Annotated in this window: 55 protein-coding genes (2 of these 55 cut by a window edge); 16 read left to right on the top strand and 39 right to left on the bottom strand. The window is 62.1% G+C overall.

Going from position 1 to position 56447, the window contains the following annotated elements:
* The 6 genes from ACQKIK_RS17555 to ACQKIK_RS17580 form a co-directional block, all read right to left on the bottom strand.
* Positions 1-43, bottom strand: the start of a protein-coding gene (locus tag ACQKIK_RS17555; protein WP_234463451.1) for a hypothetical protein. It extends 245 nt beyond the left edge of the window; 43 of the gene's 288 nt are visible here — the first part of the coding sequence; its start codon is at positions 41-43; its stop codon lies off the left edge, out of view.
* 81 nt (positions 44-124) lie between these two features.
* Positions 125-1189, bottom strand: a complete 1065-nt coding sequence (locus tag ACQKIK_RS17560; protein WP_064481157.1) for a PA0069 family radical SAM protein — start codon at positions 1187-1189, stop codon at positions 125-127.
* A gap of 213 nt (positions 1190-1402) precedes the next feature.
* The gene (locus ACQKIK_RS17565) at positions 1403-2173 is read right to left on the bottom strand and encodes a DUF1835 domain-containing protein (RefSeq protein ID WP_499136886.1); all 771 of its coding nucleotides are present in this window, start codon (positions 2171-2173) and stop codon (positions 1403-1405) included.
* Between the two features lie 17 nt (positions 2174-2190).
* Positions 2191-2469 carry a YheV family putative zinc ribbon protein gene (locus ACQKIK_RS17570; RefSeq protein ID WP_499136888.1) on the bottom strand — a complete coding sequence of 93 codons (279 nt, stop codon included), beginning with the start codon at positions 2467-2469 and terminating at the stop codon, positions 2191-2193.
* On the bottom strand, positions 2466-4514 hold the full coding sequence (gene prlC / locus ACQKIK_RS17575) for an oligopeptidase A (protein WP_499136889.1): 2049 nt from the start codon (positions 4512-4514) through the stop codon (positions 2466-2468). Before prlC ends, ACQKIK_RS17570 begins: the two co-directional genes overlap by 4 nt.
* Positions 4515-5128: 614 nt before the next feature.
* Positions 5129-6121, bottom strand: a complete 993-nt coding sequence (locus ACQKIK_RS17580) for a bile acid:sodium symporter family protein (protein WP_241529768.1) — start codon at positions 6119-6121, stop codon at positions 5129-5131.
* An 85-nt stretch (positions 6122-6206) separates the two neighbouring features.
* Between ACQKIK_RS17580 and ACQKIK_RS17585 the strand changes: the two genes are divergently transcribed.
* From ACQKIK_RS17585 to ACQKIK_RS17595, 3 genes are all read left to right on the top strand, one after another.
* Positions 6207-7028, top strand: a complete 822-nt coding sequence (locus ACQKIK_RS17585) for an AraC family transcriptional regulator (protein WP_499136891.1) — start codon at positions 6207-6209, stop codon at positions 7026-7028.
* 35 nt (positions 7029-7063) lie between these two features.
* The gene (locus tag ACQKIK_RS17590) at positions 7064-7606 is read left to right on the top strand and encodes a gamma carbonic anhydrase family protein (RefSeq protein WP_499136892.1); all 543 of its coding nucleotides are present in this window, start codon (positions 7064-7066) and stop codon (positions 7604-7606) included.
* A 342-nt stretch (positions 7607-7948) separates the two neighbouring features.
* The gene (locus tag ACQKIK_RS17595; protein ID WP_499136893.1) at positions 7949-8593 is read left to right on the top strand and encodes an HAD family hydrolase; all 645 of its coding nucleotides are present in this window, start codon (positions 7949-7951) and stop codon (positions 8591-8593) included.
* Positions 8594-8599: 6 nt separating this feature from the next.
* Here the strand turns inward: ACQKIK_RS17595 and ACQKIK_RS17600 are convergent, their stop codons facing one another.
* From ACQKIK_RS17600 to ACQKIK_RS17620, 5 genes are all read right to left on the bottom strand, one after another.
* Positions 8600-10534: a metallophosphoesterase family protein gene (locus ACQKIK_RS17600; protein ID WP_499136895.1), complete on the bottom strand. Its 1935-nt coding sequence runs from the start codon at positions 10532-10534 to the stop codon at positions 8600-8602.
* 533 nt (positions 10535-11067) lie between these two features.
* Positions 11068-11649, bottom strand: coding sequence for an RBBP9/YdeN family alpha/beta hydrolase (locus ACQKIK_RS17605; protein ID WP_499136896.1), 582 nt, complete (start codon positions 11647-11649; stop codon positions 11068-11070).
* A 178-nt stretch (positions 11650-11827) separates the two neighbouring features.
* The gene (locus tag ACQKIK_RS17610; protein WP_045422821.1) at positions 11828-12550 is read right to left on the bottom strand and encodes a ferritin-like domain-containing protein; all 723 of its coding nucleotides are present in this window, start codon (positions 12548-12550) and stop codon (positions 11828-11830) included.
* Positions 12551-12561: 11 nt separating this feature from the next.
* Positions 12562-13737, bottom strand: a complete 1176-nt coding sequence (locus ACQKIK_RS17615; RefSeq protein ID WP_499136897.1) for a hypothetical protein — start codon at positions 13735-13737, stop codon at positions 12562-12564.
* Positions 13738-13988: 251 nt separating this feature from the next.
* A complete protein-coding gene (locus ACQKIK_RS17620; RefSeq protein WP_499137035.1) occupies positions 13989-15047 on the bottom strand; it encodes an aminopeptidase in 1059 nt (352 codons plus the stop codon).
* Between the two features lie 124 nt (positions 15048-15171).
* Between ACQKIK_RS17620 and ACQKIK_RS17625 the strand changes: the two genes are divergently transcribed.
* The 4 genes from ACQKIK_RS17625 (at position 15172) to ACQKIK_RS17640 (ending at position 18725) form a co-directional block, all read left to right on the top strand.
* Positions 15172-15597, top strand: a complete 426-nt coding sequence (locus ACQKIK_RS17625; RefSeq protein WP_046163419.1) for a PA0061/PA0062 family lipoprotein — start codon at positions 15172-15174, stop codon at positions 15595-15597.
* Positions 15598-15717: 120 nt separating this feature from the next.
* Positions 15718-16128: a PA0061/PA0062 family lipoprotein gene (locus ACQKIK_RS17630; RefSeq protein WP_463288097.1), complete on the top strand. Its 411-nt coding sequence runs from the start codon at positions 15718-15720 to the stop codon at positions 16126-16128.
* Positions 16129-16153: 25 nt separating this feature from the next.
* Positions 16154-17149: an LLM class flavin-dependent oxidoreductase gene (locus tag ACQKIK_RS17635; RefSeq protein ID WP_499136898.1), complete on the top strand. Its 996-nt coding sequence runs from the start codon at positions 16154-16156 to the stop codon at positions 17147-17149.
* Positions 17150-17360: 211 nt separating this feature from the next.
* The gene (locus ACQKIK_RS17640; protein WP_499136899.1) at positions 17361-18725 is read left to right on the top strand and encodes a cation:proton antiporter; all 1365 of its coding nucleotides are present in this window, start codon (positions 17361-17363) and stop codon (positions 18723-18725) included.
* A 69-nt stretch (positions 18726-18794) separates the two neighbouring features.
* On the opposite strand, the gene ACQKIK_RS17645 is transcribed toward ACQKIK_RS17640, so the two are convergent.
* The 6 genes from ACQKIK_RS17645 to ACQKIK_RS17670 all read right to left on the bottom strand — a co-directional run bounded on the left by ACQKIK_RS17645 (position 18795) and on the right by ACQKIK_RS17670 (position 24960).
* A complete protein-coding gene (locus ACQKIK_RS17645; RefSeq protein ID WP_045422835.1) occupies positions 18795-19010 on the bottom strand; it encodes a dodecin in 216 nt (71 codons plus the stop codon).
* Positions 19011-19370: 360 nt separating this feature from the next.
* Complete coding sequence (locus tag ACQKIK_RS17650) at positions 19371-19586, bottom strand: KTSC domain-containing protein (protein WP_241529759.1); 216 nt, start codon at positions 19584-19586, stop codon at positions 19371-19373.
* Positions 19583-21382: an ABC transporter ATP-binding protein gene (locus ACQKIK_RS17655; protein ID WP_499136901.1), complete on the bottom strand. Its 1800-nt coding sequence runs from the start codon at positions 21380-21382 to the stop codon at positions 19583-19585. Before ACQKIK_RS17655 ends, ACQKIK_RS17650 begins: the two co-directional genes overlap by 4 nt.
* The gene (locus ACQKIK_RS17660; RefSeq protein ID WP_499136902.1) at positions 21379-22533 is read right to left on the bottom strand and encodes a glycoside hydrolase family 1 protein; all 1155 of its coding nucleotides are present in this window, start codon (positions 22531-22533) and stop codon (positions 21379-21381) included. Before ACQKIK_RS17660 ends, ACQKIK_RS17655 begins: the two co-directional genes overlap by 4 nt.
* Before the next feature lie 13 nt (positions 22534-22546).
* Complete coding sequence (gene glf / locus ACQKIK_RS17665) at positions 22547-23788, bottom strand: UDP-galactopyranose mutase (protein ID WP_499136903.1); 1242 nt, start codon at positions 23786-23788, stop codon at positions 22547-22549.
* Entirely contained in the window at positions 23776-24960 is a 1185-nt protein-coding gene (locus tag ACQKIK_RS17670) for a glycosyltransferase family 1 protein (RefSeq protein ID WP_499136904.1), read from the bottom strand. The genes glf and ACQKIK_RS17670 overlap by 13 nt, the downstream gene beginning before the upstream one ends.
* A 407-nt stretch (positions 24961-25367) precedes the next feature.
* Between ACQKIK_RS17670 and galE the strand changes: the two genes are divergently transcribed.
* Positions 25368-26438 carry a UDP-glucose 4-epimerase GalE gene (galE, locus tag ACQKIK_RS17675; protein WP_499136905.1) on the top strand — a complete coding sequence of 357 codons (1071 nt, stop codon included), beginning with the start codon at positions 25368-25370 and terminating at the stop codon, positions 26436-26438.
* A 31-nt stretch (positions 26439-26469) separates the two neighbouring features.
* Here galE and ACQKIK_RS17680 read toward each other — a convergent pair whose 3' ends face one another.
* The 4 genes from ACQKIK_RS17680 to ACQKIK_RS17695 all read right to left on the bottom strand — a co-directional run bounded on the left by ACQKIK_RS17680 (position 26470) and on the right by ACQKIK_RS17695 (position 30431).
* Positions 26470-27861: a S8 family serine peptidase gene (locus ACQKIK_RS17680; protein WP_499136906.1), complete on the bottom strand. Its 1392-nt coding sequence runs from the start codon at positions 27859-27861 to the stop codon at positions 26470-26472.
* 239 nt (positions 27862-28100) lie between these two features.
* On the bottom strand, positions 28101-28763 hold the full coding sequence (locus tag ACQKIK_RS17685; protein ID WP_499136907.1) for a NirD/YgiW/YdeI family stress tolerance protein: 663 nt from the start codon (positions 28761-28763) through the stop codon (positions 28101-28103).
* A 140-nt stretch (positions 28764-28903) separates the two neighbouring features.
* Positions 28904-29233, bottom strand: coding sequence for a hypothetical protein (locus ACQKIK_RS17690; protein WP_046163407.1), 330 nt, complete (start codon positions 29231-29233; stop codon positions 28904-28906).
* A 313-nt stretch (positions 29234-29546) separates the two neighbouring features.
* Positions 29547-30431, bottom strand: coding sequence for a LysR family transcriptional regulator (locus ACQKIK_RS17695; RefSeq protein WP_127838073.1), 885 nt, complete (start codon positions 30429-30431; stop codon positions 29547-29549).
* 132 nt (positions 30432-30563) lie between these two features.
* On the opposite strand from ACQKIK_RS17695, the gene trpB reads away from it, so the two are divergent.
* The 6 genes from trpB (at position 30564) to ACQKIK_RS17725 (ending at position 37085) form a co-directional block, all read left to right on the top strand.
* A complete protein-coding gene (trpB, locus tag ACQKIK_RS17700) occupies positions 30564-31775 on the top strand; it encodes a tryptophan synthase subunit beta (protein ID WP_499136908.1) in 1212 nt (403 codons plus the stop codon).
* Positions 31772-32581, top strand: a complete 810-nt coding sequence (gene trpA / locus ACQKIK_RS17705; protein ID WP_045422860.1) for a tryptophan synthase subunit alpha — start codon at positions 31772-31774, stop codon at positions 32579-32581. The genes trpB and trpA overlap by 4 nt, the downstream gene beginning before the upstream one ends.
* A gap of 421 nt (positions 32582-33002) precedes the next feature.
* Positions 33003-33167 (top strand): hypothetical protein, encoded by a 165-nt coding sequence (locus ACQKIK_RS17710; RefSeq protein WP_499136909.1) that lies wholly within the window; start codon positions 33003-33005, stop codon positions 33165-33167.
* Positions 33168-33683: 516 nt separating this feature from the next.
* On the top strand, positions 33684-34835 hold the full coding sequence (locus tag ACQKIK_RS17715; protein WP_499136911.1) for a sensor histidine kinase: 1152 nt from the start codon (positions 33684-33686) through the stop codon (positions 34833-34835).
* Positions 34836-35051: 216 nt separating this feature from the next.
* A complete protein-coding gene (yghU, locus tag ACQKIK_RS17720) occupies positions 35052-35894 on the top strand; it encodes a glutathione-dependent disulfide-bond oxidoreductase (RefSeq protein ID WP_499136912.1) in 843 nt (280 codons plus the stop codon).
* Positions 35895-36287: 393 nt separating this feature from the next.
* Positions 36288-37085, top strand: coding sequence for a hypothetical protein (locus tag ACQKIK_RS17725; protein ID WP_499136914.1), 798 nt, complete (start codon positions 36288-36290; stop codon positions 37083-37085).
* 81 nt (positions 37086-37166) lie between these two features.
* On the opposite strand, the gene ACQKIK_RS17730 is transcribed toward ACQKIK_RS17725, so the two are convergent.
* The 4 genes from ACQKIK_RS17730 to ACQKIK_RS17745 all read right to left on the bottom strand — a co-directional run bounded on the left by ACQKIK_RS17730 (position 37167) and on the right by ACQKIK_RS17745 (position 41485).
* Positions 37167-37658, bottom strand: coding sequence for a DUF4126 family protein (locus ACQKIK_RS17730; RefSeq protein WP_499136915.1), 492 nt, complete (start codon positions 37656-37658; stop codon positions 37167-37169).
* A gap of 97 nt (positions 37659-37755) precedes the next feature.
* A complete protein-coding gene (locus ACQKIK_RS17735) occupies positions 37756-38439 on the bottom strand; it encodes a potassium channel family protein (protein ID WP_081262857.1) in 684 nt (227 codons plus the stop codon).
* On the bottom strand, positions 38429-39697 hold the full coding sequence (locus ACQKIK_RS17740) for a TrkH family potassium uptake protein (protein ID WP_499136916.1): 1269 nt from the start codon (positions 39695-39697) through the stop codon (positions 38429-38431). Before ACQKIK_RS17740 ends, ACQKIK_RS17735 begins: the two co-directional genes overlap by 11 nt.
* 309 nt (positions 39698-40006) lie before the next feature.
* On the bottom strand, positions 40007-41485 hold the full coding sequence (locus tag ACQKIK_RS17745; RefSeq protein WP_499136917.1) for a YdgA family protein: 1479 nt from the start codon (positions 41483-41485) through the stop codon (positions 40007-40009).
* 710 nt (positions 41486-42195) lie between these two features.
* Here ACQKIK_RS17745 and ACQKIK_RS17750 point away from each other — a divergent pair.
* Positions 42196-42720 (top strand): REP-associated tyrosine transposase, encoded by a 525-nt coding sequence (locus tag ACQKIK_RS17750; RefSeq protein WP_499136918.1) that lies wholly within the window; start codon positions 42196-42198, stop codon positions 42718-42720.
* Between the two features lie 192 nt (positions 42721-42912).
* Here ACQKIK_RS17750 and ACQKIK_RS17755 read toward each other — a convergent pair whose 3' ends face one another.
* From ACQKIK_RS17755 to pnuC, 4 genes are all read right to left on the bottom strand, one after another.
* The gene (locus ACQKIK_RS17755) at positions 42913-43539 is read right to left on the bottom strand and encodes a Type 1 glutamine amidotransferase-like domain-containing protein (protein ID WP_499136919.1); all 627 of its coding nucleotides are present in this window, start codon (positions 43537-43539) and stop codon (positions 42913-42915) included.
* 114 nt (positions 43540-43653) lie between these two features.
* The gene (locus ACQKIK_RS17760) at positions 43654-44178 is read right to left on the bottom strand and encodes an AAA family ATPase (protein WP_499136920.1); all 525 of its coding nucleotides are present in this window, start codon (positions 44176-44178) and stop codon (positions 43654-43656) included.
* A gap of 24 nt (positions 44179-44202) precedes the next feature.
* Positions 44203-46038, bottom strand: coding sequence for an ABC transporter ATP-binding protein (locus ACQKIK_RS17765; RefSeq protein WP_499136921.1), 1836 nt, complete (start codon positions 46036-46038; stop codon positions 44203-44205).
* A gap of 377 nt (positions 46039-46415) precedes the next feature.
* Positions 46416-47003, bottom strand: coding sequence for a nicotinamide riboside transporter PnuC (gene pnuC / locus ACQKIK_RS17770; RefSeq protein ID WP_499136922.1), 588 nt, complete (start codon positions 47001-47003; stop codon positions 46416-46418).
* Between the two features lie 307 nt (positions 47004-47310).
* Here pnuC and ACQKIK_RS17775 point away from each other — a divergent pair, with 307 nt between their 5' ends.
* Complete coding sequence (locus tag ACQKIK_RS17775; protein WP_499136923.1) at positions 47311-48492, top strand: patatin-like phospholipase family protein; 1182 nt, start codon at positions 47311-47313, stop codon at positions 48490-48492.
* 158 nt (positions 48493-48650) lie between these two features.
* Here ACQKIK_RS17775 and ACQKIK_RS17780 read toward each other — a convergent pair whose 3' ends face one another.
* The 10 genes from ACQKIK_RS17780 to ACQKIK_RS17825 all read right to left on the bottom strand — a co-directional run.
* Positions 48651-49217 (bottom strand): DUF1993 domain-containing protein, encoded by a 567-nt coding sequence (locus ACQKIK_RS17780; protein ID WP_499136925.1) that lies wholly within the window; start codon positions 49215-49217, stop codon positions 48651-48653.
* 110 nt (positions 49218-49327) lie between these two features.
* Positions 49328-49711, bottom strand: a complete 384-nt coding sequence (locus ACQKIK_RS17785; RefSeq protein WP_499136926.1) for an ACT domain-containing protein — start codon at positions 49709-49711, stop codon at positions 49328-49330.
* Between the two features lie 366 nt (positions 49712-50077).
* A complete protein-coding gene (locus ACQKIK_RS17790) occupies positions 50078-50632 on the bottom strand; it encodes a hypothetical protein (protein WP_499136927.1) in 555 nt (184 codons plus the stop codon).
* A gap of 170 nt (positions 50633-50802) precedes the next feature.
* Positions 50803-51033, bottom strand: coding sequence for a hypothetical protein (locus ACQKIK_RS17795; RefSeq protein WP_499136928.1), 231 nt, complete (start codon positions 51031-51033; stop codon positions 50803-50805).
* Between the two features lie 85 nt (positions 51034-51118).
* The gene (locus tag ACQKIK_RS17800; protein ID WP_499136929.1) at positions 51119-51634 is read right to left on the bottom strand and encodes a GNAT family N-acetyltransferase; all 516 of its coding nucleotides are present in this window, start codon (positions 51632-51634) and stop codon (positions 51119-51121) included.
* A 405-nt stretch (positions 51635-52039) separates the two neighbouring features.
* The gene (locus ACQKIK_RS17805; protein WP_499136930.1) at positions 52040-52444 is read right to left on the bottom strand and encodes a VOC family protein; all 405 of its coding nucleotides are present in this window, start codon (positions 52442-52444) and stop codon (positions 52040-52042) included.
* A gap of 244 nt (positions 52445-52688) precedes the next feature.
* Positions 52689-53687 carry an NAD(P)H-quinone oxidoreductase gene (locus ACQKIK_RS17810; protein WP_499136931.1) on the bottom strand — a complete coding sequence of 333 codons (999 nt, stop codon included), beginning with the start codon at positions 53685-53687 and terminating at the stop codon, positions 52689-52691.
* Between the two features lie 220 nt (positions 53688-53907).
* The gene (locus tag ACQKIK_RS17815) at positions 53908-55944 is read right to left on the bottom strand and encodes an ATP-binding protein (RefSeq protein ID WP_499136933.1); all 2037 of its coding nucleotides are present in this window, start codon (positions 55942-55944) and stop codon (positions 53908-53910) included.
* Between the two features lie 110 nt (positions 55945-56054).
* Positions 56055-56252: a DUF2934 domain-containing protein gene (locus tag ACQKIK_RS17820; protein WP_499136934.1), complete on the bottom strand. Its 198-nt coding sequence runs from the start codon at positions 56250-56252 to the stop codon at positions 56055-56057.
* Between the two features lie 156 nt (positions 56253-56408).
* On the bottom strand, positions 56409-56447 hold the end of the coding sequence (locus tag ACQKIK_RS17825; protein ID WP_499136935.1) for a hybrid sensor histidine kinase/response regulator. Its footprint extends 2055 nt past the window's final position; the window shows 39 of its 2094 coding nt (coding positions 2056-2094); the start codon falls outside the window, past its right edge; it ends in the stop codon at positions 56409-56411.

Raw genomic sequence — 56447 nt, forward strand, 5'->3', positions numbered from 1 at the left:
TCCAGTCCACCTTGCCTCCAGATGCGAATGCGCGCCGGACCATACCGGCGCCGCAGCGATATCTGGATTGGTGCGCCGAGCGCTTCGTATAGTTCCGGTGAACTGCCCTACGGCCCGGTCCTGACTAGAGCAGATTCATCTGCTGCCCGGGGGGAGCGAAGCGGCTGCAATCGAGCCCGTAGTTCTGGTCACGACGGTTGTAGCCCAGCCGCTTACAGGCCAGCTGAAAGCGCTGCGCCAACAATTGTGCGAACTGTCCTTCTCCACGCATGCGGCTGCCGAAGCGGCTGTCGTAATCCTTGCCGCCGCGCGACTGCCGTACCAGGCTCATGACGTGAGCGGCACGTTGCGGGAAATGCTCCTGCAGCCATTCGTCGAAGAGCGTGGCGACTTCGTGAGGCAACCGCAGCAGCACGTAGCCAGCCGAGCGCGCGCCGGCCTCCCGCGCGGCTTCGAGCATGCGCTCCAGCTCCATGTCGTTGATCATCGGAATCATCGGCGCGCACATCACGCTGACCGGCACACCCGCCTCATGCAGGGTGCGCAACACCCGTAGCCGCGCCGAAGGCGACGCCGCGCGCGGCTCCATGATGCGTTTGAGCTCATCGTCCAGCGTGGTCAGGCTGACCGAGACGCTGACCAGTCGCTGCTCGGCCAGCGGCACCAGCAGATCTAGGTCACGCAGCACCAGCGAGCCCTTGGTGATGATGTGCACCGGATGCTTGAAGCGCAGCAGGATCTCCAGCGCACGGCGGGTCAGCTGCTGTTCGCGTTCGATGGGTTGATACGCATCGGTATTCACGCCCAGCGCAATGGGCTGGGGCACGTAGCCGGGCTTGCTCAGCTCCTGCTCGAGGCGTTCGGCCAGGTTGGTCTTGGCGATCAGCCGCGTCTCGAAATCGATCCCCGGCGACATGTCCCAATAGGCATGGCTGGGCCGCGCAAAACAGTAGATGCAGCCGTGCTCACAGCCACGATAGGGATTGACCGAGCGGTCGAAGCCGACGTCCGGCGACTGGTTGCGGGTCAGCACACTCTTGGCCGTCTCGAACCGTACTTCGGTGGCGCGGGTCAGCGGCACGTCCTGTTCCCAGCCGTCGTCGTAGGCCTCGCTAGTGGTCGGGGCGAAACGGTTGTCTGGGTTGATCGCGGTGCCGCGGCCGCGCGGCGTGCTTTTCGGCGGGAACATTGAAGGCTCCGAAATACTGTATATGGATACAGTATCAGAATACGACAAAGCCTCTGCAATGTCGCCGCACCGCCCGTCGCGTAGGGTGGATCGCGCCTTGTCGCTCCACCGCCCCGCGAGCGACCGGTGATGTCTCATGCAGGAGCGATCGTGGATGTAAAAAGCGGCATCTACCCTAATTCAGGCGACAATCCCCAAGCCCACCGGCGGACATCACATGCCTGAAGCGCGGCGCACCTGCACCTGGCTGTACTCGGCTTCAGCTCCGTCGCTGAGCTCAATGACACCACGTTTCGCCAGCTCACGGGCGCGCCAGTAGAGGAACAGGTCTGTCGCGAAGAAGCCGTCGCAATGACTCATCACCTCGGCCATGGCGCGGGCGAGCGGCGTCCAGTCATTGCCGCAGGCCGCCAGCAGCTCGCTATCGATCCGCGAGTGGTCTTCACCGACGAAACGCCCGTCGACCCAGCGACGTATCGCTGCGCTCTCTTCGACGGCGGCCCGCCATTGACCAGCGAGTTCGGCAATGCGACCAGGCGCAACGAGGCGAGGTTGGTAAAGCGCTGCCAGGGCATCCGGCGCATGCATGGACACCGCCATGCGTGTACCGACTCGGCTGTCACCGGTGCCGCAGGCGACCTCATGCAGCGGTATCGCTGATCCTTCCAGAGCCGCCGCCACCCGCGCCAACATCAGCTGTTCGGAGGCGCTATCGCCATGCCAGACCGTAATCTGCCGCGGCTGATCGGGCAGTCGCGCCAGCCACTCCGCATCGTTGGCAATGCCGGAGAAATCCGGTCGGGGCTCCAGCCCGATAGGCCAGACCCCTTCCCAGAACGCCATTCGTGTTTCGCATGGCGGGGATTCGATATCCGCGAGCGGCCCGACCGCCAAGTCGTCGCGCAGAACGCGGAGCTCATTGCCCTCGGCCAGCAGTTGCCGGACGCTGTCGGCGGCGAGATCGCCACAGGTGATATGCCACATGGCGATGCTCCAGTCGGTCAGTCGGGTTTTTTCTTCAGCTTCGGGTTGGGGAAGAACTGTACCGCCTGCACCTGCGGATCAGCTGCCTTCGGCTTAGCCTTGTTAACCCGCGTCCCCAGTTCCGAGGGCACCGACTGTCCCTGGGCGTTGAGGGTGTCGGCATAGCCGCACTCCACGCATTCGCGGTGGGGAACGCCGTCGACGTCCCACATCTTGATGCTGTCGCTGGCGCTGCACGCCGGGCACACGGCACCGGCGATGAAGCGCTTGGTGGCTACCTTCGGCTCGTCGCTCATGCCACTTCCTCGGTCAAGCCTAGATGACGCAGCAGCGCGTCGGTGGACGGCTCGCGGCCGCGGAAGTCGACGAACAGCACCATGGGCTCCTGCGAACCACCGCGCGCCAGAATGGCATCGCGGAAGGCACGACCAGTATCGGCGTTGAACACGCCCTCTTCCTCGAAGCGCGAGAAGGCGTCGGAGGACAGCACTTCGGCCCACTTGTAGCTGTAGTAACCGGCCGCATAACCGCCGGAAAAGATGTGCGCGAAGCTGTTGGGGAAGCGGTTGCTGGCCGGCGGACGCATCACCGAAACCTCGTCGCGGATGCTTTCCAGCACCTCGAGCACGCTACGGCCGTCGCCGTGGGTGGCATGCAGTTCGAAGTCGAACAGCGAGAATTCCAGCTGGCGCACCATCACCAGACCGGACTGGAAGTTCTTTGCCGCCAGCATCTGGTCCAGCTTGTCCTGCGGCAGGCGCTCGCCGGTCTGGTAGTGACCGGAAATCAGCGCCAGGCCTTCGGGCTCCCAGCACCAGTTCTCCATGAACTGGCTCGGCAACTCGACAGCGTCCCAGGCTACGCCATTGATGCCTGAGGCACCGGTATGTTCGACCTGGGTCAGCAGGTGGTGCAGGCCATGGCCGAATTCGTGGAACAGCGTGGTGACTTCATCGTGAGTCAGCAGCGCCGGGCGCTCGCCCACCGGCGGCGTGAAGTTGCAGACCAGGTTAGCCACGGGCGTCTGCAAGGTGCCGAGGCAGGTGCGGCGCTTGTCGCGGGCGCCATCCATCCAGGCACCGCCACGCTTGTTCGCCCGCGCATAGAGATCGAAGAAGAAGCGCCCGACGTGCTCGCCCTTCTCGCGGATTTCGAACAGGCGAACGTCCGGATGCCAGCTGTCGAAGTCTTCCAGCTCGTGGATTTCAATGCCGTAGAGGCGCTTGACGATGGCGAACAGGCCGGACAACACCTTGTCCACCGGGAAGTAGGCACGCAGCTCTTCCTGGCTCAGGCTGTAACGGGCCTGGCGCAGCTTCTCGCCAAAGTAATTGACGTCCCAGCTTTGCAGGTCGCTAACGCCCTGCTCGGCGGCGAAGGCGCGCAGCTCCTTGAGGTCACGCTCGGCGAAGGGTTTGCTGCGCTTGGCCAGATCTCGCAGGAAGCCCAGCACCTGATCGGTGCTCTCGGCCATCTTGGTCGCCAGCGACAGCTCGGCGTAGTTGCCGAAGCCCAGCAGCTTGGCCAGTTCCTGACGCAGGTCGAGGATCTGCTCCATCACCGGGCCGTTGTCGAACTGACCGGCGTTCGGTCCCTGATCGGAGGCGCGGGTGGAATAGGCGACATAGACCTCTTCGCGCAGCGCACGGTTGTCGGCGTAAGTCATCACGGCGAAGTAGCTGGGGAATTCCAGGCTGATCAGCCAGCCATCCAACTCCTTGGCTTTGGCGGCCTCAGCCATCTGCGTCTTGGACGAATCGGTGATGCCGGCCAGCAGGCTTTCGTCGGTAACGTGCTTGGTCCAGGCCTGGGTGGCATCGAGCAGCTGGTTGGAAAAGGTGCTGCCCAGCTCGGCGAGCTTCATGCGGATCGCGCCGAAGCGCTGCTGTTCGGCGGGCGGCAGATCAATGCCGGACAGACGGAAATCGCGCAGCGCATGTTCGAGGATGGTCTTCTGCGCCACATCGAAGCCGTCTGCTTCAGGGCTCAGCGACAAGGCGTGATAGGCGGCGAACAGGTCGGCGTTCTGGCCCAGCTCGGTAGCGTAGGCGGACAGCTTCGGCAGGCAGGCCTCATAGGCGCTGCGTAACTCAGCGTTGTTGCGCACGGCATTGAGATGGCTGACCGGGCCCCAGGCACGACTGAGGCGCTCGTTCATCTCGTCCAGGCCCACCACCAGGGTGCTCCAGTCGAGGCTCTCGGCCGGACGGCTGAGCAGTTCCTGCAAGGCGACACGGTTGTCACCGAGGACGGCGTCCACCGCCGGCTCGACGTGCTCGGGTCGAATCTCGGAATAAGGCGGCAGGTCGAATTCCCGAAGCAGCGGGTTGGTATCGGTCACGGCATTTGCCCCTTTTGAATAAGTGATCAGCTGAGCATGTTAAAGACAATTGCCCGACCGCGCAGCCAGCAAACGGATCGATAGCGTGGCGCTATGGATAACGAAACCGCAGGGTTTATACGATCAAGAATGCGCGCCGCCACGCGGCATCATCGAACCCGCCTCGCCCACGCCGAGTGGCTGCTTAACTGCGACGGTTTCCTGCAGCGCGGGTTCCCGCCGCACAGCTCCTTGTAGGAGCGAGCTTGCTCGCGATCAAGGGTATGCAGCATCCGGCAGCGTTGTGTTCCGCCACCGCGGATCGCCAGTAAGGAATGGCCCCCTGGCTCCAACATATTGCAACGGGGCGCGCCGGATAGCGGAGCCAGGTGGCGCCAAAGAAGCTGCCATCGCGAAGGTCTCCTGCAGCGCGGTCCCCCGCCGCACAGCTCCTGTAGGAGCGAGCTTGCTCGCGATCAGAGGTGTACGGCTTCCGGCTGCGTTGTGTTCCGTACGCGGATCGCCAGCAAGAACTGGGCGTCCCCCTAGCTCCTACGGGTTCAAAGTTGCTGCGGTGTGGGTCCGCAGCAAGCGGGCTCCCATGTGTTGCAGCGGATGCGTGCCCGATAGCGGCTCTACTGAGCCGCAGGCGACTCCACAGGCAGCTCGGGACGGCGCGCGTAGCGCTGCGCCAGCACCGTGCAGACCATCAGCTGGATCTGATGAAAGATCATCAGCGGCAGGATGATCATGCCCACCGCGCTGGTGGCGAACAGCACCTGGGCCATCGGCACGCCAGTGGCCAAGCTCTTCTTCGAGCCGGCAAAGAGGATGGTGATGCGGTCTTCGAGGTTGAAGCCAAACACCTTGGCTAGCACGCTGGTCAGCCACAACACGATAGCCAGCAACAGGCAGCAGGCGACCACCAGGCCCATCAAATGGCCCAGCGGCACAATCTGCCAGAGGCCATCGACCACCGCGCCGCTGAACGCGGTGTAGACCACCAGCAGGATGGAGCTTTGATCGACGGTCTTCAGCCAGGTCTTGTTGCGCGTGACCCAGGCACCGATCCAACGCCGTGCGACCTGTCCCGCGATGAAGGGCACCAGCAATTGCAGAACGATCTTGCCGATGGAATCCAGCGTCGAGCCGCTCTCACCTTCGACGCCCATGAGCAACAGCACCAGCAACGGCGTGAGAAAGATGCCGATCAGGCTGGATGCGGCAGCACTGCAGATCGCCGCCGGGACGTTGCCACGCGCCAGTGAAGTGAAGGCGATGGCCGATTGCACCGTAGCCGGCAGCGCACAGAGGTAGAGCATGCCCAGGTACAACTCGTCGCCGACCATCGGCGTCAACACCGGCTTGAGCGCCAGCCCCAGCAGCGGAAACATGACGAAGGTGCAGGCGAAGACCAGCAGGTGCAGGCGCCAGTGGCCGGCGCCAGCGAGGATGGCCTCACGGGACAATTTGGCGCCGTGCATGAAGAACAACAGCGCGATGGCGGCCGCCGTCAGCCACTCGAAGAACACCGCACCTCGGCCTTCGCAGGGAAACAGCGTGGCGATGGCGACCACCGCCAGCAAGGCGAGCGTGAAGTTATCGAAGAGGATGCGCAGCTTGGCCATGAACACTATTCCTTAGGGCTTGCGGGTGACTGGAATCGACCTTAACGTGGGCACAACCTTCCGACTAACGCCAAGCAGGCACGAAATGTCGCCAATCGGACAAGAAGCCGCATTGATCACCCGCCTGGGCGAACTCAAAGCGCTGCCGCGACCGGTCTACGGCCAGCTGGACTCACCGCCAAACCTCAAGCTCGGCTACCGCCACAGCCATCCCTGGGTGCAGCTTTCTCATGCAGTCGAAGGCGTGCTCGAGGTGCGCACCGACAGCGGCCGCTTCATCGCGCCGCCGCTGCGCGCAGTATGGATTCCCGCCGGCATCACCCATCAGGTGTTCTGCGCGCCGGACACCTGCATTCGCAGCCTGTACATCGATCGCAGCGTGGTCAGCCATGCGCCGGAGCATTGCCGCGTGCTGCAGGTGAGCCCCTTGTTGCGCGAGCTGATCCGACACTTCAGCACGCTGCCTGAAGCCTATGCCGAGGACGGCGCCCAAGGTCGTCTGGTACAGGTGCTGCTGGACCAGCTGGGATCCGCCCCGGAAGTCGAGCTGGTCCTGCCGCTGCCGACCGAGCCGCGCCTGCATCGGCTGTGCAAGAGTCTGCAGGCGCAACCGGAGTCGCAGGAAGGTCTGGCTGACTGGAGCCGAACCCTGGGGGTCTCGGAACGCACCCTGAGCCGCTTGTTCCTCCGCGAAACCGGGTTGACCTTCCGCGCCTGGCGCCAGCGCTTGCGGCTGCTCAGCGCACTACCGGCACTCGAGCGAGGCGAGCGAGTCACCGACGTCGCGCTGGGCTGCGGCTATGAATCCTTGTCGGCCTTCATCGCGGCCTTTCGCGAACAGTTCGGCGCCACGCCAGGCGAATTCTTCCGGCCCGGCAGCAGTTCCGCCGTTGGCCCTGTCCACTAGAAACCGCCCAATCTTTCGAGCTAGAGGAGCAATTCATGAGCATCCGAACCTACCAGGGCCACACGCCCACCTTGGGCGAGCGTGTCTTCGTCGACCCCAGCGCGGTGCTTATCGGTGATATCGAGATCGGAGCGGACAGCTCGGTCTGGCCACTCACCGTGATCCGCGGCGATATGCACCGCATCCGCATCGGCCAACGCAGCAGCATCCAGGATGGCAGCGTCCTGCACATCACCCACGCCGGACCCTACAACCCGGACGGCTTTCCGCTGACCATCGGTGACGAGGTGACGGTCGGGCACAAGGTCACCCTGCATGGCTGCACTCTGGGCAGTCGCATCCTGGTGGGGATGGGGTCCATCGTGATGGATGGCGCGGTGGTCGAGGACGAGGTGATCATTGGCGCCGGGAGCCTGGTGCCGCCGGGCAAGACGCTCGAAAGCGGCTACCTGTACGTCGGCAGCCCGGCGAAACAAGCCCGCCCGCTGACGGAGAAGGAGCGCAGCTTCTTCAGCTATACCGCGGGTAATTACGTGAAACTGAAGGATCAGCACCTGGAGCAGGCGTACGCTGACTGATGTGTTCGCAGCGGATCGCCAGCAAGCTGGCTCCTACGAAAAGCAGTGCCATGCTCACGCGTCTGTTCAAGGCCCTGCGACTCTGGCGCGGTTGCTGATCCGATCCGGGATCGAATCCCAGATTTCGCAGAGGATTGGTGATCCGCAGGAGCCAGCTTGCTGGCGATCATGGCGAGGTTCAAGGAAACATCCCGCTAGACGCCTTGATACGGTGCCCGCTGATCCATTGCGCCGAGCCCACGGTTGCCGGTTGCCGGTTGCCGAGATTGCCAGGGCTCGGGTTTGCCGGCCGCGCGCCGAGTGCGGGACAATCGGCGGCCACCCAGCAGCCGGCTCGACTTCATGCATCATTCGACCATCCTCTTCGACCTCGACGGCACCCTCACCGATCCGCGAGAGGGCATCACCCGCTCGATCCAGCATGCGCTGGCCAAGCTCGGCATCGACGAGCCGGATCTGACCAAGCTCGAGCCCTTCATCGGGCCGCCGCTGCTGCAAGCCTTCATGGAGTTCTACGGCTTTGACGAAGCGCGGGCCTGGGAGGCGGTGGGGCATTACCGCGAGCGGTTCAAGACGGTCGGCCTGTACGAGAATCTGCTATTCGACGGCGTGTTGGAGATGCTCGAGCACCTGCGCGGTCAGGGTCGGACGCTCTATGTTGCGACCTCTAAACCCTCGGTGTTCGCCCGCGAGATCGCCCGGCATTTTGCCTTCGATCACCACTTCAAGGTCATCTACGGCAGTGAGCTGGATGGCACCCGCACAAACAAGATCGAGCTGATTGCGCACCTGATCGCCGAAGAAAGCCTCGATCCCGAGCACACGCTGATGATCGGCGACCGCAAGCACGACCTGATCGGCGCACACCGCAACGGCTTGCAGGCGGTGGGCGTGGGCTACGGCTTTGGCAGCCACGCCGAGCTGATGGCCGAGTCCCCGGCCTACTACTACGCGACCCTGCCAGCGCTGCGGGCTGCGTTCAGCTGATGCACGCTACTCGCGTTCAGGCGCAAAGGTCACCGGGGGCGAGCCGTCGGCGTTGATCTGCTCCACCCGTGCCGGGCGACCTTCCGCATCCAGGCGGACGCGCCCGATCCCCGAGCCGTTCCACAAGCGCTCGCCGGACCGGCTGCGACTGGGCAGCCACGGCTGGACCCGCACGCGGCGGCGCTTGGTGAACCAGTTCAGGGGCGAGCGCGGTGAATACAACCAGCGATTGAGGCGATCGAACAGGTCCAACAGACGGCGTGGAAATTCGTTCTTCACCCCGCTGCTGGTGATCTGCCAAATCTTCGGCCCTTCCGCCCGCCCGCGTACATGTACCTCGTAGGCGAAGGAGTAATGCACGTCACCGGAGAGGACAACGTAGTTGCCCGGCGTGCGGGTGTGACGAAAGATGTTGAGCATGACCTGGGCGGCGCCGCGGTGCGCCATCCAGTTTTCCGCATCGACCAGCAGGGAAAGCCCGGCCCAGCTGAACACGCGCTGGACAGTCTCGATCAGCTTGACCCCGAACATAGGCGCCGGCGAGACGATGACTACCGAGCGATGGTCGAGGATGTGCTGTTGCAGATCGGTGAGCGCCTCCCAATCCATCAGGCCCGAAGGCCGACTCAGGTTGCGCTCGTTTCGCCAGCGGCGGGTGCGGGTGTCGAGCACCACCAGCGCCGGTTCGCTGGCGATGACATAGCCCCAATCACCGCGCTTCAACACCTCGTCCACCACTTGATCATGCAGCGCACAGTCGAGCTGGCCGTCCTCGCCGCTTGCCAACAATGCCTCGACCGTCTGCAACGACGTGACACAGGCATCCGGCGCATTGCCCCAGGCCTGGCACAGCAAATAACCCAGCAGCGCATTACCGATGATGCGCCGTGAGAAGGGATGGCCGTAGGCGGTCTCCTCCCAGCGCGCACTGAGGTTCCAGTCATCGGTGATGTCGTGGTCGTCGAAGATCATCAGCGACGGCAGATGTGCCAGTCCGCGTGCCACCTGCGGCAACCCCTGGCGGAACGCGTCGATGCACTCGGCTTCGCGGGCGTAACGCTGGGCCATATCCTCGTCCAGCGGCGGCGCCTGTAGCTCGATCAAAGACCAGGGCACCGGGGACCAGACCAGCAGGTACATGGCCAGGACTTCGCCCAGCGTCACCAGATGGTTATGCGCGCTGGAGGTGGTGAATACCGGTTTCTCGACGCCACCGAAGAAGCGCTCGCGCAGCGCCTCGTTGGATTTGAACGCCGGCAGCAGTTCGGCGCGCCGGTAATAGGTGGCCGGGTGCGCCATCAGCTCTTCGCTGTTGGCCACGGTCGCGCCCTCCAGGCATTCGCCGTAGAGCCCGAGCCGGCGGATCAGCGCGTGAATGGCGACCAGCATTGGGCCCGCCACATCATCGGCGTACACCTGATCGCCGGTCATCAGCAGCGCGGCCGGCCAGCGCTCGGGCGCGTGGCGTACATCCTTGATAAGCGAATCGACGGTCACCAGCCCATCCGACGACGCGTGATGAGGCTTGCGACAGGAGCCGTGCAACAGATCGTCATAGCGCGAGCGAACGACGAAAGCCGGCCGGTCGCAGCCTTCGTGGATCAGGTGCGGCGCCCATTGAGCGATGCCCTGCTCGACGCCCTGTCCGCTGATCAGCAGGTCGTATTCGATCAGTCGGTCGATCGGCAGCGGCGTATCGAGGTGGACATCAATCAGATGCAGCCAGGCCGAGGTGCCGATGCGCAGCCGACGGCAGGCCTCCCCTTCCAACGCCAGCAAACGCGACGCGTCACCTTCGGGCTGCAGCATCAGGCGCAATGACAGGGGCTCGCGGGCGACCAGCCAGAGCACCAGTCGCCCCGCGTCGAGCCGGCGCAGCATGGGTCCGGCAAGCACAAGGGGAAGGGATGCAGCGGTGTCGGATGGTGCGGAGCTGTGCATGCAACTGCTCAATGGCGGCGGTGGAGCATGAGAGTGTAACGAATAGCGCCGGTTCGCCCTGGATCGAGGTCGAGTCGCTCGCTGGTGAGGCCGAGCCTTTGTAGGGTGGATCGCGCTTTACCGATCCACCGAGCAGAAGCCAACGGTGGATAAAAAAGCGTCAGCCACCCTACGGTCGGGCTGCTCGATCTGAGGCTCAGCCTTTGTGGGGTGAATCGCGCTTCACCGGTCCACCGAGCAGTGACCAACGGTGGATGAAAAAGCGTCATCCACCCTACGGTCGGGCTGCTCGATGTGACTCAGCCTTTGGAGGGTGAATCACGATTCACCGATCCGCCGAGCAGAGGCCAACGGTGGATAAAAAAGCGTCATCTGCCCTTCGGGCTTTGCCAGCGCTGGGTTGCTTCCGTGCATGTGGTGGGCTAAAGCCCACCCTACTTGCTGAGGCTTGGGGTCGTAGGGTGGATCACGCGGCATCGATCCACCGGGCAGTGGTCAGGTGGGTAAGAAGAGTTCCACCGATCTGAGCGCCCTCAAGCGCGCCGTTGCGCCTGCTCGACGATCAGCGTTTGCAGGCGATGGAGAAAGGCCAGCCCCTCCTCCCAGCGATGATGACCAGACTCCACGTTGATATGCCCTACCCCACTGAGCACGGTCACTTCGCTGCCCCAGGCCTTACCCATGGCCCTCGTCCGGTCGGCGCTGGCGGCGGGATCGTTGTCGGACCCCACCAGCACGCTGGGAAATGGCAGCGGCACCAGGGGCAGCGGAGCGAAGTTGCGCAGTGGCTCAGGGCACCCCGGTCGCTCGACATCCGCTGGGGCGACCAGCAATACACCCTCAACGCACCGCAACGCTTCGGGCGACGCCTGCGCCACCCAGTGCGCGACGGTGGGACAGCCGAGGCTGTGCGCGATCAGCACCACCGGCGCTGATGCCGCGACGATTCCGCGATGCAGTTCGGTCACCCAGTCGGGACGTTGCGGCTGCATCCAGTCGGCCTGCTCAATGCGCCGACTGGTGGGCAGGGTGCGCTGCCAGTGGCTCTGCCAATGGTCGTCAGGCGAGCCATGCCAGCCGGGCACGATCAGATAGTGGAACGCTCCGCGCCGCATAGGATGGCCTCTCGATGGTCGCTGAGCGGCGAGTCTATCGCCCACGGAATCTGCACCATAAAGAATAAGAATTCATTTGCTTATGCACTAAAAAATGCATCGGAAGTGCCCGAGTGACGCTGTGCCCATAAAAAAGACGCGCCCTAAGGCGCGCCAAGGTTTGAAGCGCACGCAGTACTCATTGCACCTGGCTGAGCAGGTCCTTACGCAGGAGCGATTTGATCTTCACCACATGGTCGTCTTCCTGCGCCTTGGCCTTATGGAAGCCCTTGGCGATGCGTGGGTGACCACCGGCCTCGGCCAGCTCGATCAGCAGCTCCCAGGCAGCGTTGTCTTCGAGCTCCAGCGTCAGCAAGGCATTGATGCCCTGAGCAACATTCGTCCGCGGGTCGGTCAGCACCTGCATCACGCCCATGGACTTGACGCCGACGATGTCGGCACAGGGCGTTTGCGCAGTCGGGTCGGCACCCAGGGTTTCGATCGCTTCAGCGACCATGTTCATGTGCTCGAACTCTTCGTCACGGATGTGCTGCAGCACCTGGACCAGGTCCGATTGGGCGGTTTCGAGTCCCTTGGCCTTGGCGATCATGGCGTCGTACATGCGCACGCCGCTGCGCTCGAAGGCCAGACGCTCGCCGAGCTTGTCCACCAGCAGCTCCGGGCTCTTGCCCAGCGCCATGTCGAAGGTGGATTTGAGCATGCCTTTGGCCGAACCCGGGACCGGCACCGAGCCGATGCGATCGGCTTCCTCGGCGCGGGTCGTGCGTTCGAGCATCATGCCCTTGGAATCACCCGGAACGTCCGGGTGGATCTCGTTGACGGCATCGAGCAGGCGCTTGGTGTCCTTCGGGGACATCTGCACGCCGGTGAAATTGGTGCCCAGTTTTGCTGAAGTTGCCATGTCTGTTCTCCTCAGGAAGCCTTGCGCATCTGCATGAGTTCACCGCCCGGTGCCCATTGGTAACCGGCCGACACGATGTTCGAGGCGATGCCTTCGGAATTGAGCTGGGCCCGATAATCCAAGGAGTTCTGCGGCTCCTGGCTCTTGTCGACGTACTGGGTGCCGCTGGTGCGCAGGTTGACCTCGGCGGCGAGGACCTGGCGCACAAACTCACGCTGGCTCTTGAACTCGATCATCTTCGGCAATGGGCCGCCGAGAATCTCGGCCGGATCGCGACGCTCGAGTTTCTTGAAGTGCTCGCAGGCGATGTTTAGGTGGCCCAATTCGTAATCGAGGAAGCGCTCCCACATGGCCTTGATGCGCGGGTTGGTTTCCTGCTCGGCGCAGCTGGCGTAGGCATAGACCTCCATCGCTTCGTGCACCAGCCACTTCTCCATGAAGGATTCCTGGGGGTCGGCCAACGAGCCGTACTGGGTGACGTGCTGCTCTTCGACCGACGCAATTTCGGCATACAGCTGACGTGCCAGCGGGTCGGCGAACAGCGGGCCGATGTTCATGTAGTAGTCGTGGGTCTGGTACTCAGCCGCGGTGATCATGGCCGCGTGAATCTTGGTGATGAGATCTGCCTGCTCCTTGGCATAGCTTTCGCGCAGGTCGTTATCCGGATGACGGTGGTGCTCGGAGGTCTGCCGGCCGGGAACGATGTCGGTGTAGCCCTGCAGGATATTGTTCGCGTCCTTGCCTTCGAGGCGATCTAGCATGGCTGAGTAGCGATACAGGTGGTCGAAGTCTTCCAGCAGGCCGAAGCGGTAAGTCTGCGCCTGGTAGGGGTCCGGCTCGGTCTGGGCGACGGCCGCGGTCACTTCGATCGCGACCTGCTCGTAGGCGACGGTGGTTTCCAGCGGCGAATGGTCGGCGGAGATCAGCCAGTTGACCATGGTCGCCTGGTGTTGCTCGACCCGGCGGATCTCGGCGAGCGGGCCGCGCAGCTGGCCGGTGATGCGGGCGATGCCGTGCTTGAGGCGCAACGCATCGGTTTCGATCCCGTTCATCAGGATGATGCGCACGCGGGTGAAGGCGTCGTCGTCGAGCTTGCTGATGGGCTTGCCCGCCATTTCCTTCCAGGTGAACTTTTGCTTATCGAGCGGCGTGCCCTTGTTGTCGAGAATGCCGGTTAGGTTGTCCATGGAGCCTCCGTTTGAACGGCTTGTATTGGTTCGGCGTACGAATTCGTACGGCCTAATCACGGGTCAGCTGAGCTGACGTCTTAAAAAAGGGACGGAGGCAAGCGGAAAAGAATTCCGTAGAACGTGAAGCGAACATGCAAAGAGTCGACAAGCGGCAGCAGCCAACCCCTTCGAACATGATCAGATGCAGCGAAGCGCAATTGGTCCCGAAACCTTGCCGCATCGGCGTTCAAGCGAAGCGGCAAGGCGTCTCAGCGAAGAGCTTCCAACTGACGCTTCCGCTCGTCGGCGGGCAGTCGGCCCAAGGCAGCGACTTGGGCATGAAAACGCGGCCAATCACCGCCGACCTGCTCGAATAACGCAGCGAAGGCAGACACCCATTGATCGTAGAGGCCGAAGGGAACCAGGCTGGCATTGTTCAGTGGCTGAGCCATCCAGCGATCGAAGCGACCATCGCCGTTCCACGGCCCGTCTCTCAGCCTCCGATAGGCCTGTCGCATGCGCATGAATTCGGCGGCCTTGGCAGCACGCATCTCCGGTTCGCTCAAACCGGATGCATAGAGCGCAGCCAAGCGCTCGCGAGTCGCCAGCGCCAGCCGGCTGAGGTCGGCGTATTGATCGCGCAGCGCCTCGCTGGACGGCGGCAGCCCATGACTGGCGCGCCACTGCCGCAGCCCTTCCCGCTCGACAAATGAGGCGTAGGATTCGTTGAACGCCGTATCGTCAGTGACATACAGCCGCTGATGCGCCAACTCGTGGAAAACCAGCCCGGCCAGCCGATCGTCGTCCCAGCGCAGCATCGAGCTGAGCAGCGGATCGTCGAACCAGCCCAGGGTCGAATAAGCCGGCACGCCGGCCACCAACGTGTCGTAGCCCTCGGCTTGCAACAGTGCCGCAGCGCCGCGGGCGCGGCCCTGTTGGTAGTAGCCGCGATAGCCCACACAACCGGCTATCGGAAAGCACTGGGTCTGCTGCGCCACGGAAAACTCCTCAGCAACGAACAGATTCCACATCACATAAGGCCGCTGGAGCTCGGCGTAGACCCGATAACTCCGATTGTCCGGAAGTGCCAAGGCACGGCTGGCGAAGCCTCTGGCCTGCAGGGCCAGGGTCAGTCGTTGGCGCAACAGCGGATCGCTTTGCGGGTTGTCGATGATCGCTGCAATGGGCTCACGCTGCCGCAGCAATTCGAGCTGGCCGACCGCCAGTTGCCCGTAGTAACTGCTGCAACCGCTCAGACCAACCGCCATCAGCAGGGGAACCCAACGCCGCTTGCGGTTGTCGACTGCGGCGATTTTCGACTTCGACATGAACAAACGCTTACCGGCTGAATGCCCCACGGGGCGATGCACGGAGCCTACAACGAAGTCCACCCAAACACCGAACACGCCGGTGCCAAACAGCCAGGCCGACACCGATCGGAGACCCAGTTCCATGCGAATCCTGATGCTTGCTCTTGCGCTATCCAGTCTGGGCGGTTGCGCCATGTGGATGCCCAAACCGGACCCGAACCAGGCCTGGGTCGACCTCGCACCGCACGGGGAGACCGAACTGGTGGCCGTGGCGGTCGATGACAAGCCGCTCGACGACAGTCGCTATTTTCAGGTCGAGCCGGGCAGTCATCAGTTGGGCATGCGCTATCGCTTCGAAGTCGGCCCGGCCGACGTAGGTCGCGACAGCGAAGCGCTGGCACGCGACTGCCGCCTGACCCTGAGCTATGACAGCTTCAATGCCGGGGCCCGCTATCGGCTGGAGGCTGGCGGCTACGGCTTCCGCCCCTGGGCCAAACTTTACGACCAGCATGACCGCGTGCTGGCCAAAGCCACTGAGCGTGGCTGCGGCGGGGTCGCTACCCGCTAGCGTTGTGTTGTGAACCGTTCTGTTGCGGTGCAGTCGTTGAAAAAGAGCACTATCTGGCTCAGGCTCATTGGCTGACCGCGACAGCAGACGCTGATCCTGCGGTTATCAGGAGGAATCACCATGCGTCTGTTATTCGCTCCATTGCTGGCGCTCGGCCTGACCGGCTGTGCCGGCCCCCTGCCCGCACCCGACCCGAACATGGCCTGGGTCGAGCTGACCGCTCAACCCAGCGACATTTTCATGTCCGACCAGCTGGACGGTGAGCGCACACCCGATGGGCGCTATTTCCAGGTCAGCCCCGGTGCGCATGAACTCGAAGCGCGCTACGAATTCGAAATCAGCAGTGGCGGCTTTGGCGATTTTGGCGACACCCAATACCTGCGCTGCACCATGGTGATCAACTACGACGATTTCCAGCCCGGCCGGCGTTACCTATTCCAGGCCCGCTCGCTGGGCTTCACCCCACAAGGCTGGCTGCGCGACGAAGACTACAACGTCCTGGCGCGCGCCGAGGCCGAGCACTGCTACTGAGCAGCCGTCAGCAAAGAGGTAGACGATGTCCCGTATCGAACACACCCGTTTCTCCACCCTGGACCTGGCGCCAATCCGCGATGACGGCGACGCCGGCCTGGCCCTGCGCAACTCGTTGGCCCTGGCGCAGCATGTCGAGAAGCTTGGCTTCGAGCGCTTCTGGGTTGCCGAGCACCACAACATGGACGGCATCGCCAGCGCCGCCACCTCGGTGCTGATCGGTTATCTGGCATCCGGCACCTCGCGGATTCGCTTGGGCGCGGGCGGCGTGATGCTGCCCAACCACGCGCCGCTGGTGGTGGCTGAACAGTTCGGCACGCTGGAGGCGCTCTACCCGGGGCGGATCGAGCTGGGCCTGGGACGCGCACCGGGCGCCGATCAGTTCACCGCCCATGCCTTGCGCCGCGACCGCATGGGCAGCGCCGATGACTTCCCTGCGGACTTGGAAGAACTGCAGCTGCTGCTTGGTCCGCGCCAGCCCAACCAACGCGTCATCGCCATGCCTGGCATGGGCAGCAATGTCCCGATCTGGCTGCTCGGCTCGAGCCTGTTCAGCGCTCAGCTGGCTGCTGCCAAAGGCCTGCCCTACGCCTTCGCTTCGCATTTCGCGCCGCGTTATATGCACGACGCGATTCGTCTGTACCGCGAGAACTTCCGCCCCTCCGAGGTGCTGGACAAGCCGTACGTCATGCTCGGCGTGCCGCTGATGGCGGCCGACACCGACGAGCAAGCCGAGTACCTGGCGACCACCGCCTATCAGCGCATCCTCGCGCTGATCCGCGGCCAAAGCCTGGTGCTGGTGCCGCCGGTGACGAGCATGCAGGGCAAATGGCTGCCCCACGAGCAGGAGGCCGTCGGCAGCTTCCTCGGCATGGCCCTGATTGGTGGTCCGGAAAAGATCCGCGCTCGTCTGGACGTCTTGCTCGAGCAAACTCAGGCTGACGAGCTGATCTTCACCTGCGACCTTTACGAAACCGCCGACCGCCACCGCGCCTTCGAAATCCTCGCCGAGCTACGTTGATCAGCAAAAGGCATCGGGGCGACACCTAGCGCCCCGTCGCACCAGCGCAACCTGTGAAAGGGCCGCCACTCGACAACCGGCCCGTGCGGGTGGCTCGCAAGCCTTCTACGAGGCCGGCAAGGCGATCGCGGCTGAACCCCATCCAATCGCGCCGATCAAAACAGCAGCCCATGCGTACTTCGGCGCGTCACGCTTGTTTGCGGAAGACTGAATGAATTTTCTCGAATGGATGGCCGTGCTCGGCATCCTGCTGTTGATCCTCGCCCTGGCATCGGCCTACCTGCGCTGGCTGCCTATCACCACGTCACTGATCTACCTTGGCTTCGGCCTGCTCATCGGCCAGCTCGGCGTCGGTTTGTGGGAGATGGAGTTCATGCACATCGCCAGCTGGATGGAGCACCTCACCGAGATCGCGGTGCTGGTGTCACTGTTCGTCAGCGGCCTCAAACTGCGCATGCCGCTGCATCACCAGGCATGGCGAAGCGCGTACATACTCGCAGGCCCGGTGATGCTCGCGTGCATCGCGGGCGTCGCCGCGCTCTGCCATTACCTGCTCGGGCTCAGCTGGGGTCTCTCGGTGCTGATCGGCGCCATCCTCGCCCCCACCGATCCGGTGCTCGCCAGCCTGGTACAGGTAAACAATTCCCGCGACAGCGATCACGTCCGCTACGGCCTGTCCGGCGAAGCCGGCTTCAACGATGGCACCGCCTTTCCGTTCGTCGTGTTCGGCCTGCTGTTAATCGAGCAGGAAACCCTGGCTAGCGGCTGGGTGAGCGAGTGGGCGCTGCATCGGCTGGTTTGGGCCGTACCGGCTGGCCTGGGGTTTGGTTATCTGCTCGGCAGGCTTATCGGCAAGCTGGCGATCTTTCTGCGCGCCCGCCACGCCGATACATCCATGTCGCCGAACGATTCACTGGCGCTTGCGCTGATCGCACTGGCTTACGTCGGCGCCGAGCTGATCGGCGCCTGGGGGTTCCTCGCGGTATTCGCGGCCGGCCTGGGGTTGCGCCATGCCGAGAAGGACGCAGCAGAGGAATCAGATACGCCATCCGAGGAGCTGATCGCCCACGCTGTACCGCACTTGGCTGAAGGCGGCCTGAGCCCGCGAGAACTGCCGCTGGAAAACGAGAAAATCGCCGAACCCAAGGTCGCCGCAGGTGTGATGGTGGGTGACATCCTGACCTTTGGCGGCCAGCTGGAGCGCAGCCTGGAAGTGCTATTGGTGACGATTCTTGGTGTGTTGGTCTCGGTGCACTGGGACTGGCGTGCGGTGCCTCTGGCGCTGGCGCTGTTCGTGGTGATCCGGCCGTTGAGCGTGTGGCTGCTGATGCCAAGCCGCTACCTGGACCGTACCCAACGCCTGACCGTCGGCTGGTTCGGCATCCGAGGCATCGGCAGCTTGTACTACCTGAGCTACGCGGTCACCCACGGCCTGTTGCCGGAAGAGGCCGAAGCGATCATCTCACTGGTGATTTCAGTGGTGGTGTTGAGCATCGTCCTGCACGGCTTGAGCACTCAGCCATTGCTACGACGTTACGAACGCAGCCGCGGCGAGGCGCCGACGGACCACGCCTGACACGGCGAGGCGAGCCGGCCTCCCAGGCAGCTGGCTGGATAGCCGCTGCCGGGCCGCCTGGACTGCAGATCAGCTGTCCGCGAGACGGAAGCCGACCTTCATGGTGACCTGGAAATGGCCGACCTTGCCGTTTTCGACATGGCCGCGGATCTCGCCGACTTCGAACCACTCGACGTTCTGCAGTTTGCTGCTGGCCTCGGCGATACCGTTCTGAATCGCTTCATCGACGCTATTGCGCGAAGAACCGACGATTTCAATCTTCTTGTACGTGTGATGATCCGACATGAATAAATCCCCTTCTGGTCTGAGGAGCCTCCGCTCGGTAATGATGCGTCCTGTTCATTGAGGCCCGCGAAGGGCCTCGGAAGTTCAGCGGAGCGGTCGATCCGCCGATGGCGGCCGGCGAATCTCAGCACCCACTACCTGGATAACTCGAAGGTTATCCGCGCGGCAGCTTACCCGTGTTGATCGACGTACAGCCGTAGGGTGGGCTTCAGCCCACCGGAACGCTCGGCCCAAGTTGGTGGGCTGAAGCCCACCCTACAACTCTGCAACCCACCGGCAGTAGGCTTCGTGCGTCTGTAGGAGCGAGCTTGCTCGCGATCCGCTTCCACTCGTAGCCCGAGTGGCAACACGCAGCGCAGGTTAATCGATACGCCGATAGGGATACTGCTGCGCCTTGAACACCTGATTGAAATACCGCCCGAGGGAATCAGCCTCCAGCAGCGCCTGCACCACGTCGGCGGGCACCTGCTCGTAGCGATACAGCGAGCCGTTATGAAACTCGACCTCCAGCGCCTGCTCGTCCGGGTCGTAACCCAAGGCGCGCAGGCTGCTCGAATTCACCGCGACTCGCTTCATACCGCCGGATCGGGCTCGTGTTTGAAGCCCTCGGCCTGCATTCGCCAAAGCGCCTCGAAAGCACCGCCGCGGCTGCGCAGCTCCATCGGTGCGCCGTCTTCGATAATCAGCCCGTTGCGCAGCACGATGATCCGATCGAAGCTCGCCAGCGTCGACAGCCGATGGGCGACCGCGACCACGGTGCGGTTGTGTACCAGATTGTTCAGCGCCGCCTGGATCTCTCCTTCCGACTGGGTATCCAGCGCTGAAGTCGCCTCGTCGAGAATCAGTATCGGTGCATCCTTGAGGAACGCCCGAGCGATACCCAGACGCTGACGCTGGCCACCGGAGAGCAGCACACCGCGCTCGCCGACCAGGGTGTCGTAGCCCTGCGGAAGCTCGCGGATGAACGCATCGCAGAAGGCCTGGCGGGCCGCTTCCTCCACTTCGCCATCGGTCGCGTCAGGGCGCCCGTAGCGGATGTTCTCGCGAATCGTCCGGTTGAACAGCGCGGTCTCCTGCGGCACCACCGCGATCTTCTCGCGCAGGCTGTTCTGGCTGACGGAGCGGACATCCTGACCGTCGATCAGGATGCGCCCGGCCTGTACGTCGTCCAGGCGTTGCAGCAACTGAATGAGGGTCGACTTGCCCGCCCCGGACGGCCCGACCACGCCGACCTTCTGCCCAGCCGGGATATGCAGATTGAGATGCTCAAAGATCATGCCGCGCTTCGGATAGCCGAAGCTGATGTCCTCGAAGGTGATGTCCCCTTCAGCCAGCAACAGCAGGGTTTCGGAGTCTTCAAGGCCGTGCGGCTGGACGATGATGCGCAGGGTGTCGTCGATGGCACCAATCTGCTGCGTGGTGTCCACCAGCGCCAAGGCCAGATCACGCGAGCCATGCAGGATACGGAAGGTCAGCGCGCTGACCAGCACCACGTCGCCAGCGGTCACCGAGCCGTCCACCCATAAAGTGATTGCCCAGACCAGCATGCCCCCGGCCATCAGCGACAGGCAGATGTCGTGGATAACGCGGGCCTTTTCCAGATACATCCAGCTGCGTCGCTGGGCCTTGGCTTCGTAGCCGATCTCGTTGGCCAGGCGCTCCGCTTCACGGTCGCGTGCGGAAAACGCCTTGATGGTCCAGACGTTGGACACCGCATCGACCAGCTCGCCGCCAACCCGCGCCGATTGCGCGGCGAAGCGTTGATGCTTGGCGCGGCCCCGAATACCGAACCCGGTGATCAGTACCGCGACGATGGCCACGAACAGGATCAGCGCAACCGCCATGCGCCAATCGACGGTCAGCAGCACCACCACCGCCCCGATGAAGTCGACGATGGGCGGCACGATCTTCCAGACCAGACCGCCGTAGATCGCCCCTGCTGCCTGGCCCAGCGCCGAGATCCGATTGCCCAGCGAACCGGCGAAATGCTCGGTGAAATAGCGCATGGGGTGACCGGTCAGGTGTTTGAACAGGTCAACCCGGATATCCACCATGCTGGCGACGACTGTTCGGCAGCCGAGCCAGCCGCCGAGACGCCAGAACACGTTTTCAATGACGATCAGGCCGATGAACAGCCCCAGCGGAAACCACACATCGGCGGCGCCCCGGTTGGAGCTGCCCTGCGCCATGGCGTCGACCAGCAGCTTCATGCCGTACTGCACCGCTACCGCGCAGGTCGCCGCACCGACGATCAGCAGCAGCAAGCCGCCGAAATGCCAGGGCCGCGCGCAAACGTAGTGCCACAAGAAGGCGACCGGCCGATCCGGCAGGAGCGGCACCAGGGGCGGTTTGCGCAGTGCCGGGGCGTTCATGAAAAGGCTTCAGCGATGTTCGAAACCGGACTCGAGTGGCTAAAGCGCGCCTGCTGCAGCCGCAGCTCATCGGCCAGCCCCTCATGCACACGGCGGTTTCCGGCTTCGTCCGGGAAGCCCAACAGCCCCACCGGGCAGTGACGGTCGTCGGTCCAGCCCGGGTAATCCACCACCGGGTACAGGCAGATCCCTTCCACCGGCACGCCACGCTGCATCGCCAGGCCGGCTTGCTCGCTGACGTAGCGCAGCCAGTCGCCGCGCACATCGCCTTCGGCGCCGGTTTCGGCGATCACGATGGGGCGCTTGTAGCGCTGCGCGATCTCGCTGAGGATGCCTTTGAAAGGACGATAGTCTGGGCTGTCCCGGCCGATGGTATTACCTGCGCCGTGATACCACTGGTTGTCGGGGTAATAGTTCACGCCGAGCAGATCAAGGTATTCCGGGGCGCCGCCGAGGCCCGGCCAGAGTTCGCCGCAGAGCATGTCCCAGGCCTCGAACTGCGATTGGCGGTAGCGCTCGGCCTCGCGCTGCGGGCCGGGCCGATCATTCGGCGCGACGACGTGAATGGCCGGTTCGACCTGGATAAAACGCGCCCGCGGTTCAACCTCGCGGATCGCCTGCATCGCGGCGATGGTGGCGCGCACCAGCTGATGCTTGAGTTCAAAGCCACGGCCGCGTGCCATGGGGTTGAAGTAGGCCTCGTCGCCGCCAGCCCAGGCCCAGAACGAGATCTCGTTCAACGGCGCGTAGAACGGCACCGTATCGGTCTCGTCTTTGATCAACTGCGCAGCCGCGGCCGCATAGCGGGCGAAGCGCTCGACGAACTGCGGTCGCCAGATGTCGATGTCGTCCGGCCAGCCGTAGTGGCACAGATCCCAGATCACCTGGGTGCCCTGGCGCCGGGCCGCCTGCAGCATTGGCAGAAAGCTCGACCAGTCGTAGCGGCCCGGTGACGTCTCGATCAGGTGCCAGCGCAGGCCGTCCCGCACGGTGTGCAAGCCGTGTCGATGCAGCACTGCGTAATCATGGGCGGCCCAGCGGTCATGCCCGGTGGCGGCAAGCAGGTCGAGGCGTCGGCCATCGCTGCGGCGGTGATTCGAGCATTCGAAGCCGCCCATAAAGAAGCTCTGAAACACGCTTGGCTGATGCATCCGAGTGCCTCTCTCAGGAGCCCTGTTCGGCCAGGGACTGACCGTGCGCCGCGCTCTCGCCCGCCGCTGGGCCACGCTCGGCCTCTTCGATGCGCTTGTACAGCGCCAGCGCCTGCCCGACTACCTGATCCATGTTGTAGTACTTGTAGGTGCCGAGGCGGCCGACGAAGGTCACGCCGGGCGTCTCGTCCGCGAGCTTCTGGTAGCGCTTGTACAGCTCGGCATTCTCCGGCCGCGGAATGGGGTAGTAAGGATCGCCCTCCGCCGACGGGTATTCGTAGGTGATGCTGGTCTTCGGGTGGACCTGCCCGGTCAGGTGCTTGTACTCGCTGATGCGCGTGTAGGGCACGTCTTCACTCGGGTAGTTGACCGTACCGACGGCCTGGAACTGCTCCTGGTCGAGCTGCTTGTGCTCGAACTTCAGCGAACGATAGGGCAGCTTGCCGAAGCGGTAGTCGAAATACTCGTCGATGGGCCCGCAGAAGATCAGGTGGTCGTACTGCACCTCGTCGCGGATCTCGCGGTAGTCGGTGTTGATCATGACTTTGATATTCGGGTGCGCGAGCATTTTCTCGAACATTTTGGTGTAGCCATGCTTGGGCATCTGCTGGAAGGTGTCGGTGAAGTAGCGGTCGTCAGTATTGGTTCGCGTCGGGATGCGCGAGGTGACCGATTTGTCCAGCTGCGACGGGTCCAGCCCCCACTGCTTGCGGGTGTAGCCGCGGAAGAACTTCTGGTACAGCTCACGGCCGATTCCGTTGATCACCACGTCCTCGCTGGTCTGGATGTCTTCCACCGGCTCGGCGCGACTGGCGAGGAAGTCCGCCGCTTCCTGTTCGGTGGTCATGTTCAGACCGTAGAGCTTGTTCAGTGTGGTCATGTTGATCGGGATCGGCACTTCCTGACCATCCACCTGCGCCAATACACGATGCTCGTAAGGCCGCCACTCGGTGAACCGCGACAGGTAGTCGACGATGCGCTGAGCGTTGGTGTGGAAGATGTGCGGGCCGTAGCGGTGGATCAATACGCCGGCTTCGTCGTAGTGATCGTAGGCATTGCCGCCGACATGGGGCCGCCGGTCGACCACCAGCACGCGCTTGTTGAGCCCGGCAGCCAGGCGCTCGGCCAGCACGCTGCCGGCGAAACCGGCGCCGACGATCAGGTAGTCGAAGCCGCGGCGGCCATGGGATGAGCCGTCGCTGGCCCCGCCGCCTGCGTAGTCGGGATTGCTGTCTCGCAGGCTCACTTCGCGCATTGCATCTTCTCCTTCATCAGCGCCCAGGTGTGGTCCCAGGACATGTCGCCGAGAATTTCGTCAGCGGTCTTCAACAAACGGTCGCGGTCTTCAGTATCGGCCAGTGCCTTTTCCACGGACGCGATGAACGCATCGGGTGTATCAGCGATGTAGACGATCTGGGTGTCGCCATAGGTGCGCACCACGTCCTTGATCGGCGTGGACACCACGGGCCGGCCGCCGGCCAGGTATTCAGGAGTCTTGGTCGGGCTGATAAAACGGGTCGACTCGTTCATCGCGAACGGCATGATGGCCACGTCCCAGCCGGCCAGGTATTTGGGCAACTCGTCGTACGTCTTACCGCCCAGGTAGTGGATGTTGTCGCGCTGCGGCAGCTCCGCCGGATCGATCTTGACCACTGGCCCAACCAGCACGAACTGCCAGTCAGGGCGTTTTTCCGCCATGTCGGCCACCAGTTCGATATCGAAACGCTCGTCAATCACGCCGTAGAAGCCCAGCCGTGGATGAGGGATCTCGGCCTGGTCGTCGGGGTCGGCCTGAGTCCGCCTGGCCTCGGCGAAGTGCGCCACGTCGACGCTGCTGGGAAAGGCGAATACGTTGTCGTGCAGTTCGCGCTTGGCTTCCCAGATGCTGTAGCCACCCGTGAAGACCAGATCAGCGCGCTCGAGCAACTCACGCTCGCGTTGCACCAGCTCCGGCGGTGCGCCACGGAATGCCGAGAGTTCGTCCATGCAGTCGTAGACGGTGAGCTTGGGCTTCAGGTGGCCGGCATAACCGAGCGCCATCGGCGTGTAGTACCAGAGCATCAGCTCATTGACGCCGAGCTTTTCCAGATAGCCGTCGAGCAGATCGCGCTGCACGCGCAGCGCCGCCTCGCCCTCGCAACCCTGTGGCAGACGCGGAATCAGTACCTGGACACCATTTTCCTCGGGCCGTACCTCCAGCCAGGGCTGGGCGTCTTCGGTCGGGATCGGCTCTTCGGCAAACAGCACGTTGAAGTCACGGGCGAAGCGCGACATCAGGTGCTGCGGGCGCTGATAGACGAAGCTCCAGCGCAAATGGGAAAGACACAACAAGGTCGGCACCAGTTCATCGAAGATGACTTCAGGTGGCGTCGCTTGTTTATTGGGGGATTTGCCAATTTCGTATTGGTAGGGGCCGGCCCAGCTCATGGAAACCTCGTAAAGGGTGGCAATGCCCTCCAGAGTCCCTTCTGCCGCATCGCATAGGCCTGCGCAGCCCGCGCAAAGCAAAACCTGATGGCGCTCGGTGGCAGAAACGACCAATCCGCGAGCGCTGTCCGCCGGCTATGGACGACAGCTGATGAGCCAAGGTTCCCGATGCCCTACTGCAGAGGTCGGTCATCGGGTGACTGCCGTTTCGTTGGAACTTGCTCACACCTTCCCCCGTCCCTATCACAGGACGCCTGTTTCACCCCGGCATCGGTGCTGTGTGCTTCCTGCAGTCAGTACCGCCCGATTCGCCGACTCAACCCTGGAGATGCTTGCAGCGGCCGCGCTCATACGGTCAGCCGTGCGCTCCCGTGTGCGTCAGATAATTCGGTTCATGAGGTAGAGACATGATTCTCGTCACGGGTGGTGCTGGTTATATCGGGTCCCATGCGGTGCTTGAGCTCCTGCTGGCTGGCCATGAAGTGCTGGTGTTGGACGACCTCAGCAACAGTTCGAAAGTGGCACTGGATCGCGTGGAGCATTTGGCTGGCCGTACGCTGCAGTTCATCAAGGGTGACGTGCGAAACCGCTCGCTGCTCAAGGCGCTGTTTGCCTCTTACCCCATCACGGCGGTGCTGCACTTTGCCGGTCTCAAGGCGGTCGGTGAAAGCGTGCGCGAACCGCTGCGCTATTACGAAACCAACGTCAGCGGCAGCATCGCGTTGTGTCAGGCCATGGCCGAAGCCGGCGTCTTCAAGTTGGTGTTCAGCTCATCGGCGACTGTCTACGGCGACTCACCCAAGATGCCGATCACCGAGAACTGCCCCACCGGCATTCCAACCAACCCCTACGGCCAATCCAAGTTGATGGCGGAGAACGTGCTGAAAGGGCTGGCCGAATCCGACCCGCGCTGGTCGATTGCACTGCTGCGCTACTTCAATCCGATTGGCGCTCACGAGTCTGGCCTTATCGGCGAAGACCCCAACGGCATCCCCAATAACCTGCTGCCCTACATGCTGCAGGTAGCGGTGGGCCGTCGTAAGCAATTGAACGTATACGGAGCGGACTACCCGACGCCGGACGGCACGGGAGTGCGGGATTACATTCACGTGGTGGATCTGGCCAAGGGGCACCTCAAGGCACTGGAGCGCCTCGACCTGGTTCATGGTGTTTCCACGTGGAACCTCGGCACCGGCCGGGGCTACTCGGTACGCCAGATGATCACCGCGTTTGAAGAAGTGATCGGCAGACCACTCCCCCATGTGTTCAAGGCGCGCCGACCGGGTGACGCCGCGCAGTGCTGGTCGGATCCGAGCAAGGCCAGTGACGATCTGGGCTGGAAAGCGGAGCGTGACCTGCTGGTAATGCTGACCGACGCCTGGCACTGGCAGAGCCGCAACCCGCAGGGTTATGGAACGGACAAGCCAGCGGCCAAGGCTCCGATGGCGGCGAACAGCAATACCGCCATGGCCAGCTGAGCACCCACCACGCGGGTGCTCAGCGTGCGTCTTACGGTGCGCTGCAGTTCAGTTCAGCGCGGATTTTCGAAACATCGAGCCGGCGGTTCTGCTGTACCGCCCCGGTGAGCTGCGGGTCGATCACCGCGGTGCGCAGCAGCGCCTCGCGGATCTGCGCGCTGCTGGCACAGGGGTTCAGCGAGGCATACAGCGCCGCCGCACCGGTCACGTGAGGCGCCGCCATGGAGGTGCCGCTCATGTAGGCGAAGCCGGCCGCGCCAGTTGAAGTCGGCACCGTCGAAACGATGTCGACGCCCGGCGCGGCGATATGGACGTTGTTCACGCCATAGTTCGAGAAGCCCGCGCGACGGCCGTTCTGGTCGATCGCACCCACCGAAATTACGTTTGGCAGGTTGTAGCTGGCTGGGTAGCTCGGCGTGCTATCGATATTCAGCCCACTGTTGCCCGCAGCTGCGATGAACAAAATGTTTGCGTTGCCAGCCGCCTGAATGGCGTCATACAGCGCCTGCGAGTATCCGCCACCGCCCCATGAGTTGTTGGTGGCGACCAGGTTGATCTTCTTCGCCAGCTTCAGTTGCGTCAGGTAGTTGATGGCCTTGACGGCTCCCGCTGTAGTACCGCCATTGGCACCGAGGAACTTGGCGGAAATCAGCTTTGCGCTCGGGCAAACACCGAACACACCGGCGCCATTGTTCGCCACGGCCCCGACCGTGCCGGCGACATGCGTACCGTGATCGTCAGCCGGGCCGTCGTACACACTGGCGTTGTTGGCGGCAAAGTCCCAGCCGTAGATGTCGTCGGCAAAACCGTTGCGGTCATTGTCCTTGCGGTCGGCGCGAGTGCCCTCGCCTGGGTTGACCCAGACGTTGGCGCGCAGATCGCCATGCGTCGTCATCACACCTTCGTCGATGATGCCCACGTGAACTTTGTTGGAACACAGCGCGCCGGCGTTCCAGCTCGCCAGCGCACCGCTGCCATACGGGGAAGCAGGTGACGTCGTGGCGCCCTGCATGCCCCAGAGCATGTTGATGCCCGGGTCATTGGGGTTGGCCAGTTGGGTGTTGTAGATCCAGTTGGGCTCGACGTATTCGACCGCAGGATCAGCCGCCAGCTGTGCGATCAACGCGGCGTCTACCTTCTTGCCTTTACCCAGCCGCGCCCGGACCAGATCACCCTTGGCATCCTTGCGCGCTGCCTTATCGAGCAGTTTCTGGGTCGCTTTTGCGTTCCGCTTGGTAAGCGCTGCCGTCATTGCCGCTTCAGATGCACCTGATTTGAATTGAACCAGCAACTCGCCTTCGACAAAGGGTCGACCGGCTTTGAGCGAAGCATCAACCGCAGGGTTGGGCTTGGCGGCTAGCTGTTCTGCTCCGGCCGCGAGCAGCGCACACATCACGATACCGACACGCTTTTTATAGACCATCACTGTTCTCCCGAACGACTACAGACAGTCCCACGCACAGGCAACATGGCCGCTCGGTGGGTGTTTGAACTGTATCGGCAATGATGGTGTCGATTTAGTGGCACCGGACGAGTGGCGCAGCCGTTCATCGGCAACGACGGTGAGTTACGTCAGCTACCGCGGCTGGACGCTTTCCAAAAAAAACCCGCTTCGCAGAAGCGAAACGGGCGAAACAGGAGATGACGCGCGTAGGTCGCTAACTAGCTATTCTGCTCTTGCTGGCTGTCATCGGAAATCGTGATGATCGACTTCGCGTTGAACTCACGATTGCCAAAGAAGGCAGGGTCCATTTGTCCCATGACACTGATGCGGTCGCCCTTCTCGACCTGCTGGAAACCGTCCTTGTCCAAGGGGTTATAGGACATGGTGAGGGTATTGATGGTCAGCGAGCCGTCACCCGTATCGAGGGTGAGTTCTCGATCCTTGACCGATTGCACGGTGCCCTGAATCGTGGTTTCGGCAGAGGGCACAAAGGTCGCGGTCCGCCATGGCGTTTCTTCATCGTTGGCGCTGGCGAAGAAGAAGCTGTTCAGGCCCTCGACGTAAACACTGTTGGCCTCGATCGACGTCACTTCGAATATGTCGTCATCCACATCACCATAGACCGTGACCTTGTCCCCGGCTTTCAAGGCGGTGCCTTCGGAATACCAGTCCCAGTCGTCCATCTCGACGATGATGCTGCCCTTGCCGTAGTCCAGCATGAAGGAATCGGGCTTCACCGACTCTACGGTGCCGTTCAGGCTGATCCAGGTCCCATCGTGCTTCTGGTAAGGGCTAGGGGCATTACCCGATTCCGCTGCAAGTGGAGCAGTCGCGAATCCGGCGATAGCGGTTGCAATCAGGGTTTTCGTAATCGTGTTCATGGAAACCTCTCTTGCGATAGGTTCTTTGCAGAGCGACAGACCTAACTCCAACGCTCACGAGATACTGCTAGGCGAGCGGCCCGCACCATGAAAAGACCGCCAGTACATCAGTGGTCTTTCATGGATGCAGAGCGGATACGTTAGATATCCAGCCAGCCACCATCACCCGCGTCGTCATAGAAGGCGTTGTATTCCGTCTCGTTCCAATCGCCGCTATCGTCGGCGTCATAGGCGTCGTACAGACCTTGTCCGTACTCGTTGTTGGAGAGCATGCCGTCCTTGTCGCTGTCCCAGCTGGTGAACAAGGCGTCGTTATCGAAACCGGTGTCCCATTCGCCCATGGTGACCACGCCGGAATTGTCTTTATCCCATACGCCGAAATCGCCTACTTCCGCGAAGGCCGGAGCGCTGGCCGCCATGGCCGTTGCGAGTGCGATACCACCGAGCATTGTGTGAAGTTTGTTAGTCATCGTGCTTCTCCTCTGTGATTGATTGGAAGTCAGCACCAGAGGATGGCGCTCACATAAATACCGAGCGCCCGGGCCGTTTGTGAGTTCATGAAAATCGAGTAATCAGCCGTCGAGCGCCTTACCGATACGAATCAGGCGAAACGCCGATTGCGCTTCTGGTGCGGGTTGCGGAAAAGTTGCCGAGTGGACCCGCGAGGATGTTACGAAATCTTACGAGACGAACCGCTACGAGCGCCGCGCTAGCGTTCCGCCCAGGGGTCATCGAAGTCAAAAACCGCTCGATCTTTCACGTGGCACCTAGGGTGGGGCTTCATCAAGCCAGCTGCTGGCGCAACCAGTCCGCCAATCGCTCAGCGCGTCGATCCGTGCGCCGTGACGGCACCCACAGCGACAGCCGCGCCCGGGTTTCGACGAATCCCCAAGGCGCCAGCAAGCGGCCCTGGCGCAGGTCATCGGCCACCAATTGCTGCGGTGCGATGGCAACACCCAGCCCGGCCAGCGCCGCTTCCAGCAAAAAGTAGAGATGCTCGAAGCCCTGCCCCATGCGCAACATGCTGGGATCAAGCCCATTGCCCTGGGCCCAGGCGGGCCACGCCTGCGGACGCGACGCGGTGTAGAGCAGCGCTTCGTTGAACAGCACCGACGGCGGTGCCTGGCGCAACGCCGCACAGTTCGGATGATGCGGGCTCAGTACCGGACCGATGCATTCGGTGGCCAGCTCGAATACCTGCATATCGGCTGGCCACGGCGGCTCGGCATATAGCAGCGTGGCGTCCAACCCCGGCCTGCGCGGGTCCAGTTCGCCCTCGCTGGCGGACAGTTGCAAATGCAGATCCGGCAGGTCGCGGTTGAGCCTGTCCAGCCGCGGAATGAACCAGCGCGCCAGCAGGCTGCCCGGACAGCCGAGCACGAACGGCGCATCGGCGGTCTGCTGGCGCAGCTCGGCGCAGCTGTCGCGCAACCGCTCGAACGCCTCGCCTGCTGCATCACGCAACCGCAGCCCCGCATCGGTGAGTTTTACGCCGCGACCTTCCTTGCTGAACAGCGCCACGCCAAGGTCGTCTTCGAGCAACCGGATCTGCCGGCTGACGGCTCCGTGGGTCACGCTGAGTTCCGCTGCCGCTTGGCTTACGCTCTGCAATCGAGCGGCCGCTTCGAAAGCGCGAAGTGCATTGAGGGGAGGAAGGGCTTGGCTCATTAGTGAGTTTTCCTGACAGGTCGAGGCGATCTTATCGCTTTTTATCCGGGCCAGAGTCGGTTAATTTTCCGCCCATCGCGCAATCCTTACTCGCGTCTGGATGGCCGCCACCCTTTTCCGCAGGAGATCACCATGACCTCATTCCGCAGCGGCCCTGATGCCAAGGGCCTGTTTGGCCACTTTGGCGGTCAGTACGTCGCCGAAACCCTGATGCCGCTCATCCATGAGCTGGCCGCCGAGTACGAAAAAGCCAAGACCGATCCGGAGTTTGCCAAGGAACTCGCGTACTTCCAGCGCGACTATGTCGGCCGCCCTTCTCCGCTGTACTACGCCGAGCGCCTGACTGAGTTCTGCGGCGGCGCCAAGATCTACCTCAAGCGCGAAGAGCTGAATCACACCGGCGCGCACAAGATCAACAACTGCATCGGCCAGATCCTCCTGGCGCGGCGCATGGGCAAGCAGCGCATCATCGCCGAGACCGGCGCCGGCATGCACGGCGTGGCCACCGCTACCGTCGCCGCACGCTTCGGCATGCAGTGCGTGATCTACATGGGCACCACCGACATCGAGCGCCAGCAGGCCAACGTCTTCCGCATGAAGCTGCTCGGCGCCACGGTGATCCCGGTCACCGCCGGCACCGGCACCCTGAAAGACGCGATGAACGAAGCCCTGCGCGACTGGGTGACCAACATCCACGACACCTTCTACCTGATCGGCACCGTCGCCGGCCCGCACCCCTACCCGGCCATGGTTCGCGATTTCCAGTCCGTGATCGGCAAGGAAACCCGTGACCAGATGATGGCGCAAGAAGGTCGCCTGCCCGATTCGCTGGTGGCCTGCATCGGTGGCGGCTCCAACGCCATGGGCCTGTTCCATCCGTTCCTTGACGATAAAGAAGTCAAGATCATCGGCGTTGAAGCGGCCGGCCATGGCATCGAATCCGGCAAGCATGCCGCCAGTCTCAACGGCGGCGTGCCGGGCGTGCTGCACGGCAACCGCACCTTCCTGCTGCAGGACGACGACGGTCAGATCATCGACGCCCACTCGATCTCCGCCGGCCTCGACTACCCCGGCATCGGCCCGGAGCACGCCTGGTTGCATGACATCGGCCGCGTCGAATACACCTCGGTGACCGACGACGAAGCCCTGGCTGCGTTCCACAAGTGCTGTCGCCTGGAAGGGATCATCCCGGCCCTGGAAAGCGCCCACGCGCTGGCTGAAGTCTTCAAGCGCGCCCCCGGCCTGCCGAAGGATCACCTGATGGTGATCAACCTCTCCGGCCGCGGCGACAAGGACATGCAGACCGTCATGCACCACTACGACGAACAGGAAGAACATATATGAGCCGTTTGCAGACGCGCTTCGACCAGCTGAAACAGGAAAACCGCGCGGCCCTGGTGACCTTCGTCACCGGCGGCGACCCGGACTACGCCACCTCGCTGGCCATCCTCAAGGGCCTGCCAGACGCCGGCGCCGACGTCATCGAACTGGGCATGCCCTTCACCGACCCGATGGCCGACGGCCCGGCGATCCAGCTCGCGAACATCCGCGCCCTGGCGGCCAAGCAGGACTTGGCGAAAACCCTGCAAATGGTTCGCGAATTTCGCGAGGGCAATCAGACCACGCCGCTGGTGCTGATGGGCTACTTCAACCCCATCCACAAGATGGGCGTCGAACGCTTCCTTGCCGAGGCGGTGGAAGCAGGCGTCGACGGCCTGATCGTCGTTGACCTGCCGCCGGAGCATAACGAAGACCTCTGCGACCCGGCCCAGGCCGCGGGCATCGACTTCATCCGCCTGACCACCCCGACCACCGACGACAAGCGCCTGCCGACCGTGCTCAACGGCAGCTCGGGCTTCGTCTACTACGTCTCGGTGGCCGGTGTGACCGGTGCCGGTTCGGCAACGCTGGAACACGTCGAAGAAGCCGTGGCCCGCCTCAAGCGCCACACCGATCTGCCGTTGTGCATCGGCTTCGGCATCCGCACCCCGGACCAGGCCGCTGCCATCGCCCGACTGGCCGATGGCGTGGTGGTGGGCTCGGCGCTGATCGACCAGATCGCCAATGCCGAAACCTCTGAACAAGCCGTCAAGGGCGTGCTCGGTCTGTGCCGTGAGTTGAGCGAAGGGGTGCGGGGCGCTCGCGGCTAAGCTCTCTCGCAAAACGAACCTAAAGCCGCTGCACCATGATCTGGGCAGCGGCTTTTTCGTTTCAGCCGTAAGCCATCTCCCCTGTAGGAGCCAGCTTGCTGGCGATCAATAACGCCCTGCAGCCCCGGATCGCCAGCAAGCTGGCTCCTACAAAAACCGCTCGGCTATCCGATGCCCACGACCCCTATCGAATCTGCTTGATCGACCTGCCGAGCCGTACCGCCTGGGCCTCGGCGTACGCTGCGGACCGTTCCCCCTAGACTTCCCCAGGCCGCCCGGTGACCGAGCAGCGGTTCGCGCCATAACTGCGACAGGGCTGGTGCATACTGAGCGCGTTACACGACCCTTTGATTTCGCGTCGGCCACATCCGCATCAGCTGTGGGCAATCAGCAGTAAGCCATCTCCCCTGAAGGAGCCAGCTTGCTGGCGATCAATAACGCCCTGCAGCCCCGGATCGCCAGCAAGCTGGCTCCTACAAAAGCCGCTCGGCTATCCGATGCCGACGACCCCTATCAAATCTGCTTGATCGACCTGCCGAGCCGTACCGCCTGGGCCTGGGTGTTCGCTGCGGACCGTTCCCCCTAGACTTCCCCAGGTTGCCGCCCGGTGACCGAGCAGCCCTGTCGCGCCATAACTGCGACAGGGCTGGTGCATACTGAGTGCGCGTTACACGACCCTTTGATTTCGCGTCGGCCACATCCGCATCAGCCGTGGGCAATCAGCAGTAAGCCATCTCCCTGTAGGAGCCAGCTTGCTGGCGATCAATAACGCCCTGCAGCCCCGGATCGCCAGCAAGCTGGCTCCTACAAAAGCCGCTCGGCTATCCGATGCCGACGATCCCTATCGAATCTGCTTGATCGACCTGCAGAGTTGCACCGCCTGGGCATGGGCGTTCGCTACTGACCGTTCCTCCAAGACTTACCCAGGCCGCCGCCCGGTGACCGAGCAGCGGTTCGCGCCATAACTGCGACAGGGCTCGTGCATACTGAGCGCGTTACACGACCCTTTGATTTCGCATCGGCCACATCCGCATCAGCCGTGGGCAAGACGCCACCGTTGTCCAGGTGAGCTTAGCGGCGTCCAACCTTGCGGAGCAGCCCGATGCGCCTTGCCAATTTCATCCTCGATAACCTCGAGCCCATTCTCCAGTCGTGGGAAGACTTCGCCAGAACCATTCTGGGATCCCGTTCCATGGACACCGAAGCCCTACGGGACCATGCCGAGCTGATGCTGCGAACGATTGCCGAGGACCTGAGCACCAGTCAGTCCAAAGCCCAGCAGTTCAACAAATCCGTCGGCAAGACCCACAAGAGCGGCGGTGAAACGGCGGCGCAAACTCACGCCGTGTTGCGTCATGACGCCGGCTTCAGCATCGATGAAATGGTCTCCGAGTACCGCGCCCTGCGCTCCAGCGTACTGAGCAAGTGGTTGCAGGCAATCAAGTCAGGCACCGACTTCGAAGTTGAGGACATGACCCGCTTCAACGAGGCCATCGACCAAGCGCTCGCCGAGTCCGTGGCCAGCTACTCACAAACGGTCAACGGCACGCGGAATGTCTTTCTGGGCATCCTTGGACACGATTTGCGCACGCCTCTGGGCGCGATTCAGCTCGGTGCGGAAGTGCTGTTGCTCGACGGTAGCTTGGGGCCCAAGCCGACCATGTTGGCATCGCGCATCTATACCAGCGTCAAACGTGCCAACAAGATCGTCAACGACCTGCTCGATTTCACCCGTTCGCAGAGCGGTGCAGGCATTCCGGTGCACCGGGTGGAAACCAATCTGGCAGCAGTGTGCGAAGGCATGGCCGAAGAAGTGCTGGCCTATCACCCGGACCGCAACATTCTCTGCGAGACCAGCGGAAACCTGACCGGGCTGTTCGACGCGTCGCGGATGGAGCAGGTATTTTCCAATCTGATCGGCAACGCCGTGCAGCACGGCAGCGCCACATCACAGATCAGGGTGGCCTTGCACCCCGAACAGGCGCATGCGGTGTTTTCCGTGCACAACCAGGGCGAGCCGATTGCGGAGGAGGCAATTGCTGACATCTTCAACCCCATGAGCCGCCACTCCCAGTACGCCGCGGGTGAGCATGGTCCTTACTCCGGGCTAGGCCTGGGGCTCTATATTGCCAGCGAGATCGTGGCCGCCCACCAGGGCACCATTCATGTCGAATCCAATGCCGAGCAAGGCACGACCTTTATCGTCCGGCTGCCGCTGACCAAACACGACCTGCCGCATTTCCGAGAGTCCTGACTCGCCCCTGTCGCCTCGATAGATCGCTGTAGCAGCCAGCTTGCTGGCGATCACTAGGCCCGTTTAGCCACGGACCGCCAGCCCTGCCCATCTAAAGATCGCGCACGCCTGCGCATCGTTGATGCCCACTATCAACCCGCTTGATTTCGACCCTGCCGTCCAAACGCGTAGGATGCTGTGCACATCCCCGGTTCAACCCACTCGAGGAGATTGCCCATGCCTGACACCCCTTACGTACCGCCAAAAGTCTGGACCCACGACGCGCCCTCGGGCGGCAAGTTTGCCAGCATCAACGCCCCTACCGCCGGAGCGCGGGAAGAGAAGGCGCTGCCGGTGGGCAAGCATCCGCTGCAGCTGTATTCGCTGGCCACACCCAACGGGGTGAAGGTCTCGATCATGCTCGAAGAGCTGCTCGCCCTCGGTCATAGCGGTGCCGAATACGACGCCTGGCTGATCAAGATTGGTGATGGCGACCAGTTCGGCAGCGGCTTTGTCGGAATCAACCCGAACTCGAAGATTCCTGCACTCGCCGACCACAGCGTCGAAGGCGAACCGCTGCGGGTGTTCGAGTCCGGCTCGATCCTGATGTATCTCGCCGAGAAATTCGGCGCCTTCCTGCCGACCGAAACCCGCGCACGGACCGAAACCCTGAACTGGTTGTTCTGGCAGATGGGCTCGGCGCCCTTCCTCGGCGGCGGCTTCGGGCATTTCTATGCCTACGCGCCGGAAAAGTACGAGTACCCGATCAACCGCTACGCCATGGAGGTCAAGCGCCAACTCGACGTACTCGACCGCCAGCTGGCCGACAACCGCTACATCGCTGGCGACGACTACACCATCGCCGACATGGCAATCTGGCCCTGGTACGGCGTGCTGGCCCGCGGAGAGCTGTACGAGGCCGGTGAATTCCTCTCGGTGCAGGACTACAAACACGTACAGCGCTGGGCCGCTGAAGTAGCCGAGCGGCCGGGGGTGATTCGCGGACGCAAGGTCAATCGCACCTGGGGCGATGAGTCCGAACAGGCGCCGGAACGCCACGACGCGTCGGACCTGGACTAAGCCACGCGGCCGGTCAGGCAAACTGACCGGCCTTCGAACACACCAGCGAAGCCCCACCCCGCACCCGCCTTCCTGCCGACGCAACACTGCAGCTGCCGTCCCCTGCGTTCGCCGTCATGGGCAGCGCTGACGGCCGTCATCAAGCGCCTTCATCCTCAACCAAACGCCCATCTTGCCTTGAGCCGCCATCGCCTGCGCAAGCCAGGTTGGCCGAGTTTCCGACCGCTGATCTGAACTATAGCGGTACGTCCCGACCCAATATCAATGAGCGTTGCTCTTGTTGCAGCCGATCAAGCAGCAGGCTGCCGTGGTTACCCGCACCCTTACGTGTCATGCGGTACTGACAGCGCAGCGCTCGACTACCCAGTTGTTCAACACAACGCGAGGTGAACCATGAAACACACACTAGTAGCAGCGTTCGCAACGCTGACCGATGCCAACCGCACCCAGGGTGACCTGATGTCGCGGGGCATCGCCAGAGAACAGATTCATTCCGTAGGCGCCGACCGCGCGGAAATCCATGCCTACGACGCGCCCTATTCCACCACCGGGGAAACCGTCGACCGCGAACATCATGAGTCCAAAGTCGCGCACTTCTTCAAGTCGTTGTTCGGCCATGAGCCGCATGAAGAACACCGTCGCCACGCCACGGCATATCCGGAGGCCGTGCGCCGCGGCTCGCTGGTGATCGCCGTCGACGTGTACGACGAGGATCAGCTGCTCCGCGCACGTGACGCACTGGAGTACAACGGCGCGCTCAGTATCGACGACAACGGCGCCGGTGCAAGTTCGACCCCTGGCTATGCCGGAGCGACCAGCCCCTATGCCGGCGCCACCGGCGGTGACAGTCACCTGGACAAGCATTTCGCGGGGTCCACCAGCCATGCAGCCGGGACAGAGAGCCATTCAACCGGAACCCGCGATACGGCTGCTCCGGTCACCGGCACAACGGGTACAGCGAGTACCGGCCACGGGACCGACACCCACACGGGCTCCGGCAATACCGGGCGCTACGACGTGGGCACCGCGGCCAAACGGGCCGGTACGGACTACCCGGAAAACACCGGCACCGCCTCACCGACTGGCGGCGGCCTGGCTGGCGAAACCGTCGGCACCCGCGACGCAACGGAAAGCCTGGATGCCACCCACGCCGGCACCTGCACAGACCGGGTGTGCGTGATCAAGCGGTAGAACGCCGACCGCTGAGCGATCACGGGCCGCCATGCGGCCCGTGTGGTTTCACCCGGCTTTAGCGAACCGCGCCACCTCCCCTTAGCGCTTGCCCAGCGCGCACCGCAGCCCGGCGCTACCGATTGCCAGCGCCACGCAATCCTCCGTCAGCCCCAGCGCGGCGTTGACATAGGGATTGGCCTGATAGGGTTTGCGCAAGGCGAGCCCGACCTTCGACGAGACAAGCGCGGCCGTTGCGCCAACCAATGCCGGAAGCCATAGAGGCTGTCGCCGTGCGCTGGCCAGCGCCGCAGCAGTCACCCCGCCCGACAGGGCGCGAAACATCATCGACGGTAGGATGGTCCTGTCCGGTGCAAAGGGCATCTTGTCGCCCAGCAGTTCGCCCGTCGCCATGGGCAGCAGAAATTGCAGTGCGCGGTGCGAGGCCAGGGTGCGCGCCGGCTCGTCTGCGGCGTCGATATCGTCCTGCGCAGCCAGTGCCCGACTGGTCATGGTGGGCGCCAGCGTGCTGCGCATCCCGGTTACCAGGCCGAGCGCCAGAGCGCCCCATAAAACATTGCTCAGAGTGGTCATGCGTGTGCCTCCCGATTGCTCTTATGTGCGACCGGGATAGGGCATCAGCCGTTCATGTTCAGCTCCGAGCGGTCAGCTAGCCGCAGCGGCCTCGCGGCTAGCCCTTTGCCGCGGCAAACTTTTCCACCCGCTTGGTTTCGCCCGCCACGATGAGAATGTCACCTGGGTGTATCAGGGTTTCTGGCTTGGCGTAGATGAAGTCTTCATGGGTCCGCTTCACCCCGACGATGGTCACGCCGTAATGCGTATGCACCCCGGAGTCAGCGAGTGTCTTATCGTGGATACGCTTCGGGGCGTGGGTCGAAGCGATGGCGAAGCCGTCGTCGAACTCGATGAACTCGAACATCTTGCCGGTGACCAGATGCGCCACGCGCTCGCCCATTGACGTTTCCGGGTAGACAACGTGATGGGCGCCGGTGCGCTCGAGGATCAACCCGTGGCGCTTGCTCAGGGCCTTGGCCCAGATGTCCGGCACGCCCAGCTCCTGCAGCGCGAGCACAGTCAATACGCTGGCCTCGAGATCGGTCCCGATGCTTACCACCACATGGCGGAACTGATCGACGCCCAGCTGGCGCAACGCGCGGACGTCGGTGGAGTCGGCTTGAGCCACGTGGGTCAGGCGGTCCACCCATTGCTGGACGTTCGCGCTGTTGCTGTCGATGCCCAGCACTTCGTGCCCCATGGACGTAAGCGAGTCGGCGACGGCCGAACCGAATCGCCCCAGGCCGATGACGGCGACGCTGTCGTTCTCGAATGTCTTGCCGAACAGGTTATCCAACAATGGGGCGCTCCTCCGGGTAGCGGTAGTGTTTGGTCACGCTGCGCAGCGCAAGGGCCGTGGCCAGGGTAATGGTGCCGACCCGGCCGATGAACATCAGCGCGATGATCACCAGCTGACCGGACGGTGGCAGGTCCGCCGTGATGCCGGTCGACAGACCGACCGTGGCGAACGCGGAAATGACTTCGAACAGCACGACGCCCAGCTCCAGGCGCGTCACGCTGAGCAGGATCATGGTGCCGATGGCCACAGTGAGCGAACCGAGGAACAGCACGGTCAGCGCCTGGCGCTGCGTCGCATAAGAGATGCGGCGGCGGAAAGCCACGGTGTCGGCGTTGCCCCGAATCTCGGCCCAGATGAAGAAGAACAGCAGGAAGAAGGTCGTCACCTTGATTCCGCCCGCGGTGCCCGCGCTGCCGCCGCCGACGAACATCAGGAAGTAATGCACGGCCAGCGTCTGCGCCTCGAACTGGCCGACGTCCAGGCTGTTGAAGCCCGCCGTGCGCGCCACTGCCGAGCTGAACAGCCCCGACAGCAGTTTGTCGCCCAGGCTCATGCCGCCGAGCGTTGCCGGGTTGCTCCACTCGTAGAACAGGATCGCCACCATGCCGCCGAACAGCAGCACCGCAGAACCCCACAGCGTGATGCGCGTATGGATGGTCCAGGGCTTACCGCGCTGGTCGCGGCGGAACTCGTAGAGCACGGGAAAGCCCAGACCGCCGATGATCACCGCCAGCATGACCGGCACCAGTACCACCGGGTCCGTGGCGAAGCTCATCAGGCTGTCGGAATAGGTCGAAAAGCCGGCGTTGTTGAACGCCGATACCGCATGGAAAAGCCCGTCCCAGAGTGCTTTGGACCAGGTCAGGTCATAGCTCAGGCGAAAATGCAGGGTAAGGACCGCCGTCACGACCAGCTCGACGCTCAAGGTAACCAGCAGGATCAGCCGCAACACGCCCGTGACGTCCCCAAGCCCGAGCGAGCGTGTCTCCTGCTGCGCGACCAGACGGCTGCTCAACTGCAGCCGTCGCTTGACCATCAGCCCGAGCAGGGTCGCGCCACTCATGATGCCCAAGCCGCCCACCTGAAATAGCAGCAGAATCACGCATTGACCAAAAAACGACCAGTAGACCGCGGTGTCCTGCACGATGAGCCCCGTCACACAGACCGCCGACACGGCGGTGAACAGCGCCGTCAGCAGCGGTGCCTGACCAGGCCCGGCCGTGGCCGCCGGAAGCGACAGCAGCGCCGTGCCCAGCAAGGTCGCAATGAGAAAGGCGAGCGGAATGAGACGAGCCGGTCGGCGGGCAGCATTGTGTAGCAAAGGCGACACCTAAACGGTTGCGAGGCCGAACGTCCGGCCATCGAGGTCTGTGTGGGTTCTGGTTGGCCGAGCTACAGGCAGCGTCGACGAAGTGGCCGCCACGATAGCAAAAAAGGGCATCGATACGGCGCGCTTGCCGCTCGCAAGGGGCCTCGCCGCCCGAGCCGTCACGACAGGGCGCATACGGTTTCCGCAGACACAAAAAAGGCGACCAGGGGGTCGCCTTTTTTCATGCGTGACCAGTGCTTACTGGCCGAGCAGGCCGGCGCCCAGTACCGAGCCGAAGGCAAAGCCGATGAATTCCTGAACGGTCATATCTTGGCCGTTCAAGGTCACCTTGTTGTTGGCGTAATGCAGCGAGCTGACCAGGCGATCGCCTTGCAGCTGGAACCAACCCGCACCGAGTGCCATACCGCTGAACAACTCGGTCGTCAGGTCTGCCTGCTGCTGCAACGCAGCCGGGTCGGCGCTGTACTGCGGTTCGCGCTGAGCGATCAGGCTGGCGACGTCGCGAACCAGGGCTTTATCGATACCGGCTTCGGCTTCGAGCGACGCCAGCATGCTGATGATCATCGCATCAGGGGTAAAGGCTTCTGCGCTCGGGCCCTGCAGGTCGGCCACCACGGACAGCCGGGCCGCACCGTTAGCGGTCTCGAAGCCGAACTCGTCGAGCGCCACGGTGGGCTTGTGCTCCAGCAATTGCAGGGCGAGCGCCTGCAGCTCCTGCTGCTGAACGTCGGTGATGTTGTCGAGTGCCTCCTGCGGAGTGGCCGCGCTGTCGAGGATCTGCTTGTAACTTTCCACCAGCGCCTTGAGGCTGCCTTCATCCAGGTTGCGCAGGCTAAGGGCGAGCGTCAGGTTGCGGATGGACTGACCGTTGGCCCCCACCTCGCCGACGCGGTAAGCGATCGACTGGTCGAAGCCGTCGCTGCTTCGACTCGACGCTTCTTCAATGGAGGCGTTCTTGATGACCACGGCGGGATTGTCATCGGTCTGGATTTCCATGCGTTCAAGCGTGATGGCCGAGGGGCCTTGGCCGAACCCCTTGACGTAGTCGTGCTTGTCGACGGTCATGCCGATCCCGCTTAGCTTCACCCGCACCGGCTTGCCATCGTCACGGCGTTGCAGGTTCATGTCGATTTGCGGCAGCTGACCTTCCAAACGCACGGTAGTGGTTTCGTCGGCCACTTCGAAGTTCACGGTGCCGGCCGCAACGCGAACCGTGCCGTCTTCGTTCTCAAGATTGAGGGAGGCCGAGCGCAGCGCGCCTTGTTGACTGCCGTCATAGCCGAAGGCGACATCGCCGACCAGCGGGTTTTCGCCGGCGGCGGCCTCGAACAGCGCTTCAGTTTGCGCTGACCGCTCGAGGCGGAAATGGCTCTGGGCGGCAACCGGCATCAGCTGTCCGCGGGTCAGGCGCGACACCGGAAAGGGGCCGTGCTCGATGCGGTCTTGCAGCAGCACAGTGAACTGCCGGGGCTCACCGTCAGTGTCCTGGGCCTCGATGTCGACCTGATAGCGGGCGTTACTGGACAGCAGGCCGCTTTCGAAACTGAGCATTTTGATGGCAACCTCGGCGCCGGCCCCAACGCTCATCTCGCGCAGCTGGATATTGGCCTGCTCGACGGCAGCGCGAGCAGTCGATTCAACCTGGGTGCTGGTGTAAAGGGTAGCGGCGCCGACGAGTGCCAGCGGCACGGCAACGGCAAGTGCGAGTTTTTTCATGGAAACATCCTGTGCGGCGGCTGGGCAGACGTCCTGTCAGCCGATGGTTGGCAAGCGGCGGCACTCTAGCAGCGCGCCTGTACAGGCTCCAGCCCACCATGCTGCGGGACCGACAGGGTGAGAACGCGGCGACAAAACTGCTTGAGCGCCGTAGGGCGGGCTTCAGCCCACCGTTGCCCGATAACCATGCTGCGCCGTAGGGTAGGCCCTCAGGGCGCGACCGGCTACCAATCGGTGGGCTAAAGCCCACCCTACAATTTGATCTACTCCGTTACGTAAGCCGATGCCGGAAACCCACGACCGTAGGGTGGGCTTCAGCACACCGTTGCCCGATAACCATGCTGCGCTGTAGGGTTGGTCGTCAGGGCGCGGTTCAGCTACCAATCGGTGGGCTAAAGCCCACCCTACAATTTGATCTACTCCGTTACGTAAGCCGATGCCGGAAACCCACGACCGTAGGGTGGGCTAAAGCCCACCGTTGCCCGGTGGCCATGCTGTGCCGTAGGGTTGGCCCTTAGGGCGCGGTTCAGCTACCAATTGGTGGGCTAAAGCCCACCCTACAATCTGACTACTCCGTTACGTAAAGCCGTTGCTGGAACCCCACGCCCGTAGGGTGGGCTTCAGCCCACCGTTGCCCGGCAAGCATTTCCAGTCAACCGGCAGAAGCTCAACGGCGTCGACATACATCTCGTGAAGGCAAGGAGGCCTCCATGTCCAACTACCGCCGCAGTCTGGTGCCTGGCGGCACGTGGTTTTTCACTGTGACCCTGGCCGACCGCCAATCTCGCTTGCTGATTGAACAGATAGCACTGCTCCGACATGCCTATCGCCTGACCCACCACACCCGTCCTTTCCAAACCCTCGCCATCTGCATCCTGCCGGATCACCTGCACGCTATCTGGACACTTCCGAACGACGACGCCGATTTTGCCGTTCGCTGGAGCCTGCTCAAGAGCACCTTCTCTCGACAACTTCCGGCCGTGCCTCGCAACGCGAGCCAAATCCGTAAGCGAGAAAAAGGCATCTGGCAGCGACGCTACTGGGAGCATCAGATTCGGAACGAAACGGATTTGCAGCGACACGTTGATTACATCCACTACAACCCGGTAAAGCACGGGCTGGTAGAACGGGTCGCAGACTGGCCCTATTCGAGTTTCAACCGGTACGTGGAGAAAGGCCTGTTAGCAGAGGACTGGGCGGGTAACGCAGGGCTCAGCGGCTCGTTCGGTGAGTAGGTATCAGCCAAACCTTGGCATGCTTGGAACGCCACACGTCCACTTACGGCAGCTACATGGCCATCAGATCGCTGCGGCGTCGACTAGCTAGTGCACCATGGCCCACACGACAAATAAATCGCCCCGCACCGCTGCCCGTTCGAACCGGGCATACGAACCCGGCCAACAAGGATCATCGCGCAGCCCCGTTACTCAGAGGGGCTTCGCGCTCGTCTGGATATCGACCTCATTGCCCACAATGGCAATCGCCTGGTGATTGCTGAACGGGCGAAGGTCCAGGGTATCGCCGTACTCGATCAATACCTGCTCGACTGCTTCTTTGAATGGCGGGTTTCCGTAATGCGGCAGCGGGTAGAAATCGATCAATGCGAGCGACGCAAACGAGTCGAGATCGGGCGCGGCGCTGGGGTCATCCAGCCTCTGCAGGTACTCGATGCTGGGCGCCAGCACGGCGGAACCGGCGGACTCGCCGATGTAGCACTTGCCTGCCCTGACCTGCTCGGCAATCAGCTTGTCCGCGCCGGTGCGCTTCAGCTCCTGCAGCAGAAAGAAGGTGTTGCCGCCTGCCACATAGATGTAGTCGTTACGTTCGAGCTTTTCGACGATGTCTTGCTGGCTGGCGGTCGAGACTTCGAGTTCATCGATTACCAGGCCCGCTTCAACCAGCGCATCCTTGGCCGCGATCAGGTAGGCATTCACTTCCTCAGCAAGGCTTGCCGTAGGAATCAACGTAACCCTCTTGCCCCTGCATTCGACTCGGGTGAAGGCGACGAACAAATCAGCGACGTCCGCGAATGAAGAGGTCAGGAAAATATTCATAGCAATCTCCGGTAAGCGGGTTGACCAAACGGACCTGTCCTATCCGGGCTTGGAATCATCTGCTCAAGCAGTTGAAAGATGACAGTCGCTTCACTCGCGCGTGCGGTTTATGCATCACCGTTCCAGTAGCGCCCGAACCTGAGCAAGCGCCTGCTCTTCCCGGCTGACCCAGTCCCCAGCGATTTCCACGAAGGGCTGACGGTGGCGCTCGAGCCAGCTGCGGCAGGCCTCATGGAAACCCCAACGTTGTGCAACCTCGGGCTGGCAGCGCTGGCCGTCGGCGTGCCACTCGGCGCCTTCGGGCGACAGCAGCAGGTGCTGGTCGTAACGGCGCGCGAGCAGTTCGTCTTCCAGCCATGGCGGGCAACTGCCGAACAGCGTCTGGCTCCAGAGCATGTTGCTCAGCAGGTGCGTATCGAGGATCAGGAGGCCAGGCGTCTTGCCCCGCGCGGCGTCTTCCCACATGAGCTGGCCGCGGGCGATGGCTGGGATGTCGTCCAGGCAGGTCTCACGCTGCTCGCTGTCGATGAAATGGCGGACGTACTCACCCACCACCACACCACTGAAGCGCTGCTTCAACCGTGCAGCCAGCCAGCTCTTGCCGGTGGATTCGGCTCCCGTCAGTACCAGCACTTTCATTGCATGCTCATCCTTGTGCTCACTTCAATCGACACCTACAAAGCCACCCGTCTGGTGCTGCCACAGGCGCGCATAGAGGCCGCCGCGCTCGATCAGCTCGGCGTGGGTACCGGTCTCGATCACCCGCCCCTCGTCGATCACCACCAGGCGGTCCATGCGCGCGATGGTCGACAGCCGGTGGGCGATGGCGATCACCGTCTTGCCGTCCATCAAGGTGTCGAGGCTCTCCTGTATCGCCGCTTCGACTTCCGAATCCAGCGCCGAAGTGGCTTCGTCCATCACCAGGATTGGCGCGTCCTTGAGCAACACCCGGGCGATGGCGATCCGCTGGCGCTGGCCCCCGGAGAGTTTGACGCCCCGTTCGCCCACCTTGGCCTCGAAACCAAAGCCGCCCTGGCTGTCGTCCAGCGTGGCGATAAAGCCATCCGCGCGGGCCTTTCGCGCCGCCGCCCAGAGCTGTTCATCGGTGGCATCGGGCCTGCCGTAGCGCAGGTTGTCGCGGATCGACCGGTGCAGCAGCGAGGTGTCCTGAGTGACCATGCCGATGTTGGCCCGCAGGCTTTCCTGGCTGACCTCGGCGACGTTTTGCCCGTCGATCAGGATGCGCCCGCTTTCCAGGTCATAGAGGCGCAGCAGCAGGTTGACCAGCGTCGACTTGCCCGCGCCGGACGGCCCGACCAGGCCGATTTTCTCGCCTGGGCGAATGTCGACCGTCAGGCCGCTGATCACGCCGCCCTTCTTGCCGTAGTGGAAATGCACATCGTCGAAGCGCACGCCGCCCTGCTCCACCTTCAGCGGCTTGGCGTCTTCGCGGTCGACCACGTGACGCGGCTGGACGATGGTCTGCATACCATCCTGCACGGTGCCGACGTTCTCGAAGATGCCGTTGACCACCCACAGGATCCACTCGGCCATGTTGTTGATGCGGATCACCAGGCCCAGCGCCAGGGCGATGGCGCCGGTGCTGATCAGCGCCTCGCTCCACAGCCACAGCGCCAGCGCGCCGGTGCCGACGATCAGCAGGCCGTTCATGCAGGTGATCAGGAAATCCAGGCTGGTGATGATGCGCGACTGCAGCTGGAACTTGCCGAGCAGCTCCTGCATGGCCTCGCGGGCGTAGCTTTCTTCTTCCTTGGAGTGCGCGAACAGCTTGAGCGTGGCGACGTTGCTGTAGCCGTCCACCACCCGGCCCATGACTTTCGAACGCGCCGCGGAAGCGGCCGCCGAGCGCGCCTTGATCCGCGGCACGAAGTACCAGAGCGCCGCGGTGTAGCCGATGATCCATAGCACCAGCGGCACGATCAGGCGTAGATCGGCGGCGGCGAACAGGTACAGCGCACTGCCGGCATAGACCACCACATGCCAGAGCGCATCGATCACCTGCATGGCCGAATCGCGCAGCGACGGGCCGGTCTGCATCACGCGCTGGGCGATGCGCCCCGCAAAGTCGTTCTGGAAGAAATTCAGGCTCTGCTTGAGCACATAGCGGTGGTTCTGCCAGCGAACCAGATTGGTCAGCCCCGGGTTGATCGCCTGATGGGTCAGCAGGTTGTGCAGGCCGAATACCAGAGGCCGGATTATCAGCGCCACCACCGCCATCCACAGCAGCGCGTTGCGGTGTTCGGTGAAGAAGGTCCGCGCGTCATCGGTCGTCTGGGCCATGTCGATCAGCTGGCCGAGGAAGCTGAACAGCGCCACCTCGATCAACGCCGCGAAGAAGCCGATCACCAGCACCGCGGCCATCAACGGCCAGACCTGCTTCAGGTAGTGGGCATAGAACCGCAGCATGCCGGCGGGCGGCTCCACGTCCGGGCTGGGCTTGAAGACATCGATCAGGTTTTCGAAACGGCTGAACAACATGGGGCACGGTCTGCTGTTGGCGAATGAGCGGGGTTGTTGCTGACAGGGGCGATGCCGATCTTTGAGAGCGGCAACCGGGGTCTACCTGGACGTGGCTCGAGGCGCTCTGAAACGCGGGTTTTGCTGATGCAGCGTAGCAGTATCCGAAGTGCCTGGCGGCACTCTGGTCGGAAATGAGCCTCGTGCCGAAAGTGGACAGGCCTGCCAATTTAGGCGTGCAAGAAGAGCTCAAAGTGCGCCAGCCAGGCTGGGACTAGTTGGGCCTGTTTATCAGGTCTACGACACCGGGGCTGCTGGCCCTCATCCGTAGGGTGGGCTTCAGCCCGCCATCCTCGGCCCAACACCGTTCCGGTGGGCTAAAAACCCACCCTACATCGTTAACTGTCTGCGGGCGCCGCGTGTTCATGAACCGCCGCCCTCGCCTGCCGCCATTCGCGCAGGCCCATCACCGCCAGCAACGTGAACAACCCATACAGCCCTGCGGTGAGCCAGTATTCCTGAAAGACAAAGAAGGCCACGTAGAGCGTGTCCACAACGATCCACAGCACCCAGCACTGCCAGCGCTTGAGCGCCATCCACAGCTGCGCCAGTAGGCTGAAGGCCGTGAGCGTCGCATCCGGCCAGGGATAGGCCGCTTCGGTAGCGGTCGCCATCAACACACCCAGCCCGACACTCCCCAGCACCGCGACAACAAGCCCAACGCCGACCTCCAGGGTCGTCGCGCCCACCACGGGCCGCCCTCCTTCACTGTCGCTGCCCCGTGTCCACTGCCACCACCCATAAACCTGCATGGCCGCAAACACCCCGTTGAGCAGCACCTGCGAATACAACCGCACCTCGAAGAAGAACCAGGCGTAGAGCGACACCATCACCAACCCGATGGGCCAGCACAGCGGGTTCTGGCGGACGGTAAGCCAGACGGCGAGCACACCGAGGGCGGAGGCGATGAGTTCGAGGGTGGTCATGGGGTGGAGGTCAGAAGCGGCTACGGGGCGGGCATGATACGGCAAGCATGCGGAACGGTTCGAAGCGCACCGGGTGAGTGGGAATGGCTGGGCTATTCAGTTCAGGTTCACAAATATTGGTCAGCCACGCACGTACTCGTAGGGTGGGCTTCAGCCCACCGTCAAACCCCACCCCTCCGGTGGGCTAAAGCCCACCCTACGTTTACTGCCTTCGCCGGCGGGTGACTGCCCCCCTTTTTCAGTAATCTGTTCTTCGTTGTCATGTGCGAGCCCTAGCGCTACCGAAAACCCCGAATTGGAATCATTGATGACCGAGGACACTGCAACCAACCCAGGTACCACTGGGCTCATTCTCTCGGGCGGTGGCGCACGAGCGGCGTATCAGGTTGGCGTGCTTTCCGCGATTGCCGATCTGCTGCCCAATTCTTCACGCAACCCGTTCCCCGTGATCGTCGGCACCTCGGCGGGTGCGATCAATGCCGTCAGCCTGGCGTGTGGCGCCCTGCACTTTTGCGAGGCGGTGCGGCGGCTGAGCAACGTGTGGCGCAGTATTCATACCGATCAGGTGTACCGCAGCGACTGGCCGGGTGTGTTGCACCAAGCCAGCCGTTTCATTGGCCACAGCGTGCTCGGTATTGGCAAGCAAGTGCCCGTTGCGCTGCTCGACAGTTCGCCACTGGCCAGGCTGCTCGAACGCGAACTGGATTTCTCGGGAATCGCCGCGGCAATGCGCCATCGGCAACTACGCGCAATAGCGGTGACGGCATTCGGCTACGAGTCGGCCGAGGCGGTGACCTTCTATCAGGGCCATGGCGCCATCGACCCGTGGCTCCGCCATCGTCGGGTGGGTGTGCCGACCCGCCTGGCTATTCCCCATTTGCTGGCCAGCTCTGCCATTCCGCTGATCTTTGAGCCGGTCAAGATCAACCGCGAGTATTTTGGTGATGGCGCGGTACGCCAGACCGCACCGATCAGCCCCGCCCTGCACCTGGGCGCCACACGTGTACTGGTGGTCGGGGTCAGTGGCAACCCGATAGATGACCAGACCAAGACCGCGCCAACACCAAGGCCGACAGGCACCATCCCGAGCCTGGCGCTAATCGCCGGGCACATGCTCAACAGTACCTTCATCGACAACGTCGAGAGTGATATCGAGCTGCTGGAGCGCCTAAATCTACTGGGGAAACTGGTGCCTATCGAACAGCGCAAACGCGCCTACGGCCTGACGCCCATCGAGGTGCTGGTGATTTCGCCCAGCCAACCGCTGGACAAGATCGCCGCCCGCCATCGGCAAGAGCTGCCTGCAGCCCTGAGACTGTTCTTGCGCGGCCCCGGCGGCACGCGCGAAGGTGGCGGTGGGCTGTTGAGTTATCTGTTGTTCGAACCCGGCTACTGCAGCGAGCTGATCGAACTGGGTTACCAGGACGCCATGGCCAAGAAAAGCGAGCTCACGGCGTTTTTAAGGCTTGAGCGTCCAGAGTTCGCATAGCGCTTTACAGCGCCCTCGGCAGAAAGCGGTGGGTCTCGGGTGGGCAAGCGAAGCGTTGTCCACCCTACGCCACCACACCCGCCTGCTCCGCCGGACCTCGGCATCGTAGGGTGGAAAACGGCGGAGCCTTTTCCACGCGCCACGTCCCAGCAACTTTGTTAGCCCTTCGGAATCGTTTCCGGACGCACATAGGGCAGCAAGTGCGCCACATAGTCCGCCTTGCCGAGATTGATCCCTTCTTTACGCAATATCGAATAAGCAGTCATGACGTGGAAATAGAACTGGCCCAGCGTCCAGTCACGGGCGTATTGGTCTGCGGTCAGATCCAAGACCATCCCGTTCGGGAGTTCATGGGCGATGGGCTTATCCCCATCTACATCGAGCGCATCGGCTGCGAGGCGGTCGAGCAACGCGACCGTCTCATCGATCCGCGCATGAGCATCAGCGAGCGATCCGGGGCTTTTGACAGCGTGACGTCCCTCGTTCAGCAGCTCGTTGATAGCAGGCGGGAACGCCTCTCCTCTCAGACGGCACACGGCTTCTCGCGCCTGCACACAGGCAAAGCGAACCTGAGTCGACAGCGGATACATGTCGGGCGCCAAACGTGCGGATAACAGTGCTTGTGCCTCTGCTTCCGGTAGCTGGGCCTGCGCCTTCTTTAGCCAGCCTGAGAGGGTTTTGAGCATTTGGGTATAAGTTGGGACGAGCAGTGTCGTTAGCTGCATGGCTTCACACCTTGTGGGATTGAGCGGCTACGTCGAAGAAAGTGACAGGGTGTTATGAAGCTAACTAACTGAAAGGTAAATAACCGTTCGCTTTTCCCTACTGCGAGTGATCAGCCCAAGAGGCGGTGACCCGCTTCTTTCAGGACCTCCACGGCATTTTCGAGATTCATCGACTTGACCAATATGTAGTCGGTATCGAACGTGCTCACCGCGAAAATGCCGATAGCGGCAGCCGCGAGGGGGTCAAGGAAGGTGGCCAGGACACCCGTCTGATCAAAGGCGAACGGACCTTGCACCTTGATCGCGCGCCAACCGCTGTCCACACGGGCTAAACCGGTTGCGGCACCCTCAGCGCAGACAATCGACAGCTCATCATCCGTCCGGGTGATCGACATAAAGCCTGGTGACGCCAAGACTGCGTTCGGCAGGTCAGCATCCCGCTCCAACTGTGCAATCACAAAGCTTTGGGGGAGGACAGAAAAGCCGTGGTTCATGTCATGTCACCTAGTGAGTAAGCGAGCGGGCCGCGAAGGTAAGACATAGGCGACCCGGCAAATAACAGCAGGAGAAAAATCGGTCCTTTTACCCTGGCGTCACCATCAAGCAGCAGCGCGTGGACAAGCGAAGCGTTGTCCACCCTACGTCACCGCCCTCGCCTGCTCCGCCGGACCTCGGCATCGTAGGGTGGAAAACGGCGGAGCCTTTTCCACGCGTTTCGTCCAGGCTACCTCACTGGACGGGGCAGCGATGAGCCATTGGGTTTTCGCGGTGATTCTTGCAGCGGTTAAAACAGATAACGGAGTTAGCGGACGGGAAAAGCGCCGAATAAATAAATCTGTCCCCTTTTCTTGCGGTTATGTTTACTGTTCACCGAGCTTCGGGAAAGGTGAATCATGGTTGACATCTATCATGTCAAGATTAGTTATTTTAAAGTTGGCGTATTCTTTACCGGTTTGTTTACTTTGGTTTACTTCAGGTTTGCCGTAGACGAAAACAAAAGCCTTTTTGCTGCCGGAGACTATTTTCGTAAGCCTGGTTGAGACGAGTTTTTTAATTTTGTAGGAATCTATTAAGTTGTCGAAAATCATAATTGTTGCATCTAGCGTTTTTTCGCCGAATTTTAATTTCTTCTTGAATTTTATTCTGTAGCCTTGATCTGAGCTGAGTCGGTCAATATATGCCCAGCCATAATAAATTACAGGATATTCCGGCAGTTTTTCTAGATCTTGCTCCCAGACGCATTTCATTATTGATGTATAGGCAGCGTCCTTTCCAAGCACGTTAACCCTTCTTGAGCGAAGAGATCCATCCTTTTCGTATCTGATGTAGCGGCTAACTACTGACCTGACTGAGTATATTTTGCTTGAGCAACCAATTTCCCTCAGTCGCTCCTCAAGGCTGCCGCCTTTGTACATTAATTGTTTTTTTGCCTTTTTTGTCTCAGGGCTTCCGGGGAGTCGCTCGTCGTAATATGAGTCAGGGCGTTTGAGAATAAACTCATCAACTATGGATTTGTCGATTGATTCTTTTTCTTTGTTCTTGTTTTTTCGTAGAGTGTAATTTATTGCATAGTCGACGCCACGAGCTACCTCGCAGGTTTCTGCATGATTTTTCCCATAATTCTGAAATGAGGGACGACCCTCATATTTTGTGCGTCTTTATCTATGTTGCAGCAGGTAACTTGAGCAGTGCAGTCAGTTCCTGGGCAGAGGAATGCTTGTTTATCCGCTATTAGACCTGCCCAGTAGAGGTCGTATGCCTTATCTGGGTCTACATAGTCATCTACTTCAATGCTATACGCGACATCCAGTGACATGCATTACTCCTGTAAACATAACGTTTGGTTAAGGGGCGGGCTTTAGACCGTCCCAGTGAGCGCAGCGAACGATTTGAACCATTTGCTATACGGCGCTGTTCAACTCTATAGTCATGGGCTGAACCAACAGTGGTGAGTCAGCTCTCAACTCTTCAAGCTGTCCTGCAGCGACAAAACCAAATGATTTATAGAAGTTGACTGCCGCTTCGTTGCTTGTTGTGACGCCAAGTGCCATAAGACTGCACCCTCTGCCTAAAGCCCATGATTTAATTTCAAGCAGAAGGGATTTTGCTATGCCTTTACCCCTCAGCTCTGGCGAAACCCACATTTGATAGATGTGCGCGACTTGCAAGTTCGGCTTATGTATAAAGCCCCAAGCAATACCTACGGGCTGACCCTTAAGTTCTGCGATTAATGGCAAAGCATCAATATCACGAGATTTAAGATCTAAACGTGATTTCCATTCCGCATCTGACAATACGGCTTCCTGATTATAAATTGAGCCAAAAGAATCAAGTGATTCCTTTAAAGAATTCAGCCTGGCTGATTTGTATAACTCCCAGGTTTCTGGAGTTAGTATTTTGATCTCAAATTCACTCATGTTTAGGCCGTGTTGTATAACGTTTGGTTAAGGGGCCGGCTTTAGCCGGTCCCAGTGAGCGAAGCGAACGACTGTTTCACGACAGGCTACCAAAGTTTGCTACCCATGAAATGGCACTATTATATTTTTTGAAGCGAGAGTGGCTAAATAGGCATGCTGGAAAAGCAAAGTACAGGCCATGACCACCCCGACAAGAGCCCCTGCTGCTGAACCGATAAAGAGCATAAATACGCCAAATATCAAAAACAACGCTCCCGTTAATGCGTAACCTCTACGGGAGCGGGCTTGGTCAGGGTAGCGGTTTAGCATTTGATACCTAACGTGGAACTAACCGGCCTGCGCAACTTTTTGCGCAGGTCCGGTTTAGTGAATTGTTAGGCCTTATACCAGGCGGTGCATCGCCAATCACGCGGGTGTAATTACAACAGATGAGGTAGAGCGAGTGGCTGGTCCATTGTAGACAGCTTCGATATTGTTGCCATCCGGGTCTAGAACAAAGGCTGCGTAATAGCCAGCATGGTAAGGGCGATAGCCCGGAGCGCCATTGTCACGACCCCCGGCCGCCAAAGCAGCTTTGTAAAAGGCTTGTACCATATCGTGATCTTTTGCCTGGAAAGCTAGGTGAACACGAGAGATATAGTCATCCGCCTTGCTGACTACAAGCTCGTCCGAGAAGAAAAAATCTTTACCTTCATACGGTTCCGGCAAGCCAAGCGAAGGAAGAACTGCTCGATAGAAATGTTTGCTGATCTCGAGATCAGCTACTCGGATTTCGACGTGGTCGATAAGCCTACCTCGATGGAACTCCATGGAGATCTCCTGCGGGCTAACTATAACTAGACACCAAGTGGTGTATAAGACGCCGAACGCGCGTGGTGTATAACATTCCTTCTACGCCTACCCGAACAGCTCTAGCATAGGCGTTACAACGTTATCGGCACCCGTCCGGAATGTTATACACCAAGAGTTTTCAGCTGGATGCGCACCATTCCGCTCCGTCGGCATCTGGTTCGAACACAGCAAGGGCCGGAGCATTACCGGCCCGTCCTCGTGTCTAGCGCCCAACCTCCAACATAATCTTCCCGATGTGCTTGCTGCTTTCCATCAGCCGGTGCGCTTCGGCGGCTTCTTCGAGGGGGAAGGTGGCGTGGATGACGGGGTGGCAGAGGCCCTGGTCCAGCAGGGGCCAGACCTTGTCCTGCAGCGCCTGGGCGATGTCGGCTTTTTCCGCGCGGCTGCGGGGGCGCAGGGTGGAGCCGGTGAAGGTGAGGCGCTTGCGCATGATCGGCGCGGTGTCGAGTTCGACGCGGCTGCCTTTGAGGAAGGCGATCTGCACCAGGCGGCCCTCTACAGCGAGGGATTTGATGTTGCGGGGGATGTAGTCGCCGCCGACCATGTCGAGAATGACGTTGACGCCGCTGCCGTCGGTGTCCTGCTTGAGCACCTCGACGAAGTCTTCTTCGTGGTAGTTGATCACCCGGTCCGCACCGGCACGCCGGCAGGCATCGGCTTTTTCGCTGCTGCCAACCGTCGTGTAGACAGTGGCGCCGAACTGCTTGGCGAGCTGGATGGCGGTCAGGCCGATGCCGCTGGAGCCGCCGTGCACGAGGAAGGCTTCGCCGGGTTGCAGGGCACCGCGCTCGAACACGTTGCTCCAGACGGTGAAGTAGGTTTCCGGCAGCGCCGCCGCTTCCAGCAATGACAGCCCGGCGGGCACTGGCAGGCAGTGTTCGGCCGGGGCCACGCAATATTCAGCGTAGCCGCCACCGGGGGTCAGCGCGCAGACCTGATCGCCGACTTTCCAGCCGCTGACGTCAGCGCCGAGCGCGACGATTTCGCCGGAGATTTCCAGGCCGAGCAGCGGCGAGGCGTCCGCTGGCGGCGGGTAGCTGCCAGAGCGCTGAAACACATCGGGCCGGTTGATGCCGGCGTAGGCCACCCGGACCAGCACGTCGTGCGGGCCGGGCTCGGGCACCGGGCCTTCGGCCATTCGCAGGCATTCGGGGCCGCCGCCGGGGCGGTGATCGATATGACGCATGGTTTCAGCACTCATAGGTTTTCCTTTCAAAGGCGGCTGATAGCCGCGTTGATTGAATTGGCTCGCTGGTACACGGTAGTTCCCGCGAGTCGCAGAGCCAACCCTGATGGGTCAGGTGGATCTGCGGGCTTGCCGGAACCGCAACGCGGTGGCGTTTGGCAAGGGCAGGGGCGGGGCGCTGAGCGGCCCGAGGTTAGCGTTGGGCAGCGCCTCGGCAGAGCGGCCGTCAACTGGCCTACGAACCCAACATCTCTCCGACCTTTTGCGCGAACGCATCGATGGCGAACGGCTTGGCCATCACGGCCATGTCCGGCCCGAGGATGTCATTGGTGGCGAAGCTTTCGGCGTAGCCGGTGGCGAAGAGCACTTTCAGGCCGGGGCGCTGCTGGCGAACGATCTCGGCCAGTTGCCGGCCGTTCATGCCGGGCAGGCCGACGTCCGAGACCATCAGATCGATTCGCTGCGAGCTCTCGGTGATCAACAGCGCTTCGGAGGCTTCGCCGGCTTCCAGCGTCTCGTAGCCCAGGTCGTTGAGCACTTCGACCACCAGCGAGCGGACCACGGGTTCGTCTTCGACCACCAGAATCGTCTCGCCAGTGCCTTGTAGCGTGCGCTCTTGCGCCACTTCCACAGCGCTGGCTTCGCCATGATGAACAGGCAGGTAGAGGTGCACGCGGGTGCCGCTTTCAGGCTTAGACTCGATGTGGATGTAGCCCTTGGCCTGTTTGATGTAGCCATAGATCATCGAAAGCCCAAGCCCGGTGCCCTTGCCGATGGGCTTGGTGGTGAAGAAGGGCTCGAACGCGCGCTCGATGACGTCCGGGCTCATGCCGACGCCGGTGTCGCTGACGGTCAGCAGCACATATTCGCCCTCGGTCAGCCCGCGCCGAGCGGGATCCGGCTCGTTGCCCAGCTGAAAGCTGGCCGTGGAAATGGTAATTCGGCCACCGTGCGGCATGGCATCGCGCGCGTTGATGACCAGGTTGATCACGGCGTTTTCAAGCTGATTCACGTCCATGCAGGCGGGGGGCAGCCCCGCACTGAGTTGGGTGATGACCGCGACGTTCTCGCCGGTGGTGCGGTGGAGAAGATCTTCCAGCGAGGCGACCAGTTGGTTGACGTCGACCGGCTTGAGGTCGAGCGCTTGCTGACGAGAGAAGGCCAGCAGCCGTTGCGTCAGTGCCGACGCACGCTGCGCAGAGGTTACCGCCGCATTGATGTAGCGCTCCACATCCGCGACCTCCCCACGGCGGAAACGTCGCTGCATGAGGTCCAGGCTGCCGATGATGCCGGTCAGCAGGTTGTTGAAGTCGTGAGCGATACCACCAGTGAGCTGGCCGACAGCCTCCATTTTCTGGGCCTGGCGCAGCGCCTGTTCGGTGCGGCTGCGCTCGCTGACCTCTGCGGCCACACGCGCTTCAAGGGTTTCGTTAAGCTGACGCAGCCGTTTCTCGCTGATCTGCTGGGCTTCCTCGGCGTGCTTGCGTGCACTGATGTCGGTGCAGGCCCCAGCTACGTAGGCGAGTTGGCCGGTAGCATCGCGGAAAGCTTTGGCCCGGCAGATCAACCAGGATTCCGGGCTGGTATGCGCCAGGCGGAACTCCACCGCACCATCGAGCGCCTGAGCGTAGCGGTCGAATGCCCGCCGTACCCGCGTGCGGTCTTCGGCATGCACCTGCTCGATGAACCGCTCGAAGCTGTCGAGCCGCTGCCCCAGCGCCAGCCCGAACATCTGCTCCAGCGAGCTATCGAACTGAATGCTGCCGTCGTTCAGGTACCAGTTGAAGGTTCCAGTGCCTGATGCCATCAGCGCGGCACGGAAGCGCTCGTTGGTGTGGCTCAACGCAGCGCGTTCCTCACCTTTTACATGCTCGGTGACATCTTCGACCTGATGAAGGATGCAATGCAGCTCTCCATTGTCGTCCAGCACCGGCACGTTGAGCGGGCTCCAATAGCGCAGCTCGAAGCCGCCACCTTCGGCTTGCGGGCGAGCGATGTCGTATCGGGTAATGGCCATGCGATCCGGTGCACGTGTGTTCAGCACGCGTTCAAGCGAGGCGCGCAAAACGCCGGTACCGAACTCTTTGGGCTCGTCAGGGTTCTTGCGGATTACATCGAAAACCGGTCGCCCGTCGCTGTCTTCCCGACGCGTATTGGTCGCGCGCAACTGCGCATCACTGGCCGCCAGGATCGTGAAGGTCGGATCAGGCGAAAGGATCAGGTGCAGGTTGGGGACAGCCTGAAAGATGGCCTTGTAGTCGAGTGTTTGCATCGGGACGAATAACCAGGTGAAGGAGAGCGCTGTCTGCTTTAGCCGCTGCGAAAATGAAAGTGTCTGGCGTCGGAGACGGCTAACACGCCGCGCTCCGACAGCTCAGCCGATCAGCGTTCGCCTTTCGGCTTGGGCATGGGTATCGCGACACTGCTTTCGATGCTGCCAGCGGTGGCATCGCCTTCCTTGTAGAAAGGTTCCATCTCGTCGCGGGCTTCTGCCCAGTGCTCGTCTTGCTGGCCTTCGGGACGGCCCTTGGCTTCCCAGATTTCGTGGGCGCGTTCGCGGATACGTTGTTCGTCAGCCATGTGTTTGCCCTCTTTGTGCTGATAGAGACGCCATAGCACGGCGTCTCGGCTCGGTTCGGTGCTTTCTCATCTGTATTCAGCAGAGGGGAATAGCAGGCGGATGGTTCCGGCAATAAACCGGGAAGCCGACGAAAGCCCCAGTAAAAGGGTAGGAGTTCAGCCGTGAAGCGCAGGCGGCTGTCCGATCAGCTCGCG

Source organism: Pseudomonas sp. NPDC047961, assembly GCF_050272435.1.
In the GTDB taxonomy this organism is placed as follows: domain Bacteria; phylum Pseudomonadota; class Gammaproteobacteria; order Pseudomonadales; family Pseudomonadaceae; genus Stutzerimonas.

Bases quoted from the DNA above. Each gene is read 5' to 3' on its own strand.
- ACQKIK_RS17560 (WP_064481157.1), bottom strand. From the start codon at position 1,189: ATGTTCCCGCCGAAAAGCACGCCGCGCGGCCGCGGCACCGCGATCAAC.
- ACQKIK_RS17565 (WP_499136886.1), bottom strand. From the start codon at position 2,173: ATGTGGCATATCACCTGTGGCGATCTCGCCGCCGACAGCGTCCGGCAA.
- ACQKIK_RS17570 (WP_499136888.1), bottom strand. From the start codon at position 2,469: ATGAGCGACGAGCCGAAGGTAGCCACCAAGCGCTTCATCGCCGGTGCC.
- ACQKIK_RS17580 (WP_241529768.1), bottom strand. From the start codon at position 6,121: ATGGCCAAGCTGCGCATCCTCTTCGATAACTTCACGCTCGCCTTGCTG.
- ACQKIK_RS17585 (WP_499136891.1), top strand. From the start codon at position 6,207: ATGTCGCCAATCGGACAAGAAGCCGCATTGATCACCCGCCTGGGCGAA.
- ACQKIK_RS17590 (WP_499136892.1), top strand. From the start codon at position 7,064: ATGAGCATCCGAACCTACCAGGGCCACACGCCCACCTTGGGCGAGCGT.
- ACQKIK_RS17595 (WP_499136893.1), top strand. From the start codon at position 7,949: ATGCATCATTCGACCATCCTCTTCGACCTCGACGGCACCCTCACCGAT.
- ACQKIK_RS17600 (WP_499136895.1), bottom strand. From the start codon at position 10,534: ATGCACAGCTCCGCACCATCCGACACCGCTGCATCCCTTCCCCTTGTG.
- ACQKIK_RS17605 (WP_499136896.1), bottom strand. From the start codon at position 11,649: ATGCGGCGCGGAGCGTTCCACTATCTGATCGTGCCCGGCTGGCATGGC.
- ACQKIK_RS17610 (WP_045422821.1), bottom strand. From the start codon at position 12,550: ATGGCAACTTCAGCAAAACTGGGCACCAATTTCACCGGCGTGCAGATG.
- ACQKIK_RS17615 (WP_499136897.1), bottom strand. From the start codon at position 13,737: ATGGACAACCTAACCGGCATTCTCGACAACAAGGGCACGCCGCTCGAT.
- ACQKIK_RS17620 (WP_499137035.1), bottom strand. From the start codon at position 15,047: ATGTCGAAGTCGAAAATCGCCGCAGTCGACAACCGCAAGCGGCGTTGG.
- ACQKIK_RS17625 (WP_046163419.1), top strand. From the start codon at position 15,172: ATGCGAATCCTGATGCTTGCTCTTGCGCTATCCAGTCTGGGCGGTTGC.
- ACQKIK_RS17630 (WP_463288097.1), top strand. From the start codon at position 15,718: ATGCGTCTGTTATTCGCTCCATTGCTGGCGCTCGGCCTGACCGGCTGT.
- ACQKIK_RS17635 (WP_499136898.1), top strand. From the start codon at position 16,154: ATGTCCCGTATCGAACACACCCGTTTCTCCACCCTGGACCTGGCGCCA.
- ACQKIK_RS17640 (WP_499136899.1), top strand. From the start codon at position 17,361: ATGAATTTTCTCGAATGGATGGCCGTGCTCGGCATCCTGCTGTTGATC.
- ACQKIK_RS17645 (WP_045422835.1), bottom strand. From the start codon at position 19,010: ATGTCGGATCATCACACGTACAAGAAGATTGAAATCGTCGGTTCTTCG.
- ACQKIK_RS17650 (WP_241529759.1), bottom strand. From the start codon at position 19,586: ATGAAGCGAGTCGCGGTGAATTCGAGCAGCCTGCGCGCCTTGGGTTAC.
- ACQKIK_RS17655 (WP_499136901.1), bottom strand. From the start codon at position 21,382: ATGAACGCCCCGGCACTGCGCAAACCGCCCCTGGTGCCGCTCCTGCCG.
- ACQKIK_RS17660 (WP_499136902.1), bottom strand. From the start codon at position 22,533: ATGCATCAGCCAAGCGTGTTTCAGAGCTTCTTTATGGGCGGCTTCGAA.
- glf (WP_499136903.1), bottom strand. From the start codon at position 23,788: ATGCGCGAAGTGAGCCTGCGAGACAGCAATCCCGACTACGCAGGCGGC.
- ACQKIK_RS17670 (WP_499136904.1), bottom strand. From the start codon at position 24,960: ATGAGCTGGGCCGGCCCCTACCAATACGAAATTGGCAAATCCCCCAAT.
- galE (WP_499136905.1), top strand. From the start codon at position 25,368: ATGATTCTCGTCACGGGTGGTGCTGGTTATATCGGGTCCCATGCGGTG.
- ACQKIK_RS17680 (WP_499136906.1), bottom strand. From the start codon at position 27,861: ATGGTCTATAAAAAGCGTGTCGGTATCGTGATGTGTGCGCTGCTCGCG.
- ACQKIK_RS17685 (WP_499136907.1), bottom strand. From the start codon at position 28,763: ATGAACACGATTACGAAAACCCTGATTGCAACCGCTATCGCCGGATTC.
- ACQKIK_RS17690 (WP_046163407.1), bottom strand. From the start codon at position 29,233: ATGACTAACAAACTTCACACAATGCTCGGTGGTATCGCACTCGCAACG.
- ACQKIK_RS17695 (WP_127838073.1), bottom strand. From the start codon at position 30,431: ATGAGCCAAGCCCTTCCTCCCCTCAATGCACTTCGCGCTTTCGAAGCG.
- trpB (WP_499136908.1), top strand. From the start codon at position 30,564: ATGACCTCATTCCGCAGCGGCCCTGATGCCAAGGGCCTGTTTGGCCAC.
- trpA (WP_045422860.1), top strand. From the start codon at position 31,772: ATGAGCCGTTTGCAGACGCGCTTCGACCAGCTGAAACAGGAAAACCGC.
- ACQKIK_RS17715 (WP_499136911.1), top strand. From the start codon at position 33,684: ATGCGCCTTGCCAATTTCATCCTCGATAACCTCGAGCCCATTCTCCAG.
- yghU (WP_499136912.1), top strand. From the start codon at position 35,052: ATGCCTGACACCCCTTACGTACCGCCAAAAGTCTGGACCCACGACGCG.
- ACQKIK_RS17725 (WP_499136914.1), top strand. From the start codon at position 36,288: ATGAAACACACACTAGTAGCAGCGTTCGCAACGCTGACCGATGCCAAC.
- ACQKIK_RS17730 (WP_499136915.1), bottom strand. From the start codon at position 37,658: ATGACCACTCTGAGCAATGTTTTATGGGGCGCTCTGGCGCTCGGCCTG.
- ACQKIK_RS17745 (WP_499136917.1), bottom strand. From the start codon at position 41,485: ATGAAAAAACTCGCACTTGCCGTTGCCGTGCCGCTGGCACTCGTCGGC.
- ACQKIK_RS17750 (WP_499136918.1), top strand. From the start codon at position 42,196: ATGTCCAACTACCGCCGCAGTCTGGTGCCTGGCGGCACGTGGTTTTTC.
- ACQKIK_RS17755 (WP_499136919.1), bottom strand. From the start codon at position 43,539: ATGAATATTTTCCTGACCTCTTCATTCGCGGACGTCGCTGATTTGTTC.
- ACQKIK_RS17760 (WP_499136920.1), bottom strand. From the start codon at position 44,178: ATGAAAGTGCTGGTACTGACGGGAGCCGAATCCACCGGCAAGAGCTGG.
- ACQKIK_RS17765 (WP_499136921.1), bottom strand. From the start codon at position 46,038: ATGTTGTTCAGCCGTTTCGAAAACCTGATCGATGTCTTCAAGCCCAGC.
- pnuC (WP_499136922.1), bottom strand. From the start codon at position 47,003: ATGACCACCCTCGAACTCATCGCCTCCGCCCTCGGTGTGCTCGCCGTC.
- ACQKIK_RS17775 (WP_499136923.1), top strand. From the start codon at position 47,311: ATGACCGAGGACACTGCAACCAACCCAGGTACCACTGGGCTCATTCTC.
- ACQKIK_RS17780 (WP_499136925.1), bottom strand. From the start codon at position 49,217: ATGCAGCTAACGACACTGCTCGTCCCAACTTATACCCAAATGCTCAAA.
- ACQKIK_RS17785 (WP_499136926.1), bottom strand. From the start codon at position 49,711: ATGAACCACGGCTTTTCTGTCCTCCCCCAAAGCTTTGTGATTGCACAG.
- ACQKIK_RS17790 (WP_499136927.1), bottom strand. From the start codon at position 50,632: ATGTACAAAGGCGGCAGCCTTGAGGAGCGACTGAGGGAAATTGGTTGC.
- ACQKIK_RS17795 (WP_499136928.1), bottom strand. From the start codon at position 51,033: ATGTCACTGGATGTCGCGTATAGCATTGAAGTAGATGACTATGTAGAC.
- ACQKIK_RS17800 (WP_499136929.1), bottom strand. From the start codon at position 51,634: ATGAGTGAATTTGAGATCAAAATACTAACTCCAGAAACCTGGGAGTTA.
- ACQKIK_RS17805 (WP_499136930.1), bottom strand. From the start codon at position 52,444: ATGGAGTTCCATCGAGGTAGGCTTATCGACCACGTCGAAATCCGAGTA.
- ACQKIK_RS17810 (WP_499136931.1), bottom strand. From the start codon at position 53,687: ATGAGTGCTGAAACCATGCGTCATATCGATCACCGCCCCGGCGGCGGC.
- ACQKIK_RS17815 (WP_499136933.1), bottom strand. From the start codon at position 55,944: ATGCAAACACTCGACTACAAGGCCATCTTTCAGGCTGTCCCCAACCTG.
- ACQKIK_RS17820 (WP_499136934.1), bottom strand. From the start codon at position 56,252: ATGGCTGACGAACAACGTATCCGCGAACGCGCCCACGAAATCTGGGAA.